The sequence below is a fragment of the Psychrosphaera aestuarii genome, from assembly GCF_017948405.1.
Classification (GTDB): Bacteria; Pseudomonadota; Gammaproteobacteria; order Enterobacterales; family Alteromonadaceae; genus Psychrosphaera; species Psychrosphaera aestuarii.
On the sequence record NZ_CP072844.1, the window covers coordinates 2,306,861 to 2,364,531 of the forward strand.

Sequence of the window (57,671 nt, forward strand, 5' to 3'; positions counted from 1 at the left end):
GAGTTTCTTACGCCATGTACTTCAATACGCTCTATCGCCTCTGCTGATTCACATTGCTTATCTTTATTGACTTCACACTGCACATCAGTTGGTGCCGCATATAGTGCTGTCGAACCTAACATTAATGACGCGGCTAGTGTTTGTGCGCCTAAATTAACTTGTTCACCAAGATACTTGTTTTTACTGTTGTTTGTTTTTTTCATTTCCGTTCCAAAACATCGTTGCTGACTTAACGAAGTGGAGAATAGGATAAAACCACCCAGATGTAAATGATAATAATTCGCATTTAGATTTAAAGTGTGCTTTTTAAACAATTCCAATGATAAAAATTGCAACTAAACTAGTAATTGATTAATCAAGCACTTATATTAGTAACAGCTAATTAAATCTATCATTTACAATTAAAGGATCGATATGAAAACATCACCAGAGTTAGTTGCAGAAGTAAGAAAGACTATTAACGAAATTTCCACTGCAGAACTAAAAGATAAGCTTCAACACGGAGAGACAATCGTTATTGACGTGCGTGAGCCAGGTGAATACGCAAGTGGTCATATAGCAACGTCGGTTAATTTTCCACGAGGCGTACTTGAAATGAAAATTCATACTCACCCTGCCGTAGGTTATGAATGCGATACCCTGCAAGCGATGAAAGAATTAAATAAGCATGAGCTATTCCTAGTTTGCCAATCGGGCGGGCGCTCGGCATTTGCTACAGAAGCATTGCAGCGACTAGGGTTTAGTAAAGTAACATCTGTTGCTGGCGGTATGAAAGATTGGCAAGACCAGGGTTTTGAAATCGTAAAACCGAGCTAATCCCCGCCAAAGGTATAAGATAAGGATCAGTTTTTAACTATTAAATTGCCTTTTATCTAAATTCACTAGTATGGTTATCTAACAATTAATGTATCAAGGATAACCATGACTAGAGGCGTAAATAAAGTAATTTTGGTGGGCACATTAGGTAATGACCCTGACGTAAAACAACTACCAAACGGCAATAGTGTAGCGAACTTAAGTTTAGCGACAAATGAAAGCTGGAAAGACAAAACAACTGGTGAAATTAAAGAAAAAGTAGAATGGCATCGTGTCTCTGTTTTTGGAAAGCTAGCTGACGTTGTTAAACAATATTTAACTAAAGGCTCCCATGTCTATTTTGAGGGAAAACTTCAGACTCGGAAATGGACAGATCAAAATAGTGTTGAGCGATATTCCACTGAAGTTGTTGTTGACATGACAGGTCAAATGCAAATGCTCAGTCCTAAGGCGGCCACCTCACAATCACCCGAACATAAAAACTCTGTGGAGACCACATTGTCTGGACCTAAATCTAGACCACCAACTCCCGTTATGGAAATGAACGACAGCGTTCCTTTTTAGGAAACCTAATATTTCTAATTGAAGTCGGTTTGAGCCCCGCTAGTTTAAGCATACTACTTAACTCGCTGTTAGCTGGGCATTAGGTGAACATCCTTGTTCCTCGTCGTTCCTAGGCCGCTAATTTACTGATATTTACATGAAGTTCAATAACTGGACATAAACACACGTATGGAGTTTTTACATGTTTAATATATGGATAGACCTAGCTCTTCCGCAATATTGGCGACGACTTTCATACCGACGACTGAGTTACCAAACTCATTTAACGGTGGGCTCCAAGCGCAAATGACACCATAATTGGGCACGATAGCAACAATACCGCCACCAACGCCGCTTTTTGCTGGCAAGCCCACTGAAAATGCAAACTCACCGGATTGGTCATACATACCACTGGTAGATAAAATTGCGTTAACCCTATGTGTATCTTTTCGAGAACAAATGGTTTGATTATTTATTGGATCTTTACCTTTGTTAGCTAAAAACAAAAGGCTTCTTGCCAATTGCTCGCAACTCATCGCTACGGAACATTGTGTAAAGTAGTGACTCAATACTTCTGGAATTGGAGCTTCAATATTACCAAAACTCTTCATCAAATAAGCTAAAGCAGCATTACGACTGCCATGTTCAAGTTCAGACTCGTAAACAGCGTGATCAATGTGGATAGAGTCATCGTTTGCTAACGTTCTCATAAAGTTTACAAAGCTCAACTTACTAGCAGAATAGTGACTCACTAACACGTCGGATACTAACAAGGCACCAGCATTAATTACCGGGTTTCGCGGGATGCCCTTTTCCCACTCTAGCTGGATTATAGAGTTAAATGGTTGTCCAGACGGCTCCATATGAACGCGCTGCCAAAGCTCGTCGCCTAGCCGGTTCATAGCTAAAACCAAACCAAACACCTTCGAGATACTTTGTATAGAAAACGGTAAGTCGCCATTACCTGCTGAGACAAGCTTACCGTCGATTGTTGCAACCGCAACACCTGCTAAATCACCTGGTACTTCGGCTAATGCAGGTATGTAGTTTGCAACTTTACCGGATTTAAAACATCCTTGATTAGATATTAATATGTGCTCTAGTTTGGCTTTTAAATCCGATATGTCTTTGATCATAAGTACTTTGCTTTTACCTTTTCTAGTCGAGTTTCTGTTGTTGATTTTTTAAAGGTGTATTGTGAAATTTTACGTTCTGCTAACTTAAACTCTTTATTTGCATACAGTGCTTCGACGTAATTAACAAACACATCATCTGTACTTTGAGTATTTTTATCAGTTACAGCGGCAGCTAAATGCTTTAGCGCTTCTTCGTAGTTGCCTAATTTGAGTTCAATAGCGCCTATCGTATCTAACACGCGACCATCATTTGGACGCATTTCTAATGCTTTTTGTGCATGGCTTAACGCCAATTTGTAATCTTTAGACTGAGAATAAAGATAGGCTAAATTATTATGTGCGACAAAGTTTTTAGGATTTAACTCAAGCGCTTTTTGATAATACAATTTAGCTTCAGGCTCATCTCGCGATGTTTGCATTTGTGCGTAGCGCAAAATGTTTAACTCGTCAGTTGGAAGACTTTGAATGTGTTGTTTTGTCGCGGCTATCGCTGCATCAATGCCTTGGTGACGAGCGATTGCATTGATCATCCAGTTTGCATTCATCGGCGACGGGTTTGCTTTATATGCTAAAGACAAATTACTAACCGCGTTGCCTAAATCCCCTTCTGAAAGCTGAATAAGTCCTGTGGTTCCTTTAACAAAAGGTAATGCTTGTATTTGCTGTGGCAATTCGGCAATTTTAATTTTTGCTAAGGGATATTTTCCGGCTCTTGCTAACACGTATGCATGTAATGCAATTATTTCGAAGTCTTTACCGCCAACTTCATTCGAGTAATGATCGGCTAATTCAATTGCCTTATTTAACTCACCTGTACTGTCGTACAGTTTCATCATTCCAATGATGGCTTTAGGATTATTAGGTTGTGCATCAAACCATTGTTGATAAAGGTTTTTAGCGCCCTCTATATTTTTGGTTTGAATATAAGCATTCGCTAACAGTTCCCAATAAGGTGCCGGTGAGCTATTAATTGTTTTTGCTTTTTGAAATGATGCAAGTGCTTGATCAAACTCACCTTCTGCTGTGTATAATCGCCCTAATGTTATATGTAAAATGGCGTTGCTGTCATTTTCCGAAATTAGCTGCTTAACATGAGCTGTCATCGATTCTGGCTGTTTCAATACTTTCGTAAGTACGTAGTGCTTTGATACTGCTGGTAAAAAGCTCGGTGTATCTTTCAGGAGTTGGTTCAATTTAGCCAACATCTCGAGTCTTTCTTGTTCAGTCTTAGTTGGCAATAATTCTATTAATTGAAACTGTATTACCGTGTTAGTCGGTTCAATTTTTAAGCCTTGCTGCAAAGCGTTTTGGGCTTCGACGGTATTGCCTTGAATAGCATGTACTTTTGCCGCTAACATCCAACCTTTTACCGCTAATTCACTATCCTTTTGCCACGCTTGTGCGACCTCTAGCGCTTTATCGTACTGCTTAGTCGACATGTACGCTTGCACTAACGTAAGCTCAAGCTGTTCAGTCGCCAACGGAGTTTGAGTCGCTTCCATTTTTGCTAAGGCTTGCTCTAAATCAACGATACCAGAAACATCGTTTAACGATAGTTTCAGTGTGGCTTGTCCGGCAAGCGCATAAGGCGAGTTTAATGTGTCAGGTTGTTTATTGAGTATCTCTTTCGCTTTTTTAATCTCGCCATCTTTTAATAATGCCTGCCCTAGGCCTGACATTAAGCCTGAGTCTCTTTCCGATATGTCATCAAACATTTGAACCGTTTCATTTGCATCAAGTGCGCGGCCAAGGCGAATTTGTGAATCCGCTAACATTCTTAACGCAGGATGATTAGCTGGCAGCAAACTGGCCACCAGCGATAAATGCGATTCACTTTTTTCAAAGTTTTTGTTCAAGTAACTGCTGACACCTGCAATTAAGCGTGTAGCTGTATCTTCTGGGTTTATTGCTAATGATTTTTCTGCATATTCAAAGGCACCGGCATAATCTTGCTTTTGCAGTAATGCTGTTGATTTAATTTGCAGTAATACGGGTTGTTTTGGGTAGCTTTTTAAAAGTTCGGTAACCAGTGGTTCGGCTTTTTGTGGCTGACCAAGGTCGCTATAAAGTTGCGCTAATACGTATTTTACTTCAGCTTCATTTGGGTAGGCTTCAATATATTGAGCATAAGTCTCAGCGGCGGCCTCACCTTGCTGCAATCGTAATTGGATATTTGCTTTTATTTTTAGCGCATCTTGTTGGTTTTTATACGTCGTTAGTATTTGGTCAAGTTGGCTTACCGCGCCGTCTAGTTGTTGTTTTAAAATAAGATCATAAACAAAGGCTAATTTAGCAAACGGACCGCCACCTGAGATCCCCTTTAATTCGTCAATTAATGCTTGGGCTTTTGTATCGTTTCCTGCCGTTACGTAGGCTTGAATTTGAAAGAACTTCAATTGTGCTAAATCAATCGGCTTGAGGCCTTTGGCTTTACTAGTTAATTTAAACAGTGATTTATTGGCACCATTTTTTTGATATGTTTTTGATAATAATGGAATAACCATTTCAGGCGAATAACCAAACTCTAGCGCCCGCTCTAACTCTTTTTCGGCAAATTCATACTGTCTTAACTTTAAGTATGTTTCACCTAATAAAAATCGAGCTTCAGCTTGTTCCGGCTCTTGCTTAATCGCGTTTTTCAGTTCAATAATAGCCGTCTTGTAATCGTTCGTTTTAAGTGCTGTATTTGCCGATGCGACATATTCAGAACTCGACTTTTCACCACAGCCAACAATCGCAGTTGCCAATACCGCCGATACCGCTAGTTTTATAAATTTGTTATTCACTTTAATCATCCAATTTGCAAAAACATTCCTGCATACAGGTTAATCGCTCCGACTAGAATGCTCAATAGAAAGTTATTTATTATTGTCACTATATCCGTTAGCTTAGGTATAGTTTTTTTTGTTTGATAACAAGAGGGTAATAAAATGGAACGTTTTAAGCTAATTGTCATATTTATGATGACATTAATCTTTGCCTCTGTATTTATTTTTAAACCAGCGAGTGCCGATGAAAAATCGACATCATCTAAAATATTTACGATGCAAAAACGAGCGGCAATTATTGATTCACTTTTGCTAGATAAGTTAGAAAACACCTTACCCTCATTAATGAGACGCTCAGGTATTGACATGTGGGTGCTTATCTCAAGAGAGTACAACGAAGATCCCGTATTAAAAACAATGTTACCTGCGACTTGGATTAGTGCTCGTCGAAGAACCATTTTAGTACTGTTTGATAATGGTGAGAGCGTAGAGCGATATGCCGTTGCTCGATATGGTGTTAGTAACCTGTTTGAAAAAGCATGGGACAAAGAAAAAACGCCTAACCAATGGCAAGGACTGTTTGAATTAATAAAAGCCAAGAACCCGAAAAAAATTGGTATTAACCAAAGTACTCACTTTGCCTTGGCAGATGGTATTACCGTTACCGATAAAACTGAATTTATCCAAGCCTTACCAACTGATCTTGCGAACAAGGTTACCAGTGCAGAAAAGCTGGCTGTTGCTTGGCTAGAAACCAGAACCGCAAAAGAAATGGCTTACTACCCAGAGCTGATTAAAATTGGTCACCAAATTATTGCCAAGGCTTTTTCTAATAAAGTGGTAACGCCCGGAAAAACAACAACCGATGATGTTGTATGGTGGTTAAGAAATGAAAGTCGTCGTTTGGGTCTCACCAACTGGTTTCACCCAACTGTTTCTATTCAACGCAGCGACAACGAAAGCTTTGACCAATTAAAGGCCTTTAGCGACCGCCCTGCCGGTCAGTTGATTATGCCGGGTGATTTATTACATGTCGATTTTGGCATCACCTATTTACGCTTAAACTCAGACCAACAGCAACATGCTTATGTTTTAAGGCCAGGAGAAAAAGACGCTCCTCAATATTTAAAGCAAGCCTTAGCCAATGCTAACCGTGTTCAAGATATTTTCACTAATGAATTTAAACTTGGCCGTACAGGTAATGAAATTTTAAAAACGGCCCGTGAAAAAGTAATTAATGAGGGTTTAAAACCTGCCATTTATACCCATCCAATTGGCTATCATGGCCATGCAGCAGGTCCAACTATTGGCATGTGGGATTCACAAGGCGGGGTTCCAGTTAGAGGGGATTATCCTCTGTATGCGAATACGGCTTATTCTATAGAACTAAATGCCGCCACTTTTATTTCTGAGTGGAATAAGGAAATTCGTATCATGTTGGAAGAAGAAGCGGTATTTGACGGCCAAAAAGTTATTTACTTAAATGGCCGACAAACCAAGTTTCACTTAATAAAATAAGCGGTAATAGGATTACAGGTATAGCTGGCGAAGTTTTTTCTTATCTAGCTTGCCTGTTGCTGTATGTGGCAACTCATCTACAAAGGTTACTTTTTCTGGTATACACCATTTCGCTGTTTTACCTTCAAAACTTGCTAATAACTCTTGTTCAGAGATATTGGCACCACTGGCTTTAATCGCAAATACAGCGGGACGTTCGGTCCACTTAGGGTCCGGAATACCTATCACAGCGGCTTCTTGAATTTTTGGGTGATCCGTTGCGATATTCTCAAGTTCTATCGAACTAATCCATTCGCCTCCCGACTTTATTACATCTTTAGATCTGTCGGTTACCGTCATATAACTATGTTTATCAAAGGTAACGACATCGCCAGTGGAAAACCAGCCGTCATTGTCATGAGCCTCTGAGTCCTTTTGATTAAAGTAACTGCTACACACCCATGCCCCTTTTACTTTCAAGTTTCCTGAGGTTTCTCCATCCCACGGAAGCTCGTTATTTTCATCGTCAACTATTTTCATTTCTACGCCGTAAACCGGTAAGCCTTGTGTGGCTCGTATCCCATCGAGTTGGCCTTCATCCCAATCCGCGAACTCAGGTTTAAGCACATTAATGGTACCTAATGGACTTAGTTCCGTCATTCCCCAAGCATGTTGCATTTCAACGCCATACTCAGCAAATCCTTTCATTAATCCAAGTGGACAAGCTGCACCACCAACGATAAAACGCTTGGCTGACTCGATGCGTTTTCCAGACTGCTTCAAGTAGTTCAGTAATGCCAACCATACGGTTGGTACGCCGGCCGACATAGTGACATTTTCGGTATTAATAAGGTCGGTTAACGTTGCGCCGTCTGCCATTTTATTACCTGGGAATACCAGCTTGGCCCCCGACATAGGACAAGCATATGGCAAGCCCCATGCATTTACGTGAAACATTGGCACAATCGGCATTATGACTTCGTTATTCCCAATGGACATGCTATTAGGCATAGCAATACTAAAGCTATGCAACACGGTTGAACGGTGGCTGTATAACACACCTTTAGGATTACCGGTTGTACCAGATGTGTAGCAAAGCGAACTTGCGGCATTTTCATCTAGCTCAGGGTAGTCAAAACTCGCTGGCTCGTTGGCTATTAATGCTTCATATGACAATAATGGCAGGTCAGATTCCGGTAAATCCAATTGTTCACATAAGACCACAATTGCCACCAGCTCTGACAGTTTATCTTTTACCTGCTCAAGTACAGGAAGGAGCGTTTTATCGACAAACACGACTTTATCGTTGGCATGTTCGAGAATGTATTCTAATTGATCAGCATATAATCTAGGGTTAATTGTATGACAAACGTAACCCGAGCATGAAACAGCGTAATAAAGCTCAAAGTGACGATGATCATTCCAGGCTATGGTTGCAATTCGATCACTACGCTGCAGGCCAAACTTTTTAAGAGCATTGGCTAATTTATCTACCCGTTTAAATGCGTCTTTATAAGTATATTTGAATCGGTCGTGATCGTGGGTAACAGATACAATCTCAACGTTTCCATATACCTTTCTAGCGTAAGACATGATTGAGTTGATTGTAAGATCCGCATTCATCATAGCGCCAGCTAACATAATAAGCTCCTTAGATTTATTTTATTCCGTTAACAATAACTTACGCTGATTTAATGTCACTGTCATCCCTTAACAATCATGTTTAACCCGTAAAATAATGATGTTATCGAAACGACTAGCCACCAAATGCAAAGTTAATATTCATTGAAAGTCGAAACACCTCAGCGTTATTAAGTCGTAAGTCATCACTCTGAATTGCAGTGCTAAACCAGTCATTTTTGTATGCGAAGTACATTGCGCTATTTTGTAGGTCGAACCCGGCTTTAATTACGCCGTTATTTAGCTTTCGACCTACCCCAACTAAGGTCACCAAGTTGAGTGAGCGCTTTTCATGTTGCACAAAATACAAGGTCTGCTCATTGTTATACTCAAGATTAACTAAAATGGTTTTAGGTAACTTCCAACTCAATGATTTAGTGGTCTCTACACCTGAATAAGCTGGATTAAACCGTAAAATATTATTCTCATCTCTAAACGTGGTTTCACTATTCAACGCACCGGCGCTGTAGCCTACATCATCAAATTTAACGTGATTGTATGCATCTTTTACTAACGCTTGTATGGTGAGTTGACTTATCGGCCGCCACATTAAATCAATATCCCAAGAGTAACCATGACCTTGATTCCAAGCTTTGTCTTCAGGTCGCTTTAGCAAGTTTTTATGGCTATACCATTCCTCTAATTGCGCTTGCCCGGTTATTCGCTCGTCGAATTGTATTTGCCCAGTTAGCTCGCTAACTCTCACCTCTGACGGTCGCCATAGCCCAAACACATTAGTGATTGATAAGTTGTTAGAGACCGACCATTGATAACCAAGTTTGATGCCTTTGGCCTGTAATTTTTTATATTGGATATCTAAATGATAATCTGTTTGCTCATCAGGAAATTGCGTTTTTGAATATTGATAAAGCGATGCGGAAGTTGGATTAGTCACTAAAAAATGATCATTTCGACTTTCTAGGGCGATGAGCCAATTATTGTGTTTTAAGCTAACGCCAATTCTCGACTGAGATACACCGAAATCAGCGTCGTCATTAACTCTCTCTCGCCAATGATCATCCAAAATAGATTTGATTGGCTGGATATTTGTCGCATTAAAACTGTCAGCGTAAAACTCTACTTGATAGGCTTTTACGTGCTGGTCGTCTAGGTGTCGTTCGTCGCTAATAGCTTCAGCAACCACTTGCATAGATATTAAACTGAAAAATACAGCCAGAAGCGTCTTTGTTATTCTCATTATTCTTATTCTTTTATTAACATTTTTATTTGTTTCAATAACATAAAGTTGTAAAAATTTATTTAAACATTAAAAAGCGCCATTTAGCTATGCTAAACGGCGCTTTCATTTGGAACACTAGGGTTGAAACACTTTAAATTATAATGTTTCTATTGTTCCTGCTTCATCTTTATATTTAATGAATACCGCTGAACCACGTTGAATCACTTCTGCTGCCAATTCGGCTTGAGCACCAACACGAATTTCACCGATTACCACGTCAGTGTCATCATCAGCATCTACTTCTTCGCCGTTCATGCGCAGAACTACCGCTTCTGAGTTTGTTGCAACAATCGAATTACTATCTAGTGACTCAACCATTACTTTAAACGAACGTTGTGATTCAGACTCCGGTGTTTTGTATGCTACATCTAACGAAAACTTGCCATCGTCAAATCCAGTGCGTGCACCGGAAAGCATCAAGGCTATTTCGTAATCTTGTAACACAACTCCAACCGATAAAGATGCGGCAATATCAAGATAGTTATCTTCGCTTTCTAACCCTTGGTCGTTTTCTGGTTCAATCACGTAAACATCAAAGCTATTGGTTGCGCCTGGCAAAAACACATCGCTTGTTGACATTTCTTCTAACAATTCAAACTTGCCTATTTGGCCAATACCATCAACATTGCTCCACTGGAATGGATTTAAGTAATTGTAATACTCTGAGCGATTATATTCGTGGAGTTTCACTAAAACAGAACTCGCTGAGTTTGATTCGTTAACAAAGTCAAACAAGCTCACTCCATATTGCTGTTTAAAGTTCAAGTCTTCGTAACTTGGGGAAATCGTATAACCAGAATTGACTACTTCACCTAGTTCGTCTCTTAACTGCCCTGACTCATCAACATAGCTTCCATACATTATGGAACCGTGCCATTCATCTAGCGATATTTCGCCATCTTGATTGGTATCATCTGCATCTAAAAGTAAAATTGAAGCTTCACGATAAACATAACCATCACTATATTCATGAAATAACTCACGGAATAGCGTGTAAGCGTTACTATTTTCGTCTGAGCCAACAGAAAAAGCATTTAGGCTGTGTGTTTGTGAAAAGTGTTTTGAGATTAATTCAGAATTATATTGCAACAAATAACCGTCTTGATTTTCTACAGACGATACATGCCATTGCGGTCCACCATCAACCGATATAGAAAACTCAGTGTCAGCATCATTAATAGACAATGTCATGGCATCTTTTAAAATTGGCTGTACTAAAATTCCGCCGACCAACTGATTTTCAGCGCCAGCTTTAACAGCTCGTAAATCGGCCTCTACCGACATAACGATTCCCAAATTAGTATCCCAAAGATCATAGACCTTATTATCTGTTTTTAACTCAAAGCTGGTTTGAAACCAATCAAGGGCACTAACTACAGGATCTTGTATATATAAGTTCAAATTCACATAATCATCAAACAATCCGATAAACTGACCATTTACTGAATCATAACTTTCATAGGCCTTTTCTGGTAATACCGTTATATTCCCGTCGCTATCAATAAATGCCTCAACACTAAATTCACCTTCATATAACTCTTGTTCGTACAAGCCTTTTGAAACGGTTTCATGCATATCTGCAATACCATCATTATCGGTATCTAACTCTCTGGCAACTTTGTAATCTACGTAAATATATGGGTTATCAGAATCAACTTTTATTAAGACAGTTTTTCTATATTCATTTAGATTTGTACCTTGCGCTGTTTCGTGTTGTATGTGTTGCACTTCAGTAATACGGTCGCTTACATAACCCATTCGACTATAAGAACGAGTAATATTGTCATGTCTCAAATCGTTTTCAGATAGGTTTTTATACACCGTAGTGCTAGTACCTGAATCTTCAAAATAAGCTGGGTTTAAGGTATATGACAAAGTGTTGGCATCTTGCGAAACATCAAGAGATATTACATAACCATCAATCAAAGAACCTGTTCCATTTGTAAAGCCACTTGGAACAAATGCGGCAACTTCGTCTACATCAAAAGTAAGGGCTGCACTAAAGCTTTCCCCTTCTGCAGAAGAAAAGACGCCAGAAAAAGTAACTGAATCTGGAATTGGGCTTTGCTCGTTTTCCGGTGAAAACAGCTGATTATCGGCTAGTAAAATTGACTGATATTGCTCTTGGTCAAAATAGTGATCTTTTAACGTCGGAACCGACACCATTACTAAATCAGCGACCAGTTTGCCTTCAAACATTACTGGGTTAGCAACTGCATCTGTTGCTTTTTGAGATATCGCAAGCTCCAACTTAAAGCCACCACCTGTTATCTCAGCATCAGATTGTCCGTTTTCTAACTGCGCTTTTGTAACTACTTTATCTAGAGCAATGTAAACACCACTGGTTTCTTTTATTTCAAACTTCGCATTATTGCTTTCCATCGTTCCTGACAAAGTAAGCTCGATTTTATCACCAACCTCGTCTAAACCGAGTTCAACCGCTAGCTTTAAACGTTCACCCTGATTACCGGCAGCATCAACAGAAAATATAAAATCTTCTGGTTGTAAAATGACGATACCTGTCACTCCGGTTTGTGGATCTAAGTATTCAGCAAGATCAAAAGAGGTTTTATCGCCATTATCTTCCATCGATATCATGGTAATTGCTTCAGAGACTTGAGCCAATAAGGTGAAGTTATCGCCTTCTAGCTGCACCATAGCTTCTGCATCATCGATTAGCGTCATAAGCGCTTCACCTTGACTGCGAATACCTTGATTACTGGAATGATTTTTATCAAACAAGTTGGCAAAAACCCGTACATCATTCACCATTGCTTTGGCTTTAGCAACGGCATCGCCCTCAGTTTGCTGTTCAGACTCTGCTTGTGTTCTGCCTTCCTCACCGGCTAATATCACCTGGTTAGCGGATTCGTTTTCTAGATTGTTTTCTAATTGAGTAAGGCCAGTAACTGCATCGGCACCATTCTCTATTGAAGAGTCAGCTGCAATATTTTCTGCAACTAAGCTAGCCGTTTTAGAAGCCCCTTCAAATATATCCACTAGATTAAATTCAAATTCATCATCACCATCGGGAGATATTAAAAGATCACCATCATTTTCAACCAAGTCAGTTGTTGCCGAAGCTAGCTTACTGGTAATTGTTCCCTCGCCATTAAATAGCGACTCTGCAATACCGGCATTTATTAAGCCGTAACGTAATTCTTCTGCATTTTCTTCACTAGCCACATCACTTGCACTATTAACCGAAGTAGGCTCTAGCTCAACGATACTGCCTTGAATACCGAAGGTGTTTGCAACTTTTGATACATTTTGTTGAACGCTTTCTGCCGTAATTTCAGTGCTACTTTCAACTAAGGCCGTTGCTATATGTGTTAAAGGAGACACGTTTACTTTTGCTGGAGTGCCTGATTCAACAGAGCTGATTGAGGTTAGCATGAAGTCTGACGCATTTGCGGTTAAGTTAACTTCTTGACCGAATGCGACGCCACCACAACCGCTTGGCGCATCACATAGCATTGTAGTGGGAGAATTTGCGTCTGATGATACCGACACTTCGACTTTGATTGGTCCGTTGTAGTCCAATACTGTAAAGGTGTAATTACCTTGTGCATCAGTAACAATATTGGAATCTTTTAATTCCGCAGCAGTTAATTCTACAGCTGCATTGTCTACGTATTTAAACACCTTAACTACGGCGTTTGTCATTACGCCTTTGACTGATTTACCCGATATCGCCGTTTCAACAGGTGGTGTAACAACTACCCCACCTGTACCACCGCCATCGGATTCTTTTGAGTCACTACCACCACCGCAAGCGGTGAGCGCAGATATTGAAAGTGCGAGAAATAGTTTATTAAACTTCATGCAACGTTCCTTGTTATTTAAGGTGAATACTGCAATGTGATTTACCGAAAAGTAGAGTTTACACTGCAGTGTTAGATCAATTTTTGAACAACAAGTATCCGTCAAGCTAGTTATTTTTGCAATGCAACGGCTAAAATTCACCCCGCCTTAAAAAAAAAAAGAACTTATAACTAATTTATCGTAATTTTTAGCAGCGAATTCTACTTTTTGTTGACTAATTCGGTAATCTCAGCCCATATAGCTTCTGCTTCGGCCGATAGCATTGCGTAGCTTTTTATATCTCCACGTCTTTGTGCATGCATGGCTTCCTCTAATTTCATATCGTAGAGTTTACGCTTCTTTTTTACTGGGTCGAACCAACCCGAGAATAATCCCATTTTAATGACCTTTTAATATTTAATTACAAATATGAATATGAATATGAATATGACTCGTTAATTCTGATATACGTTCGCTTTGCCAGTTAAGATTGATTTAGGTTTTATATTTACTTCTGATTGCTTTGATTATATCCCGCCACGTTACTATCCCTAATGGCGCCCAATTGTCATCAACAATGGGAATACAAGATATTTTATTCTCATCAAATATTTCGACGACGCGTTTTACACGGTCTGTGGGTTTTAGACAAATTGGCTGGCGAGTCATTATTTGGTGAATTCGCTTATTTAGTGTAGCTATGTCTTGTTGCTTCTCTGATCCAGTTCCAATATTCGGGCTTAATGCCTTTAGAACGTCTCTATCAGATACTACACCTAACAGTTTGTGATCCTCGACAACGAGTAAATGATGAAAATGCGTTTGAGCAAAGATTTCATTTGCTACCGCGATAGAGTCATCCAGCTCCACTGTGACAACCGGTGTTGTCATTATATCTTGTACTATCATCTTAGGTATCTCGCTAGTTAGTTGAAGTTCAATTAAATTTTCCGTTGTTATCCTATTTTTTAGAACATCATCTTCAAATAACCTTAATATCAAACTTGCAACTTCGCGACTATAGTTAATGAATCAAAAGTTGCAACAACAAGTCGCAGCAGAAAATACAGGCACGGAGAATAAAATGGATAATAATAAATCATCAGGTCAATGCCCTTTCATGCACGGTGCAAATACAAAGGTAGGTGGCCAAGGTACAAAAAATGTCGATTGGTGGCCAAACCAACTTAATCTAAAAATCCTTCATCAAAATAGTGAAAAATCAGATCCTCTGGACAAAGAATTCAATTATGTCGCAGCATTTAACAGCTTGGATTTACAAAAAGTAAAATCAGATATCGAAGTACTTTTGACTGACTCCAAAGAATGGTGGCCAGCAGATTACGGACACTATGGACCATTTATGATTCGTATGGCTTGGCATGCTGCCGGGACTTACAGAGAAGGTGATGGTCGTGGTGGCTCGTCAACCGGTAACCAGAGGTTTGCACCACTTAACAGTTGGCCTGACAACGCCAACTTGGACAAGGCTCGTCGCTTATTGTGGCCAATCAAACAAAAATACGGGCAAAATATTTCATGGGCCGATTTATTCATCTTAACAGGTAACGTAGCGTTGGAGTCTATGGGATTAAAAACCTTTGGCTTTGGCGGTGGTCGTGAAGACATTTGGGAACCAGAGGAGGATATTTATTGGGGCGCAGAAAAAGGTTGGTTAGACAATGAGCGTTATGACGGCGAAGACTTGTTAAAACGTGAACTAGAAATGCCATTAGCAGCCGTTCAAATGGGTTTAATTTATGTGAACCCTGAAGGCCCTGACAGCAACCCAGATCCAGTCGCATCAGGCAAAGACATAAGAGAAACCTTTGCTCGCATGGCAATGAACGATTATGAAACCGTTGCATTAACGGCTGGCGGTCACACTTTTGGTAAATGTCACGGTGCAGCTCCAGAAAGTAATTTAGAAGCGGAGCCTGAAGGCGCGTCAATTGAGCAAATGGGTTTTGGTTGGAAAAATAACTATGGCAGTGGCAAAGGCCGCGATGCAATTACCAGTGGTATTGAAGGTTCTTGGACACCAACACCAACTAAGTGGGATATGACCTATTTTGACGTTTTATTTGGTTACGAATGGGAACTAACCAAAAGCCCGGCCGGCAAACATCAATGGACGCCAAAAGGTCTAGACGATGCCCACCATGCACCTGACGCTGAGAACCCTGACCAAAAAGTTGGGATCATGATGACAACAGCGGATATGGCAATGAAAATGGACCCAGAGTATCGAAAAATTTCAGAGCACTTTCATAAAAATCCTGAAGAATTTGCCGATGCCTTCGCGCGTGCTTGGTTTAAATTGACACACAGGGATATGGGGCCAAAGTCTCGCTATTTGGGTAATGAAGTGCCAAGCGAAGATCTTATTTGGCAAGACCCTTTGCCAAAAGCAAATTCAAAAGTCATTGAAGATAAAGATATCGAAGCTCTGAAACACGAGTTATTAAACTCTTCGCTTAGCTCACAAGAATTAATTTACACGGCTTGGTCATCAGCATCCACATATCGGGGGTCTGATAAACGCGGTGGCGCAAACGGCGCAAGAATTCGCTTTGCTCCTCAGAAAGATTGGCCAGTAAACAAACCCGAGCAATTAGAAAAAGTGCTCTCAGTTCTTGGGTCGGTGCAACAAGCCTTTAATCAACAGCAAGCAACTTTGGGAACGAATAAATCGGTTTCTTTAGCCGATTTGATTGTACTCGGTGGCACTGCAGCAATTGAGCAGATCGTAAATCAAGCTGGTGTAAAAGTTGATGTACCTTTTGCGCCGGGTCGAGTAGATGCCAGTGAAGAACATACTGATGGGCCATCCTTTGAAGTCTTAGAGCCGGTGGCCGATGGATTTAGAAACTATTTGAAATCGGACTTTTCTGTGTCAGCTGAAGAAATGTTGCTTGATAAAGCGCAACTTTTAACACTAACGGCACCGCAAATGACGGTTCTAGTGGGTGGTTTGAGAGCATTAGGTATCAATGCAGACAACAATGGTCACGGTGTATTAACAAATAACGTTGGCCAACTAAGCAATGACTTTTTCAAAAACATTTTGGACATGAATATTGAATGGCAACCGAAAGATGCGCACGCTAGTAACTCAAAAGCAGAATTTGTTGGCTTAGACCGCAGCACAGGAAAGCCAAAATGGTCTGCTACTCGTGTTGATCTTATTTTTGGTTCAAACTCACAATTACGAGCAATATCTGAGGTATATGGAACTGACGACTCACATGCTAAGTTTGTTCGTGATTTTGTTTCTGCCTGGACTAAGGTTATGAATGCAGATCGGTTCGACTTGAACATCTAGATTTTGCATTAGCTTTATCCAGATATAAGCCGACCATTATAATGGCTCTGTTTCCGATTGCTCTGACACATAATGAGTGAAAGAAATAGAGCCTTTTTATTGCTAAAGTGACTATTTTAAACGTCCCCTGGCGCCCCTAGCTTCATTTTTCTCGATTTTAGCTAGTAAGGTTTTCTCCAAGTCAATCCCCTGCCAATGCGCTAAATCCATTACTCGAAGCACAATGTCCGCAAGCTCTTCGGCAAACTCAGCGGTGGGCTTTTCGTTTCGACATTCATTCACTGCCTCACCCACTTCCGATGCGATTAAAGCTAGTGCTTCCAACACCGATTTATCTTTATGCCAGCCCATGCTCTCGACCCAGTCATAATTTCGTTTTGCCATATCATTTATTTTCAATAGGTACTCCAATCATTTGGTTTAGTTAGTAATTATGTATTGAATAACACATCATTTGATAAACCCAATATATAACCATGCCCATCGTGACAATACTAAAACACATTTGCTCTAGTTCCTAACCTACAAAATTAGTCAAATAATAGTCAATGTTATGTAGGTTGATAAGTGGATTTCCTGTATAATGCGCCGCCTTAAATGCCGTACGCAATAAATTTTCAAGTAAATAGGAATACCTTTTTGATCACTACCTCCAACATCACAATGCAATTTGGCGCAGAGCCGTTGTTTGAAAACATCTCAGCTAAATTTGGCAATGGTAACCGCTACGGTTTAATTGGTGCGAATGGTTGTGGAAAATCGACGTTCATGAAAATACTGACTGGGGAATTAACACCGAGTTCCGGCAATGTGTCTATTAGTCCCGGAAATAAAGTCGGTACGTTAAGTCAAAACCAGTTTGCGTTTGAAGAATACAGCGTTATCGATACAGTGATCATGGGTGACGTTGCTTTATGGAAAGTAAAACAAGAGCGTGATGCTATTTATGCGAAGCCCGAGATGAGCGATGCCGATGGCATGCGCGTTGGCGACTTAGAAAGCCAATTTGCTGAAATGGATGGTTATAGCGCCGAAAGTCGTGCTGGCGAAATATTACTAGAAGCTGGCATAGAAGAGTCATTTCACTACGGCTTGATGGAACAAGTTGCTCCGGGTTGGAAACTACGTGTTTTGCTTGCGCAGGCTTTGTTTGCTAACCCTGATATTTTATTGCTTGATGAACCAACCAACAACTTGGATATCCATACCATCAGCTGGTTGGAAACTGAGCTAAATAAACGAAAGTGCACTATGATTATCATTTCTCATGATAGGCACTTTTTAAATGCCGTTTGTACTCACATGGCCGATATAGACTATGGTGAATTACGTATTTATCCTGGTAACTACGAGTACTTTTTAGCGCAGTCAGCATTGTTACGTGAGCAGCTTTTAGCCGGTAACGCAAAAAAAGCGGCAGAAATAGATGAATTACAAGACTTTGTAAATCGTTTTGGCGCAAACGCATCAAAAGCCAAACAGGCTAGTTCTCGTGCGAAAAAAATGGAAAAGATTAAGTTAGACGATGTTAAAGCTTCTAGCCGTATTTCGCCTAATTTGAAGTTTCAATCGGGTAAAAAATTGCACCGCCAAGCACTAGAGTTAGAAAACTTAGGCCATGGCTTTGATGGTGAAGTATTATTCAAAAACGGTAATTTATTGCTTGATGCGGGAACTAAGCTAGCAATTATTGGTGAAAATGGTGTTGGTAAAACTACCTTTTTACGCTGTTTAATGGGTGAGTTAGCGCATCTCGAAGGTGTGGTGAAATGGTCAGAAAATGCCTCTGTTGGTTATTGCCCGCAGGATAGTGGCCACTTTTTCCAAAACGATTTATCGTTAATGGACTGGATGTCTCAATGGCGTAGGCCTTGTCACAATGACTTAATGGTTCGTGCCATGTTGGGTCGCCTTTTATTTACTGAAGATGACGCCAACAAAAAAGCCAAAAACTGTTCTGGTGGTGAGAAGAATAGATTGTTGTTTGGCATGTTAATGATGCAAGACATTAATGTCTTAATTATGGACGAGCCAACCAACCACATGGATATTGAAGCCATAGATGCCTTAAACAATGCGCTTAAAGAATTTGAAGGCACGTTGATTTTTGTTAGTCACGACAGAGAGTTCGTTTCTTCCTTGGCCAATCGCATCATTGATATAAAAGACCAAGAAATAATAAACTTTGATGGCACATTGGATGAATATCTTGTGAGCCAAGTTGGCGAAAAGAAAGTGGCTTAATAAACCTAAACCTTTAATTTTATAACCCGACCTGCGGTTAACATTAATTTGGATTTATCCTAAAATATAGCAGCGCTTTTATTAAGTTGATAGAAGCGTTTTTAGATAGAGAATGATATGAGTACTGAAGAAATATACCGAAATAACCCTCTGCATGGCACTAGTTTAGAACAAGTAGTTACCGAACTTGTTGAGCATTATGGCTTTGAGATTTTGCACGCTTATTTAAATATTGGCTGTTTTAAAAATAAACCAAGTATCGCGTCGAGTGTTAAGTTTTTAAAAAATACAACATGGGCTCGTGAAAAAGTTGAAGCTTTTTATATGTATAAATTGAAAAATCTACCAAAACCAGATGATCAAGAATATGACAAACCACCGCGTGATCGAATTGTCCCGCTCACTGATAAGCCAAGGGCACCACGTGAATTAAGCCTTGATGACGCTGCGCGTGTAAAATACAACAAGCAAAAAGCAAATGCAGCAAGGGCGATTAGACAAAAGCGCTCAACCGACTATAACCCTTGGGGTGTGTAATCCTACAAGCTCCTTCAGGTTGCTTTTTTTAAACTTGAAATGTAATTAAATGGGGCTTTACAAAATGAATACTTGCTATCGATAGAATAGCTGTTATTCTCTTTGTTATCGGGTTTACAGAAAACCCTGTTTATTTGTTCGTACCACGTTGTTTTAGTATTAAAATCTTCGCGTTATCCTCAAGTTAAATATATGTTTTCTTCCTGTGTAATGCCTATTTGAGGCGCATTTTTTAAAATTTTTAGGATATCTATTATGTCTACTACTACTGGTACAGTTAAATGGTTTAATGAAGCAAAAGGCTTTGGTTTTATCGAACAAGAGTCTGGTCCTGACGTGTTTGCTCACTTCAGCGCTATTGCTAGCGATGGCTTCAAAACTTTGGCTGAAGGCCAACGTGTTGAAATCACTGTTTCTCAAGGCCCTAAAGGCCCGCAAGCTGACAAGATCGTTTGCATCTAATCAGCCTTGTAATTAGTACGTTTTAACGTATTACAATCCCATTCATAGGTTACTGTGAGTGGGATTTTTTATATCTGCCTCATAAGAATTCGACCTGCATCTATAGCAACCTACCTACACCTTAAGTAACCTGCCTTCACCTTAAGTAACCTGCGTGTACCCTATTCAAATCAGCTAGGTGTCCTCGGAATTACCGCTTCCCGCTAATCAAAATCTAAGTATTGATTTTAAGTTGGTTTAATTACTGATAACCTATTAAAAAATTTCATTTAAGGTAGTAGGGAAAGCAGTGAATAGAACGAACAAACAACATGGTTTTACATTAATAGAACTTATTATCGTCATTGTTATTTTGGGGATTCTGGCTGTTACCGCCGCACCAAAGTTTTTGAACCTGACAGGTGACACCCATAAGGCAACATTAAATAGTATGGTTGGCACGCTGAAATCGGCATCTGATTTAGTGTATTCAAAGTCAATCATTCAAGGTGTAAACAAGTTAGAAACTGGCTCAGTTGACATTGATGGCGATGGAACGGGCGATATAAATACTGAGTATGGCTATCCAAGTGATGACCGTGCTACAGGTATTACACTGGCGATGAGCGATGATTTTGCAACTGAGTGGGCTTGGTCAACGCGAAATGGCCCACAACGTGTAGTACTAACTTCTGCTAAATTATCTCAAAGTGGTGCAGGCCAAAAAATTAACAATGTACCAATTACTACTGGTGATTGTTTCATTACTTATATTGCACCAACAGCCGTTGATACTAAGCCGACAATCACTGCGACCTTAACGGGTTGCAATTAAGCCGTCGAACCTCTACTAGGGTTCTCATCCCTATCCCCTTGCAATAAAAAACCAGCCACTTGGGCTGGTTTCCGATCTTGTAATAAGATGAATGCTGGCGGAGAGTGAGGGATTATAAAAGTCTCCTGCCTTTTACCCTTCGGGCCAGCTAAAGCTGTTCTAAATTGTTCCTGACATTCTTTGTGGAAGAGAGGTGTCGAACCTCTACTCGGGTTCTCATCCCAATCTCGAGGCATTAAAAAACCAGCCACTTAGGCTGGTTTCTTTTAATGATGGCGGAGAGAGAGGGATTCGAACCCTCGTTAGGTTTTACCCTAAACACACTTTCCAGGCGTGCGCCTTCAGCCACTCAGCCACCTCTCCGCAGGTTGATTGTTCGCAGACAATCTTGCTTTCTAAAAAGCTCGGCTAGTCTATTCATTTTAATGAAGTAAGGCAAGCCGATAACGCTTCAAAACTATTAACTGACTATTAATCACCCATATTTAAGCAGGTGTATTGCATAAACTTGTTTGCTTTACACCTTACAAACATGGCTTCGGCGTTATTTTTTCGGTTTTTCTGAAATCCACAGGTTAATATGGCCTTCTACTACAATAGTGCCGTTGGTATCGTAGGCTTTAACTTCTACCGGCATATCGCCTGGTTTCCAGTCTTCTGCACTTACTTTGGCTACACAACGAATGTCTGTGCCCGCTTTGGCGGTGTAGTTAAGTGTCATTCCCTTTGGTATCCAACGTAAATGCTTTGGTATTGAGGCTTCTGCCATGACGCCCATGGCCATTTCAAGACCATTAGCAATCGCAATAACATGAACTGTTTTAATGTGATTGTGAACGCGGCGACCTTTTTTGATCAATACTGTACATTCATGTTCTTGTAGATTATCAACATAAGGTTTTACGGTACCAAAATAAGGCGCGGTACGGCATATGATTTTTGAGAAAATACTATTGCCAAATGGCCACTTTTTAAGGCTTTCATAAATTGCTAACGTTCTGTTTGGTTTTGCCATTGTTTTGCTCTCCAGCCACTAGAGTTAAGCTCTAGCAACTCATCTTACCAGTTGATATTTTTAAGTATCTTAGCAAGATATATTCTGAACTGCATTAAAAACCTAAGTCTAGCCGCGTAATCCCATTTTACACGCATAAAAAAACCGACACTTGGCCGGTTTTCTTTTACATTCAAAGTGAGCCTATATAACTAAGCGTTGCCTTTGAGTGCCACTTTATTTTTTGCGGCAAAGTTTAACATTTTAGTTAACGGCTTCATCGCTTCTTCAGCTAGCGTTTCATCAACAAAGACTTCATGTCCTGATGCGTCTGTTAACGCCTCTTCAATCGCCTTTAAGCCATTCATTGCCATCCAAGGACAATGAGCACAGCTTTTACACGTTGCGCCATTACCTGCCGTTGGAGCTTCAATGAAGGTCTTGTCTGGGTTTGATTGCTGCATCTTGTAGAAGATGCCTCTGTCAGTGGCCACAATAAATGTGTCATTTGACATTTCATTGGCGGCATTAATGAGCTGCGACGTTGAACCCACGGCATCGGCTAACTCTACCACTGAGGCTGGTGACTCTGGATGAACCAACACTGCTGCTTCTGGGTAAACGTTTTTTAAGTCTTTTAATGCTTTAGCGCTAAACTCGTCATGAACAATACACTCACCGTTCCATAACAACATGTCTACACCGGTTTGTTTAGAAATGTAACTACCTAGATGTCGGTCTGGCCCCCAAATAATTGGTTTGCCTTCCGCTTCTACGTGCTCAATTACTTCTAACGCAATACTTGAAGTTACAATCCAGTCAGCGCGCGCTTTAACAGCCGCTGAGGTATTTGCGTAAACCACTACTGTATGATCTGGGTGTGCATCACAAAAGGCGCTGAACTGCTCTGCTGGACAGCCTAAGTCAAGTGAACACGTTGCTTCTAGCGTAGGCATGAGTACAGTTTTTTCAGGCGTTAAAATTTTAGCGGTTTCGCCCATGAATTTAACACCGGCAACAATCAGCGTCTCTGCTGGATGTTGATTACCAAATCGCGCCATTTCTAACGAGTCTGCTACACAGCCACCAGTTTCTTCCGCTAATGCTTGGATTTCAGGGTCTGTGTAATAGTGAGCAACAAGTACTGCATTTTTTTCTTTTAATAACGCTTTAATACGCTCACGGTATTCCGACTTTTCTACTTCACTTAAAGAAGCTGGCTTTGGCGGAAACGGATAGTCAGTTGTTGCCGACGGGATAACGCTTGCTAATGCTGATTCTGTAGGGTTCATAGGCCTAAAATAACTACTAAAAATAATGGTCGATATTATACTTGCTGTAACGTAAATGTCACGAGATTAAGGCTTTGATAGCAATTCTGAAATATTTGTTTTTTTAACTAGGTTTGGGGGCGTAAATTTAACTTGAGAGTATTTGATATACCTTAGTCCGGCATATCCTAGAAGTGGTGGGTCATGATGGATTCGAACCATCGACCAATTGATTAAAAGTCAACTGCTCTACCAACTGAGCTAATGACCCACTCTAGGGATGTACTTCTTACTTTTCTGTCTGATGGTGGGTCATGATGGATTCGAACCATCGACCAATTGATTAAAAGTCAACTGCTCTACCAACTGAGCTAATGACCCATCAAACAGGACAAAAAAAGTGGTGGGTCATGATGGATTCGAACCATCGACCAATTGATTAAAAGTCAACTGCTCTACCAACTGAGCTAATGACCCACAATTTTTGTACAGCATCAGAGTGACGAGTCATTCCGTTGCTGCGGGCGCATATAATACTTATTTAATTATTCAGTGCAAGCATATTTTTAAAATAATTTAATTTTAAGCGCTTTCGTCTAATAATTGGACAAAAGCGTCAAAAAACATACTTTTCTAGCCCTGACTTAACAGTCTAGACCTTGCTAAATTTGCAGAGTTAGATTCTGGGTACTCATCCACTACCTGTTGGAATAATTTTTTTGCACCGGCTGAATCGCCTAATTTCTGCAAAACGGTTCCTTGTTTTAATAAAGCATCACTGCGTTTATTAGAATCCGGGTAAAGACGAATTACCTTATCAAAATGCGATTGTGCTTCTGGATACATCGCTTTATTAAATAATAGCTGACCTAACCAATAATGCGCATTTGGAATGTAGATAGATTTCGGAAACTGATCGATAAATGTTTGAAACGCTGGTATCGCATCGTCGTAACGACGCTCTTTCAAGATCAAATTTACCGCTTGATCATACGCTTCATTTTCGCTTAATGAGCCGCCGTATTGTTCATCCTTAGTATCTTCAACAATAGGCTCTACAACTTCTGGAGCGACTTGTTGAACATTGCTTAAACGACGTTCGATTTCGAGATAGAGCTCGCGTTGTCGATCAACAATTTGTTCTAGCTTATAAGTGTGCGTTTCAGTTACGCCACGTAATTCACTAACTTCATCTTGAAGATCATTAATTTGCTGTTGCAAATTAACTTGAGCTGCACCACGCGCCTGTATTAGGCGTTTAAGTTGAGTAACTTGCTCAGATAACTGACTATTATTGCTCAGGTCAGTAACGGGTGCATCTGCAATAGATGCACCGCTAGCAAGAAGAACGGCCAAAAGAGATAATCTCATAGACTGTCGCTTCTATTTTTATTAGTAAACTAAAACTGCACGACGGTTTTTAGCAAAACCTTCTTGAGTACGAGTTAAATCAAGAGGCTTTTCTTCACCGTAAGACACAGTAGAAATTTGGCTTTGCATAACACCTAAATTTTGTAGGTATGTTGCAACTGCTTTTGCACGACGCTCACCAAGAGCAATGTTGTACTCAGGCGTGCCACGCTCGTCACAGTGACCTTCAACCATAACCGTTTGATTAGGGTTTTTGATTAAGTAGTCAGCGTGAGCTTGTAGTAATTCTAAGTATTTAGCGTCAACTTTTGAGTCGTCAAAGTCAAAGTAAACTGTTTGCTCTTGACGTAATGCTTCAAATTTAGCTTGTTGCATTTCTTCAACAGTTTGAACTTTTTCTACAGTTGCAACTTCAACTGCAGATGCATTTTGGCCCATACCTTCAGATTGAACTGTTTCAGAAGCTGAATTGGTCGCCGCTTTGCTTTCATCGTTAACAACTGAGCTTGAACCACAAGCTGTTAAAACAAGAGCTGGGATAGCGATCAAAAGACCTTTAGTAATTTTGCTAAATTGCATTCTTTGTTTCCTTTTTATTCACAAATCGTTGTTAGAACTAACGTTTCATTCCAAACGTTTATTATTTTAAAAATGGTGACCATGCAGGGCTTTTTACTTGTCCGCTTGATGCCGGTAATCTAGCCTTAAAACGACCATCAATAGAAACCAAGGCTAGCACTTGACCACTGCCATGCATAGTACTGTAAATTATCATCGACCCGTTTGGTGCAATACTTGGACTTTCATCTAAACGAGTTTTAGTCAGAATTTGAAAATTCCCTGACTCCAATTCCTTTTTGGCAATATGATAATTACCTTGCGTTCGATTAACCATTACAAGATGATTGTTATCAGGTGTTATTGACCCACCTAAATTCATCTCACCGTCAAATGTTAACCGTTTTATACGCTTAGTGTCCAAATTTACGCTATAAAGTTGAGCATTACCACCCCGTTCTGAGCTGAATACAATATATTTACCGTCAGGTGACCAACTCGGCTCCGTATCAATTGCTCTATGTCTGGTTAAACGCGTTAATGTTTTGTTATTTAACTCTAAAACGTATAACTCAGGGTTACCATCTTTTGACAACGTTAAAGCTAGTTTATTGCCATCTGGAGACCATTGAGGAGCGCCATTTATTCCCTCATAAGATGTAATCAGTTGGCGCGTACCTGTGTAGATATCTTGAACGTAAATTTGAGAACGATTATTTTCGAATGTTACGTAAGCGAGTTTACTCGCATCTGGTGACCACGAAGGCGACATAAGAGGCTCTTTTGAACGAAGCAACACTTGTTCATTTGCACCATCATAATCTGCAACAATGAGCTTATAAACATATTCATCACCGTGATTTACCGTAACATAGGCAATTTTAGTTAAAAATGCACCACGCTCGCCAGTCAATTTTTCGTATGCTAAATCACTGATGCGATGCGCATAACGACGAAATTGCTTTGAGGCAATAGTTACTTGACGATTATCTAAAATATGGTCTTTCGTTTCGACTAGCTTGCCATTCACAAGTGCCTGTACCGTTCCGCCAGTAATTTGGCCACGTAAAACATCAATAAGTTCAAAACTGACCAGAAACCTATCTGGCGAATGGTCTTGAATCGTGCCAACCAAAACAGCTTCAACATCCAATGATGCCCAAGAGCCGTAATCAACTTCTTCGTCTTTTGTTGGCATTTGAGGCATTTCATCTAACGCAATAGGTTTAAACTTACCACTACGCATTAAGTCAGCTGCTATGATTTCAGAGATCTTTAACGGTAACTCAGCTGTACCCTCATATTTAAAAGGAACTATGGCAATCGGCCGGGCACTGTCAATACCTTCGGTAATTACAATTTCTAATGAAGCTTTAGCGGCTTGGCTAATCAATAAACTGACAAACATCAGCGCTATAGTAAATTTTTGAATCATTAACGTTCAGGCTCCACGGTTAGATTAATATCTTTTAATTGCTGGTAAACATCTTCTTCTTTTGACACAGGTAAAGTTTCAGCCTTTAGCACTGCTCTCTCAGCAGCTTTACAGGTGTTATTTTGACCCTCCAAAATAGTTACTTTCGTAACCAACCCGCTAAATGCCAACCTGATATTTAAGCGGCAAGACGTCCCTTTCATGCTCGGATCGGTAAGGAAGTTTTGTTGTATCTTTGATGATATCAACGCTTTATATTTTTGTACTTCCGACATCACTACTTTTTGACGGGCTTGCTGGCGCACGCTTTGCTCTCGAGCCAACTGTTCTTGCATCATACGCTCTTGAAGCGCTTTCTCTCTAGCTTCTTGTTCACGCTTTAGTTTTTCTGCCTTAGCTTTTTCTTCGGCCTCTTTTGCTTTACGTGCTTTTTCAGCAGCTTCTGCAGCTTCTTTTTCACGTTGCTTCCTTTCAGCTTCTGCTTTAGCGGCCGCTTTTTGCTCTGCTTCTTTTTGTCGCTTAGCTTTTGCTGCTGCATCTTTAGCTTTTTTAGCTTCCGCTTCACGCTTTATACGTTCTTGCTTGGCTTGTTCCGCTTTTTTCTGCTCAGCGTCTGCTTTTTTCTTTTCCGCTATCGCTTTTTTCTTTTCTAATTCAGCTTTACGTTTAGCTTCTTTGGCTTCTTTTTCGCTTTGTTTTTGCTCACGGTTTAATTTGTTTAAGTCCTGTTTAGCTTTGTTCGCACGCTCTTCTAGCTCTCTGACGCGCTTCTCTTCTGCGGCTTTTTTATCAGCTTGTTGTTGCTTTACTTTATTTACTTGCTGTTCTAGCGCAGCAGCGTCAATTACCACAGCATCAATTGCCGAAATTTCAGGTGCTTTTTCTGGCTTAACTGCAGGAGGAGAAAAATTAAAACTTAACACTAATATAATCGCAAAAATGATATGCAATCCAATAGACATAGCGATAAATGGGGAATAGGCTTTGTTGATCATTTTTGAGCAGGCTCCGTCATTAAACCAACAGAAGGCGCGCCCGCTCTTTGTAACAACACCATCAATTCGATAACATTGTTGTAAGGAATATTTCTATCCGCTTTAACAACAACTGGCGTTAACGGATCCACTTTTAGTTGTGCGGCTACAATAACGGCAACATCAGTAGCTGACATTGGCTCGTCATTTTCACTATCACCCGTTGAAACAAAGTACTGACCTTGCGCGTCTATAGAAGCAATAATGGGTGACTTACTATCGTCTTCTAATGGCTCAGCATTAGCTTGGGGTAAGTCTACCTTTACACCCTGAGTCACTAATGGCGCGGTAACCATAAAAATAATAAGTAGCACCAACATAACATCAATGTAAGGCACTACGTTAATTTCTGCGACAGGCTTTCGGCGACGACGGATTGGCGTATTCATAGTCGTCTAGGCCGTTGTGTTGACGTTTGCAGTTACTTGACGATGAAGAATATTTGAGAATTCCTCAGTAAAGTTTACGTAGCTTACTTCTAGTTTTTCTACTCTGTGAGCAAAACTGTTGTAAGCTAAAACTGATGGTATCGCAGCAAATAGACCCATTGCTGTCGCGATCAGCGCTTCTGCAATACCCGGCGCTACCATATTTAATGTTGCCTGCTGAACTTCACCTAATGCTAAAAACGCATTCATGATACCCCACACCGTTCCAAACAAACCAATGTAAGGACTGATTGAACCAACAGATGCTAAAAAGCTTAAATGGCGCTCTAAATCTTCAACTTCTCTAGATAAACGAACACGCATAGCTCTGTGTGTGCCTTCTAAATAAACTTGAGCTGTACCAATACTATTTTTCTTAAGTCGTGCGAACTCTTTGAATCCGTCTTTAAACAGAGACTCTAATCCGTTTACCGATTGTCTTGCAGTAATTTCACTATACAAACGGCTCAAGTCAACGCCAGACCAAAAACGATCTTCAAATGTTTTCGTTTGTTTTTCAGCTTCAACCAAAACTTTCCTTCTTTGAAAGATAATGGTCCAGGAACTAATCGACAATCCTAGCAGTGTTATCATTACTAACTTAACTATAAAGCTAGCTTCCCAAAACAATCCCCAAAAACTAATTTCAGCTTGCACTTTTTAACACCTCTAAAATTTCCGGTGGAATTGCCACTGGCTTTCCTTTTACCGGATTAATACAGGCAACAATGACATTGGCGTGAAACACAATGTTTTGCTGCTCATTTAATATAAATTGGCTAAATTCAATTGACGCCCGCTTTATTTTTAAAATCTTTGTTTGCACCATTAGCGATTGATGCAACGTTGCGGGCAATTTAAAGTCAATTGCCATATTACTAACTACGAAACCTATATTCTGCTTAAGATAGCCGTCTTGTTCAATACCTAAAGACAGCAAAAGCTCAGTTCTTGCCCTTTCACAGAACTTTAAGTAGTTTGCATGGTAAACAATACCACCTGCGTCAGTATCTTCGTAGTACACTTTTACTTTAAATTCTTGCACAAACGCTCACTTCTATAACTTTTTACAACTATTTTTTAAGGTTGTAACATTCTTAATATGCAAATTTAATGAATATTAACCCAAGACCCGATGACTCATTAATAAAATTCAAGTTGTTTAAAATACCACCAGATAACATAAAGCCTTGTTTTATATAGCATACAACTTGATAATAAAATATAATTACATACTTTCTGTAATTCAACTAGCTATTCAGCATTAATAAAACTAATCAAAAATAGCAAAATTTCTTGTTTGAAGTATTTACTCTAACTTCTATAATGCGCGCATCTTCTGAACACAACCTGTTCAGAGCGAAGAATTAGTTTTCTTCTCCTATTCATGTTCCCTGGAATTTATTCCTTATTTCGCCCATTCATTTTGAATGGGCATTTTTTTGCCTAAAATTCACGCTAACACAATTAAAAGTGAGTGACGCGAAAAAAAACGAGCAAATGCTCGTTTAATTATTCACTCGGTAAGTCAAACCCTAAATGCGTATAAGCTCTAGGTGAAGCTATTCGTCCTCTTGGGGTTCGCTGTAAAAAGCCTTGCTGAATCAAATAAGGTTCAATCACATCTTCAATTGTGTCTCGTTCCTCACCAATTGCAGCCGCAATATTATCTAATCCTACTGGCCCACCATCGAATTTTTCAATCATGGTTGCCAGCAGCTTTTTATCCATATAATCAAATCCTTCACTATCTACATTGATCATATCTAGGGCTTGTTTAGCAACGTCATCATTTACCTTACCATCGCTTTTTACGTCTGCAAAATCTCGTACTCTGCGAAGCAGCCGATTAGCGATTCGAGGTGTGCCTCGGGAACGGCGAGCAACTTCGATTGCAGCGTTTGGTGTCATTTCCATATTAAGGCATTCAGCACTACGCTCAATTATTCGAGCTAAATCAGCGACTTTATAAAACTCTAAACGCTGAACAATACCAAAGCGATCACGAAGCGGTGATGTTAAAGCACCGGCACGTGTTGTCGCACCAATGAGAGTAAATGGCGGTAAATCAAGTTTAATAGAACGTGCAGCTGGCCCTTCTCCTATCATTATATCTAACTGATAGTCTTCCATTGCTGGATACAAAATTTCTTCGACAACAGAACTCAAACGATGAATTTCATCAATAAATAAAACATCATTTTCTTCTAGGTTTGTAAGTAACGCAGCTAAATCACCGGCTTTTTCTAATACCGGCCCTGAAGTTGTTTTAATGCTAACATCCATTTCATTAGCAACAATATTTGCTAATGTTGTTTTACCCAGTCCAGGCGGTCCAAAAATTAACAAATGATCTAATGCTTCATTTCTGTTTTTTGCCGCTTGGATGAAGATTTCCATCTGATCTTTTACGGTTGGTTGCCCTTGGTAGTCTTCCAACATTTTTGGTCGAATGGCGCGGTCGATAACCTCATCTTCACCAAAAGATACTGCACCTACTAGACGATCTGCTTCTATCATTTTATTGATTCCATGTTACACCTATAACTATGCTTAACTACAGCATACTCTTAAGAGCGTTTCGGATAACAACTTCACTATCATCGCCTTCTGAATATACAGACTTCACAGCTTTTTGTGCTTGTTGTGGCGTATAACCTAAAGATACTAGAGCTGAAATTGCATCGTCCATTCCATTTGCTTGGATCAATGGTCGGGTCGTCATGCCGCCAATCGCTCGTTCGCTACTTGGTGTCATGTTGAGCTCTTTAATTCGATCGCGCATCTCGATCAATAATCGTTCTGCGGTTTTTTTACCTACCCCAGGCAACTTAACAAGTGTTGTTATATCATCATGTTCTACACATTGCACAAACTGCTCTGCGGTAAGTCCTGAAAGGATTGTTAATGCCAATTTAGGCCCAACACCATTTGCTTTAATTAATAAACGAAACAAAGCTCGCTCTTGCTTGGAAATAAACCCATACAGTAGTTGTGCGTCTTCACGAACTACAAAGTGAGTATAAACCGTCGCTGTTTGCCCAACGTCGGGCAATTCGTAAAAGCTAGTAAGAGGCAGTTGCACTTCGTAGCCAACACCATTAATGTCAATTAATAAATCTGGTGCTTGTTTATCTGCAACCGTGCCTAAAAGTCTTCCTATCATATAATTTGCTTCTTTAAGCCATCAATAACTGTAAATATACACAGCATTTTTAACGACGTAAACGACCACGTACAGTTTTTTTAGCAACGCCAGCCATATTGATTAAACTTTGATTGGTATTACCATGACAAATAGCAACAGCTAGGCCATCGGCCGCATCAGCCTGTGGTTTTCCAGATAGCTTTAGTATTTGCTGGACCATATGTTGAACTTGCGCTTTGTCAGCAGCACCTGTACCTACAACCGCTTGTTTAATTTGACGTGCAGAGTATTCAAAAACCGGCAAGTTACCTTGAGTTGCAGCTACAATAGCGGCGCCTCGCGCTTGGCCTAATTTTAATGCTGAGTCAGGATTGTGTGCTAAAAACACCTGCTCTATAGCAAAGGTTTCTGGCTGATATTGTTGGATTATTTCGCTGAGACCATTAAAAATGGTATTTAATTTTATTGATAAATCAGCATCAGGAGTTCGAATACATCCACTACCTAAATAAGTGAATTTCGCCCCCTGTTGCCGAATAATGCCGTAGCCCGTAATTCGTGAACCTGGATCGATACCGAGAATAACGGGCATGGCGTATACCTTTACTTAGCTTCGTCAGTAGCTTTGGTTTTATCTACCTTAGGTAATACCGAAATGCCTAAGTCAACAAGCGCTTCTGGATTTGCTAAACCTGGTGCCGACGTTAATGGACAAGCTGCAGTTGACGTTTTCGGGAACGCCATAACATCACGAATAGAATCCGCACCGACCATTAACATCACCATACGATCCAGTCCAAAAGCTAAACCTGCGTGTGGAGGAGCGCCATATTGTAATGCATCGAGTAAGAAACCAAACTTTTCTTCAGCTTCTTCGTCACTAATACCTAACAGTTTGAATACTTCAGCTTGCATGTCTTGATTGTGTATACGAACTGAACCACCACCTAACTCGCAACCATTAAGTACCATGTCGTAAGCATCTGAAATCGCATTAACTGGATTTGCTGCTAATTCCGCTGGTGTCATATTGCTTGGCGCAGTAAATGGATGATGAAGAGGTGTTAATGCTCCACCTTCCAATTCTTCAAACATAGGGAAATCAACAACCCATAACGGTGCCCACTTGTCTTCAACTAAGCCGAAGTCTTCGCCTAGCTTAAGTCTTAATGCACCTAACGCGTCAGTTACTGTGTTGTAAGTATCAGAACCAAATAATAAAATATCGCCATCTTTTGCTTCTGTACGTTCAAGAATTTGTGCGGCAACATCGGCATTTAAGAATTTAACGATTGGTGACTGCAAGCCTTCAAGCCCAGCAGCGATATCGTTAACCTTGATCCAAGCCATGCCTTTAGCGCCATACTTGCCAACAAACTCTGTATAGCCGTCTATTTGTTTACGAGTCATTGCAGCACCGCCTGGTACTTTAATAACAGCAACACGACCTTTTTCATCGTTCGCAGGTCCGCTAAATACTTTAAAGTCTACGTCTTTTAGGATATCCGCTACGTCAACTAACTCTAATGGGTTACGAAGGTCTGGCTTATCAGAACCAAAACGACGCATCGCTTCTGCATAAGTCATAGACGGGAACTCGCCAAGATCAACAGATAACAATTCATTAAATACTGAACGAACCATTTTTTCAGTTAAAGACATTACATCTTTACCAGACATAAACGTCGTTTCAATATCGATTTGAGTAAATTCTGGCTGACGGTCAGCACGCAAGTCTTCGTCACGGAAACATTTTACAATTTGATAATAACGGTCAAAACCAGCAACCATTAACAACTGCTTAAACAGCTGAGGTGACTGTGGTAAAGCAAAAAATTCACCTTTGTGCGTACGACTTGGTACTAAATAGTCACGGGCGCCTTCAGGGGTTGCTTTAGTTAGAATTGGCGTTTCTATGTCTAAAAATGCATTGTCATCTAAGAAACGACGAACGGCACTAGTTACCTTTGAGCGGAACTGAAGTCGCTGATTCATTACAGGACGACGTAAGTCAAGATAACGGTAGCGAAGACGAGCTTCTTCTGAGTTTTCTTGATTAAAATCTAATGGTAATGGCGCAGACGCGTTTAAAATAGTTAAATCTTTAACATAAAGTTCAACTTCACCGGTTGCCATGTCTTTATTTACTTGGCTGTCAGGACGTGCACGAACAACACCTGTAATCGATATACAAAATTCATTACGTAATTTGTTTGCAGCATCAAAAATAGCAGTTTCATCTGGATCAATCACGGCTTGCACAACACCTTCACGGTCACGCATATCAATGAAAATTAAGCCACCTAAGTCGCGACGTTTGTTAACCCAACCACATAAAGTGACTTCTTGATCTACTAAACTCTTGTTGAGTTGACCACAATAATGAGAACGCATATTTAACCTATTATTTAAAAGTTGAATTTTGTGACAAGACCAATAGAAATATTGATCTAAAAAGTGGCAGACATTATAAGGATTTGAAAGGCAATGTCACCGATTGAAATCGCCTTTGTGCAAATTAAGTTACGCAAATTGATAACTGTTTTTACCGTTTGCTTTAACAGCGTACATGGCGTCATCGGCGGCTTTAATTAGACTCGTTGCATCATGGCCATTCTGTGGATATCGTGAAATACCAATTGATACACCAATATTGACCGTTGCTCTGGATAAAACAAACGGTATGCTTAATTCTGAAATGATTTTTTCAGCTACTATTGTCGCTTGATTCACATCATCCATGTTAGTGGCCAGCATTACAAACTCATCGCCACCAAACCTTGCCACTGTGTCAGAATTTCTTCCAAGAGTCTTTAGCCTTTCACTTATCTGAGTAAGTAACTCATCACCAACGTCATGACCGAAGCTGTCATTTACTTGTTTAAAGCCATCTAAATCAAGAAACAAGATGGCAATATTTTTATTATTACGAGAATGATGTGACATCGACTGCTTGAGCCGATCTATTAATAACGAACGGTTTGGTAACCCTGTCATTGGATCGTGTGAGGCTAAGTGTCTAAGTTTTTCTTCCGCTTTTTGTCGTAACAATATTTCATTTTTTAAACGTCGGTTCCAAATTAATATCACCATGATAATAATTAATGCTATACCTATTGCAATGGTGATATTGCGCCAATAAATTTCTGTTTTTATCCCTGCAAAAACATCAACTTTGTTCCATTTTTTTAGGATATCCTCTACGTCAGTTTCTGACATAGATTGCACAACCTTATCTAAAATTCGCCCTTGAATGTTGAGTGGCTTTCTTATGCCAATGTGCGCATTGTCACTGGCTAAGTCTTCAAAAACATGAAGTTTAAATTGATACAATGAGTTGTCTTGAATGTACTGAGCCGAAACGGTCATTAAGTCAAGAATGCCGTCAATTACTCCCGCTTTTAATAATTCATTTGCTTCATCAAAATCTTTTACTACATGAATAATAATTTGCGGATGCTTGTCATGAATCTCTTTGATTATTTGATAACCTTGAATAATCGCCAGTCGCTTACCATAAAACTTTTTAATGCTAGGTACGTTGTCTACCGATTTGTGAGTGATCACTGACCATGATGTTCGCCAGTATGCTGTAGTGAAATGAGCAAATGCTCTGCGCTCTTCTGACGCTGTAATGTTTGCGACAATGTCTACTTTGCCTTTAATAAAATCGTCGTATAGTTCATCCCAAGTTGGGTAAACCTTAAACACATATTCTTGCCCTGTTAGTTTTGTTGCTAACGTGAACATGTCGCGACTGATGCCAGAAATTTCACCGTCCTCATTAACAAACTCATAAGGCTTCCAATCTTCGACAATGGCAACGGACATTTTCGGGTTGTCTTTTAACCACTTTTTTTCATCTGTACTTAGAGAAAACTGACTACGACGAGCGCCAAAATATCGCGACTTTACGTCACCTATCCAACGATTTTCTATTTCTACAAACTCTTGCTGAGAAATCAGATCAAAACCATCATTAACCTTTTTTATTAACGATTTATCAGCTACACCAACAAGCGAATATATTTTTGCTTGGTATTGCACATCGGTTATTTGATGAAAACGGTCTAATATATTGTTTTCTTCCAAGCGTAATTTTGTCATTAACGATGAATTAATAAATCCACTGATACGCCCTTCTATCGCTGCATTTATTGCATCGTCGAGGCTATCAAAGAAAATAACGTTTATATTTGGATAATCGGCTTTAAATTGCTCTTGATACGGTGAGCCAACATACAGACCGATGTTTTTACCGCTTAATTGCTCAATAGATTTGTCAAAATCGTACGCATCATAAACAAACAATGTAGACGTTGTTGAGTATAAATGTTTAGCGCGCGGCAAGCCGGTATTGGTAGTCATACTCTCGGGATAGCCAACATGAATATTAGTGACCCCCTCTTTTAACGCATTCATTGACAGCTTTGCGGTGTTAGGAACAAACTTTATTTTGGTCTTGGTTTTATTCGACCATAATTTCCACATATCAACAAATAAACCGATGGGTTTGCCGTCTGCGTTAACGCCCATGAAAGGCTCTGCTCCTACGGACAAACTCAGTAACAAAGTGTCGTCTGGTGATTTAGAAGCTAACCACTTATCATCCAGAGCTTTTCGTTCTTGCTCCGTGATCAGGCTAAATCCTGCATTAAGTTTATTGAGTAAATCGATATTACCCTTACTTACAGCTAGTTGTGTTTTAATCTCACCGATTTTAAAGCTTTTATATGACGGGAAAAGGTCGTTAACTCTCAAGTGATCTTTATAACGGAAAACAAAAAAATCATAAGAAACAAACGTTTTAATTTCGCCTCGATAAATTCCTTCAAGCAGCTCTTGCCAAGTTTCATAATATCTAAATGACAGCTTAGGATTTTTTTCGAGTAATAATTGAGGTGCGTTAGAGTCAGCTATTGCTCCCATTAAAAACGGCTCTAGTTCATCTATGCTTGATATCATCTGCAAATCTTTATGAACATAAACATTTACCGGTGCAGAATAGATTTCATGCCCAAAATCAAAAATATCAACTCGAGTTGACCGCAAGGCGAGGCCAGCGTGAACATCTGCCAATCCATTACTGACATTTGATTCCGCATTATCCCAGTCAGAAACAACAAACTCTATATCTTGATTCGCCTTTTTAGCCCACAGTTTCCATAAGTCCACCACTAAACCAGTAGGCTGACCTTTATCTTCATAGAAATAAGGAACTAGGTTATTGGGTACGGCAACTTTAAGCGGCGATTTATTGGTTGTCTGGTTGTCGTTAGCATCAGCATAATTAGCAACAAAAATTGCAATTATTAACGTAAAGCTTAACATCCTGGCTAAAAACGACTTCATTGGTGATAGGAATCTTATTGAGTTATTATTATAATTGTCCGTAATGGCCGTATTTGTAACAAAGTTTTACAGCAAAACCAAGTTTAATTTTTCAACAATTTGTTCGAATTCACGGCAGAGTATTACAAAGTTAACCCACTAAATTATTAGGTTATATATGCGCGACAACATATACGCGAGCCCTCAGGCTGAAGTAAAAGATTTCACATTTGACCGTTCCGTAGTGGAAGTGTTTCCCGATATGATCCAACGCAGTGTGCCAGGGTATTCGACTATTGTTAGTTCCATCGGTCAATTAGCCAAACAATACCAACAACCTAATTCTACTATTTATGACCTAGGCTGTTCGTTAGGTGCCGCGACAATTTCTATGCGCAAGTTCGTCGACGCTAACGCTTGCAATATTATTGGTGTCGATAACAGTGAAGCCATGGTTGAGCGCTGCAAGTTACATGTAAACTCATTCAAGTCTGAGGTACCGGTAGAAATCATTTGTGCTGATATAAAAGACATAGAAATTGCAAATGCATCTGTTGTTGTGATGAATTTTACCTTACAATTCATCCCTCAGGAACAAAGACTAGATTTATTAAAAAAAATCTACTCTGGATTAAAGCCTGGTGGCATCTTTATTTTGTCTGAAAAGTTTATTTTTGATGATGTGAAAATTAATGACTCGCTCAATGAATTACACCTCGATTTTAAACGTGCTAATGGATACAGCGAATTAGAGATCAGTCAAAAACGAAGTGCGATTGAAAATGTAATGAAAGTTGATTCATTTCAAACGCATTTAGATAGATTATCAAACGTGGGTTTTGGCCATGTTTCAAGTTGGTATCAATGTTTTAACTTCGGTTCTTTTATTGGTATCAAAAAATAACGTGTGAATTAAAAGTGAATCACTACACGCATGACTGATATTTTTAACGGCTTCTATGCTCAAATAGCTCAAAATCAATTATCGCATTGGTTAGAGTCTTTACCTAAACAATTGAACGATTGGCATAGCTCTAATTTGCACGGCGAATATAAGCTATGGATGAAAAATATCGATCTACTTCCTAGTTTAACACCGGCCAAAATCAACCTGTCTGATCGGGTAGAAGTTTTGGGTACGGAAGCGTTACCAGAAGGTTTAAAGAAAAAAACCATTCATCACTTAATGCAACTTAAGCCTTGGCGAAAAGGCCCATATCACATTCACGATATTCACGTGGACACGGAATGGCGCTCTGATTTTAAATGGCAACGGTTAGCGCCTTATATTTCTGATTTAACCGACCGATTTGTGTTAGATGTTGGTTGCGGTAGTGGATATCACCTATGGCGCATGAAAGGTGCTGGCGCAAAGTTTGTAGTGGGTATCGACCCAACGCAGTTATTTTTTGCGCAATTTATGGCTGTGCAGCACTTTATTCAAGACCCAAGCGTAAACCTTCTACCACTTGGCATAGATGACTTACCGCCACTCAAATCATTTGATACGGTATTTTCAATGGGTGTGCTTTATCATCGCAAATCGCCTATCGACTTTTTACAGCAACTCAAAGCGCAATTAGTAAAAGGTGGAGAACTTATTTTAGAAACACTAATTATTGAAGGCGATGAGAACACAGTTCTTGTTCCTGATGATCGATATGCCAAAATGAGAAACGTTTGGTTTATACCAAGCGCGAAAGCCCTTGAGGGTTGGCTTAAAAAAGTCGGCTTCAGCAATATTAGGCTCGTTAATATTGATCAAACCACGTTAGACGAGCAACGTAAAACAGACTGGATTGACACTGAGTCTTTAGAAGACTTCCTTGATCCAAACGACCCCAACAAAACGATAGAGGGTTACCCTGCTCCTCTTCGCGCTATTTTTGTCGCGAACGCTTAAGGAATTACGATGCCTCTTTACCGTCCAAAATCAACTATCGAGCAATGGAGAATTTTACAAGCGGTAGTTGACTTTGGAGGTTATGCTCAGGCGGGTGATGCATTAAACAAAAGCCAATCTAGCCTCAACCACGCAGTATCTAAATTACAACACACACTAGGTGTTCAACTTCTGGAAGTTAAAGGCCGAAAAGCTTACTTAACAAAAGAAGGTGAAGTAATGCTACGTCGTTCAAGATTACTGACTCAAAATGTTGAAGAATTGGAGCAGCTTGCTGACAATATGACATCAGGTTGGGAGCCAGAAATAACCATCGCATGTGAAACTATTCATCCCATAGAAAAACTGTATTCCGCATTAGAAGAGTTTTATCCGCAAGCGCGTGGCACTCGAGTTCGTATTGCCGATGAGGTATTAACGGGCACAAAAGAGCGTATTTTAGAGCATAGCGCTGACTTAGTGATTATTGGCGGTGATGTTCCTAAAGGTTATTCAGCTGAAACGTTGGAAACTGTTTCTTTTATCGCATACTGCGGCAAATCACATTCGTTGGCTGAGCGAACGGAAGTTGATATAGAAGAGTTAACTCAAGAGCTACAAATTGTTATCAGTGATAGCTCTAAAAAGCCGGAAGAAAGTGGCGGTTGGCTTAAAGCTGAACAACGCTGGACTGTCAGTAACTTTTTTCAAGCTATTGAAATATTGAAGCGCGGAACTGGATTTTGTTGGATACCAACACATTTAGCAAAGCACGAAGTTGAACAAGGTAATATTACACCAATTCAATTAACTTCAACTCGTGAAAAAAGCGTGCTTACACATTTAGTAACACCTACACCGAATCAATTAGGTCCCGGTGCAACATTGTTAAAGAACCTATTTTTAAAGCAGTACCAAGAATGACGGCATACAAATGAATAAATTTACGATAGTATTTTTCACCGTAGCCATTACCACCCCACTTTTGAGGACATGAAATTGAGCAATAATCAATCATTAAGTTACAAAGACGCTGGTGTAGATATAGACGCAGGCAATGCTCTAGTAGAACGTATTAAAGGTGCCGTAAAACGGACACGACGCCCAGAAGTTATGGGCGGCTTAGGCGGTTTTGGCGCGCTGTGCCAGTTACCAACTGGTTACAAAGAGCCACTTTTAGTCGCAGGTACCGATGGCGTTGGTACAAAATTACGACTCGCTATCGACTTAAAAAAGCATGACACCGTTGGTATTGATTTAGTGGCAATGTGTGTAAATGATCTTATTGTTCAAGGTGCAGAACCTCTGTTTTTCCTAGACTATTACGCAACAGGTAAATTAAATGTCGATGTTGCTGCCGATGTAGTCAGTGGTATTGCCGACGGCTGTGAACTATCTGGATGCTCACTAATTGGCGGTGAAACTGCTGAAATGCCAGGAATGTATGAAGGCGATGATTATGATATGGCCGGTTTCTGTGTTGGTGTAGTTGAAAAATCAAAAGTTATTGATGGCACTAAAGTAAAACCTGGCGATCAACTAATTGCACTTGGTTCATCAGGCCCACATTCAAATGGTTACTCCTTGGTTCGTAAAGTAATTGAAGTGGCAAACGCTGATTTATCAGCTGATTTCCACGGCAAACCACTTGCCGACCATTTAATGGCTCCTACTCAAATTTATGTAAAGCCTGTACTTGAGTTGCTTAAACAGGTTGATGTACACGCTCTTTCACATATTACTGGTGGTGGTTTTTGGGAAAATATTCCGCGCGTATTACCTGAATTAACAAAAGCGGTTGTAAATGAGTCATCGTGGCAGTGGCCCGCTGTATTCAATTGGTTACAAGAAAATGGCAACATAGATCGCCACGAGATGTATCGTACTTTTAACTGTGGCGTAGGAATGATTATTGCTGTAGACGGGAACGATTTAGAGCAAAGCTTGTCAATATTAAAAGACGCAGGTGAAAATGCCTGGCACATTGGTGAAATTCAAAGCGCTACTGACGCTGAAGAACAAGTAGAAATAATCGAGGCGTAATTAGTGACAGCTAACAAAGCAAGAATAGTCGTGCTGATTTCAGGTAACGGCTCTAATTTACAGGCTATTGTTGATGCATCTGAAGCTGGGAGAATTCCTGGCTCAGTTGTTGGAGTTATCTCCAACAAAGCCGATGTATATGGTTTGGAACGAGCTAAATTGCACAACATTGATAGCCAAGTGGTTGATCACAAGCAATTTGAAACAAGAGAAGAATACGATGAGGTATTGGCAGCTGCAATTGAAAGCTATCAGCCTGACGTTGTTATTCTAGCTGGTTTTATGCGTATCCTTACCGCTAAGTTTGTTAATACGTTTACTGGCCGATTGGTTAACATTCACCCATCGTTATTACCAAAATATCAAGGCTTAAATACACATCAACGAGCACTAGACGCCGGCGACGAAGAGCACGGCTGTAGTGTCCATTTTGTAAATGAACAGCTAGATGGTGGTCCAGTCATCTTACAAGCAAAAGTACCTGTATTTAGCGATGATGACGCAGATAGTTTAGCACAACGTGTGCATGTGCAAGAGCACCTCATTTATCCCCTTGTTGTTAAATGGCTATGTGAAAAAAGGTTACGTTTACAATCAGATGGCGTATATTTAGACAACTCTCTTTTACCAGAACAAGGTTATGCGAATGATGAATAATGGTCGTACTGCAGTCCTCTCTTCTTTAGTTTTAGGGTGTGTAACACTCATGTCTAGTTTTTTTACTAGTGCAACTGAGGTGTCTAACGATACAGTTAAACACTCTGAAACAATTAAGCCTTTTGTTGCCGCTTATGACATGTATCGACAAGGTGACCGCTTAGGTCAAGGCGAAAGAAGATTAGAAAGACAGGCAAACAACCAATATTCGTTATCACTAGAAAGTGAGCTTAAATGGCTCATTTTCTCGGATAGACGAAAAGAAACTAGCCTATTTTCTGTTCAAGATGAGCAAGTAGTGCCAGGTTCGTATCAATTTAATCGTTCTGGTACTGGCTCTGACGATGAAATCAATATTCTATTCAACAAAGACAATTCATTAGTCATTAATCCCAAAGCAAGGAAAGATGCAGCGCCTGAAACCTGGCAATTGGGATGGCAAGACGAAATGTCGTTGCACGCTCAAATCCAGTTAGATTTGATAAACGGTAAAAAGCTATTTGACTACACTGTGGTAACAAATAATGGCAAATTACGTGATTATAATTTTGAAGTTATTGGTGAAGAACTTATAAGTACAGGCTTTGGTCGTTTTAAAGCGGTTAAAATCGCTAGAATTTACGATGACAAAAAGTTTTACGCACAACACGCTTGGTTTATTCCTGAGTTAAACTTTACCCTTGCTCGCTTATGGCGAATGAAAAAAGGTGTTGAGCAATACGACTTAGTCATTAAAAGCTATACCGTCAGTGAATAACGTTTAAAATGGATAGTCGTCAACAATTACGAACTCTTATTCGCCAACGTCGTAATTCGTTGAGCGATGAGCAACAGCGCACAGCCTCTCTCGCATTAAGAGATAGACTGTTATCAATTGTAAGTGCTCAACAAACTATCGCGTTATATTTAACTAATGATGGTGAAATTGATACCTCACCTATTATTGATAGCTTAAAAGAGCAAAATACTCGTCTACTATTTCCGGTATTGCATCCCTTTAAAAAAGGTTATTTGAATTTTCAGAGCGTCAATCGCGAAACTCAATGGACGCTAAATAAATACAACATCAACGAACCTCAACTAAACTCTATAACAACCACTCCTATTTCTAATATAGACGTTATATTAATGCCACTGGTTGCATTTGACCCACAAGGAAATAGGCTCGGAATGGGTGGCGGCTATTACGACAGAACGTTAGCTCAAATCCAATATTTACCTACAAAACCTAAATTAATTGGCCTAGCTCATGATTGCCAAGAGGTAGATAGCCTGCCTTACGAAGAATGGGATGTTCCAATTGACGCAATTGTTACCCCAACCCGAATTATTAATGTTTCACCACAAAGACTGAGAACACCATGACTCAAGATGAAATGAAAAAAGCCGCTGCACTTGCCGCTCTCGATTACGTCAAATCAGATTCCATTGTTGGAGTTGGTACAGGCTCAACCGTTAATTACTTTATTGATGGACTTGCTGAAATGAAGCAAAACATCATAGGTGCAGTTTCAAGCTCTGAAGCCTCGACTGCACGATTAAAACAACACGGTATAGAAGTTTTTGACTTAAATAACGTCGCGGATCTTGACATATATGTTGATGGCGCAGATGAGATAAATTCAGATAACGCTATGATAAAAGGCGGTGGCGCCGCGTTAACTCGAGAAAAAATTGTCGCTGCTGTCGCTAAACAGTTTATTTGCATTGTTGATGAGACAAAATTGGTCAGGCATTTAGGCGAGTTTCCATTACCAGTTGAAGTCATCCCTATGGCGAGAAGTTATGTCGCTCGTGAAATAGTGAAACTTGGCGGTAGCCCTGTTTACCGTGAAGGTGTCGTAACCGACAATGGCAATGTTATTTTAGATGTTTTTGACATGAAAATTGCACAACCAAGAAAACTTGAAGAACAGCTTAATAATATTGTTGGTGTTGTAACTAATGGATTATTTGCGCATAGAGCCGCTGACCATGTTGTGATTGGAAGTAAGAATGGGGTTGAGAAACGTTAACAAATAGAGTATTAATTCTAATTAACATTTACCTCGAATAAATTGAACCTCTAAAAATTGGATTCCTAGTATGGAAAATATTTCGCTTGCCAAGCATAAAATCAAAATTTTGTTGTTAGAAGGTCTGCACCCTAGCTCTGAAGAAACACTTAAATCCCAGGGTTATGAGAACATTGAAACACTAAAAACCTCGTTACCTGAAAACGAATTGATCGAAAAAATAAAAGATGTTCATTTTGTTGGTATTCGGTCTCGTACCAATCTTAATGCCAATGTTTTAAAACACGCCAATAAGTTAATTGCTATTGGCTGCTTTTGTATTGGTACCAACCAAGTTGATTTAAATGCAGCAAAAGAGAAAGGCATTGCGGTTTTTAATGCGCCATTTTCTAACACTCGATCTGTTGCAGAATTAGTACTGGGCGAGATACTACTTCTTATTCGAGGCATCCCTGAAAAAAGCGCGAAAGCGCACCGTGGTATTTGGCAAAAATCAGCTATAGGTTCATTTGAAGCGCGAGGTAAAACTCTCGGCATAATTGGCTACGGTCACATAGGTACTCAGCTTGGTATTATGGCTGAAAACATTGGTATGCGGGTTCAGTTTTTTGATATTGAAAACAAATTAACCTTGGGGAATGCTAGCCAAGTTTCCACTCTAAATAAACTGCTTCAAAGCTCAGATGTGATTTCTCTTCACGTTCCAGAAACAGCTTCTACACAAAACATGATAGGCGCTGCTCAGCTTGCAAAAATGAAACCTGGTGCGATATTAATTAACGCTTCACGCGGCACTGTTGTTGACTTAGATGCCCTTACAAGTGCACTAAAAGACAAGCATATCGGTGGCGCAGCCATTGATGTGTTCCCAATAGAACCAAAGTCAAATGATGAAGAGTTTTTATCGCCTCTTCGTGGATTAGATAATGTTATTTTGACGCCTCATGTAGGTGGCTCTACTCAAGAGGCACAAGAAAATATTGGTATTGAAGTAGCTGGTAAACTCGTTAAGTACTCTGATAATGGTTCTACTTTAAGTGCAGTTAACGTCCCTGAAGTATCGTTACCTGAGCATACAGGGCGCAGTAGGATATTGCATATCCACAAAAACCAGCCTGGTGTACTAACAAAAATAAACGAAGCCTTTGCTAAGCACAATATCAATATTGCTGCACAGTACCTGCAAACTGATGAGAAAATCGGTTACGTCGTTATTGATGTTGAGACTGATGATAGTAATACCGCGTTTGATGAATTGAAGTTAATTGAAGGCACTGTAAAAACACGCTTATTACACTAACCCTCGTATATTTAGTTGATAAACATAGGTTCGTGATTACATTTTTTAACGAGCAATAACTTACAGAGTGTCCAATTTTCCTTTTTAAGCCAGTGATTTAATCACTGGCTTTTTTATTTAACATATTTTCTTTACAGACAATTGTTTTACTGTATATTTAAACAGTAACAATAAATTGATTTTCCATAAGCTAGATTTACAGGAGATAGCAATGGCTGTTGAAACTAGATATGTCGTGATCCGAACCGACAAAAGCAATAAGGAACAAGACGTCATGACTTTTACCGACAAACGTGCAGCTGACGAATATGACAAAATGTTAGACATGGCTGATGACATGTTTGAATTATTGCAGCAAAGCGGTGTTAAGGTCGACGATCAACAAGCCGAGGAGTTGAGTATTTTCCTAGCTAAACAACGCGAAGACGTACTCATTGCGTTGCAAGCGAAAAAGAAGCCGGTTACTAAAAAACCGAAAGCGAAATCAGATACTCAGGCTGACTTAGTCGATACTGCTGACGAGTCGGAAAAAAACGAACAAGCAAATAATGCAAAAAAGACTGAGAGTGAGTTGCAGTCCGATGCTCACTCTGATGAATCTGAGGACAATTTAATTGATTTTGTTATCGAAAAAGACGATGCCGCTTGAAGTCATTTAATTTATCCACATAAAGGTGACATAGCATATAATGGCAATGTCACTTTTACAGGAGAAATACTTTGAACAAAAGCTTGGTTACCAATGCGCTTGCAGCGACAGGCTGTATCGTTGGATTTGGACTTAAATTAGATTGGTTATTTTATTTATCTTTATTTGCACTATCTGGAGCGCTAACTAACTGGATAGCTGTACACATGTTGTTTGAAAAGGTACCAGGCTTGTATGGTACTGGCATTGTTCAGCTCAAGTTTGAAGAGTTTAAGGCTGCTATCCATAACTTAATTATGGAACAGTTTTTTACGCAAGAAAATCTGGACAAGTTTTTGTCAGAAAAAACCGGTGATGCGCACCATTTTGATTTAGCACCGCTAATCAAAGAAACCGACATGTCCCCTGCATTTGACTCATTAGTCACGACAATACAGCAAAGCTCATTTGGTGGCATGTTAAGCATGTTCGGTGGTACTGACGCATTAACGCCTTTAAAAGGCCCTTTTGAGGATAACCTTAAACAATCGATAACGGACATTACCGCGTCTGATGAATTTGCTGAAAAGTTAAAATCTCAATTAGGCAGTTCGTCAAACTTTGGCGATATCCGATCAAAAGTAGACTCAATTGTACAGCAGCGCCTAAATGAGTTAACGCCCAATATGGTCAAAGAGCTCGTTCAGCAAATGATAAAAAGCCACTTAGGCTGGTTAGTTGTTTGGGGTGGTGTTTTTGGTGGACTAATCGGTTTATTAGCTTATTTTGTTGGGTTGTAGAATTAGATATCTTAATTAAAACATCTCGATTTGCTTATCCGGCATGCGTTCCTACAATAAATTAGCCAGTCTTTGTGAATACGAATTTAGACTGGCTAATACTTTGTTTGTGTTCAATGCAGCTGAAATTAAATTAACTTCTCCATTCGCTTAACCATTTTTATATCTAAATCGCTGATGCCATCTACGTCATGCGTCACAAGATCAATCACAACCTTGTTCCATACATTTGACCACTCAGGATGATGGATAAGTTTTTCTGCATGAATAGCAACTTGAGTCATAAACCCAAATGCCTGAATAAAGTTTTTAAATATAAACTCTTTGTGAAGTTTTCCATCAACAATTTGCCAATGTTTGTCATCGTCTAGTAGTGAGTTTATTTCTAATAATTCCTGAGCTATTTGCTCGTCCGTCAATTTATTTGCAGCCATAACACTCCCCTTTTCACTTATATTTTTATTATATTAGTCTTTCATATGAGCTTGCATGCGAGTTAATAAGTCTCCCGTTATCTCAACTGCTTTGCCCGTTTTTTGATCCATTACAACGAACGTAATGTCAGCATCCACGACCACTTTATCAGTACCTTCTTTGGTAATAACTTGATGGAATACCGCACTTTTATTGCCTATGTTTGATAGTGAAGTACTTAATTCGAGTGTGTCGCCCATATAAGCACTGGCTCTATAATTTATATTTATATTTACGATTGCCCATGCATAGCCAAGTGATGTGAAATATTCAATATCGCCACTGTCTTCTAGATATTGCCAACGAGCCTCTTCTAAGAACTCCAAGTAACGAGCATTATTTACGTGCTGATAAATATCTAAATGGAAACCACGAACTTTAATTAGACTTGTTTTATTCATCTTTAACTTCCTTATAACAACATTGTCATTTTATATTTGCGATTATTTACGACGACGACGTTTTTTCTTTTTACCGTCATCCTCTGCCGCTTTTGCTGCTCGTTCAGCTTCTTTTTCAGCAATAATTATCTTTGCTTCTTCTGCTTGCTCTACTGTCTCTAAAGTAATACGGCCTAATGTGCCCGAACGATATTCGTTTAATATTATTTCAGACACCTTGTATAAATCGGCAATACCGCCTTTACGAATACAAGCTCGTTGCTGAGCAATTGCATCCATTACATCAATAGGTTGTTCTGGTAACGCTTTTAATTGATAACGATCCACCAGCAATTGAGGGTAGTGGTCCATCAAATATTCAGTAGCGTAATAGGCTATATCTTCTTTTTCGGTAACGGTGTCTTTAATACCGCCGGTAATTGCTAAGCGATAACCACAGTCTTCGGGTTCTAATTTTGGCCATAAAAACCCTGGTGTATCGTGCAATACAATATTGTTGTCTAAACGAATACGTTGTTGAGCTTTAGTGACACCAGCTTCATTACCTGTTTTAGCAATAATTCGATCAGCTAGAATATTTATTGTTGTCGACTTACCAACATTTGGGATACCGCAGATTAGAGCGCGAAGTAGTTTGTCTTGGCTTACTCGATGCGGCACCATTTCTGATATTACTGTAAGTAAGTCTTTTACAGATTTAGGATCATGCTGTGTCACCGCTATCGCATCAATACCTCGTTGCGCTTTAAAGTGTTGTAACCAAATATCGGTTTGCACAGGATCTGCCAAGTCAGACTTATTAAGTACTTTTAACACTGGCGTGTCGCCACGTAGAGCAGGTACGAGTGGGTTTTCGCTTGAAAACGGAATACGAGCATCAAGTATTTCAATAATGACATCAACCTGAGGCATTATCTCGGCAATTTCTTTCCTTGCCTTATGCATATGTCCAGGGAACCAGTTTATTGCCACAAGCAACTCCGTTAAAATTTATGTCTGAATAATGGGCGCATATTCTACCCGTTTGCGAAGTTAGTATAAACGACTTATTTATTTACAAGATGTTATTTGAAGTCTGTCGTTGAAAAACCAACCTAGTGGACCCACACTTAGCTAAATAAAACTTACCTACATAGCTTTTAAATTTAATTAAAGTTAAGGACATATTATGAAAACAGCAGTGATCACCGGTGCCAATCGAGGTATAGGATTAGCAATGGCTCAACAATTATCTGAGCAGGGTTGGGAAATCATCGGCATTTGTCGATCGGATTCTGAAGAACTCGAAGCCATCGCCAACATGGTAATAAGTGGAATTGACGTGACTCAACCTGAACATATTCAGCAGGTAACAAAAATACTTGGTGACACTAAAGTTGATTTATTAATCAACAATGCTGGATTACTGCAAGACGAGAAACTGGGCGAAATCGACTTTGATTCAATCCGTGAGCAGTTTGAAATTAATACTATTGCGCCACTTATGGTGACTGAAGCATTGTTACCAAACATGAGCGAAGGTAGTAAAGTTGCATTAATTACAAGCCGAATGGGCTCTATTAGTGACAATGGTTCAGGTGGTCGCTATGGCTATCGCGCCTCAAAAGCCGCGTTAAATGCATTTGGTAAGTCTTTGGCAATTGATTTAAAAGAGCAAGGTATTGCCGTTGGGCTACTTCATCCAGGGTACGTTCAAACACGCATGGTAAACTTTGGTGGCCATATTACTCCAGAAGAAGCCGCTGAAGGTTTATTGGCGCGTATCGATGAGTTAAACCTCGAAAATACCGGTGGATTCTGGCACAGCAACGGTGAATCTCTACCTTGGTAATGAGTATCATGCATTTAATGTTAAGTGCAACCCATTAGGTTTCTACTTAATATTTTAAGGTCTTCACCTTAAAAATTCGATACAATGCGCGCAAATGGGCGATGTACATCATTGCTCACCACTTTTATTTAAATTATTAGGATTTATCATGGTTGTATTAACGACAAATTTTGGCGAAATCAAAATCGAACTTTTTTCTGAAGAAGCGCCCGTTACTTCTGAAAACTTTTTAAACTACGTAAAGTCTGGGTTTTATGACGGCACAATTTTTCACCGTGTTATTCCTGGTTTTATGGTTCAAGGTGGCGGCATGGCTCCTGGCATGGAAGAAAAAGACGGAAATGCTCCGATTCAGAACGAAGCAAACAACGGTCTTAAAAATGAGCGCGGAACGCTTGCAATGGCTCGTACTATGGATCCTCACTCAGCCTCTTCTCAATTCTTCATTAATAGCGTCGATAATAGCTTTTTGAACTTTACGAGCGAAAGCTCACAAGGTTGGGGTTATTGTGTATTTGCTAAAGTTGTTGAAGGTATGGACGTGGTAGATAAAATCTCTGAAGTATCTACTGGCCGTTTTGGTATGCACCAAGATGTTCCAAGAGAAGATATTATTATTGAAAAAGCTGAAATCATCGGTTAATCATCAATAATGCCTAGCACTCTTGTTATCGCGGATCTCCACTTGTGTCCAAGCAGACCTGAAATTACGGACTGCTTTTTTCGCTTTTTAACGGAAAATTTAGACCAGCATGACGCCTTATATATTTTAGGTGATCTGTTTGAAGCTTGGATTGGTGACGATGACAAGAGTGAGTTTAATTTGTCGGTTGCAAACGCAATCAAAGCCTTTAGTTCAAATACTCCCGTCTATTTTATTCATGGTAATAGAGATTTTTTAATTGGCCATGAGTTTGCAAAGCGTAGCGGGATGAAGCTATTACCGGAAAATTACAAAACGACATTATATGATCGTCCTGTATTATTCATGCATGGTGATCAACTTTGTCTTGATGACATTGATTATCAAGCCTTCAGAAAGCGCAGTCGCTCGTGGTGGTGGAAAAAATTAATGTTGATTTTGCCTCTTAAAAAACGCAAAAAGATTGCCGCTAATATTCGCAAAAAGAGTAAAGAAAGCCAGCTGAACAAATCTATCAATATCATGGATGTCGCAGAGCGAGAAGTAAACCGTGTTGTAGATTACTACCAGTGTGATTGGCTTATTCATGGCCACACTCACCGCCCTAATATTCACCAATTGGCAAATAGCAAAAAGCGCATGGTCGTAGGCGATTGGTACGAACAAGGCTCTGTTCTGATCATCACCAAAGAAAAAGGCCAGTTATCAACGCTTCCTTTTCGTAAACACGCTAATTAACTGACCTCCTGTTAGAGTTGCAATTTAGTCTACCTTACATCTCTACGTTTTAAATTTCTCAAGCATAGACTCTAATTTAGCGACAAACTTACCTAAGCTATTTGTGGCTGCAATTGAATCCCTCACATTTTGATCGGTAACTTCAGACGTTTTGCTAATAGATGATAAGCTTTGCTCGATTTCCTTCGCAATGACTTGTTGCCTTTGTGTTGCCTGTTCAGTTGCAACGTTTTGCTCACTAATTTGCTCTACCGACATACTGATATGATCAAGCGCTGTTTCTAACTTGGCAGACTCTTCAATCGTTTTTAAAGCCTGCTCATCTGAGCGAGTCATAGCTTGAACCGCATTTTGAACGCCACTTTGTAAACTATGAATCGTGCTTTGTATTTCTTCAGTAGAGTCTTGTGTACGTTTTGCCAAGCCTCGCACTTCATCAGCTACTACGGCAAAACCACGACCTTGTTCACCCGCTCGAGCAGCCTCAATTGCGGCATTTAAAGCCAATAGGTTAGTTTGCTCTGCGATGCCTTTGATAACGGCAAGAACATCATTAATACTCTCACTCTGTTGTGATAACTTATTAATAACATCTACTGAGTGTTTAATTTCACGACCTAATTCATCAGTTGCATGTCGAGCATCTGCTAATGTTAATCGCCCCTGTTGGGTTTGTTCTGTCGCACTATTTAATGAATGCACAACTGTCGCACTATTTTCTGACACAACAGATACGGCTTCTATTAGCGACTCAATTGCCGAAGTAATTGTTTGTGTATCGCCAAGTTGAGACGCCACGGCTTGGCCGGTCTGATGTGCAAGTTCTTCTACCGATTGAGCTTGGTTTGTCACGCCATGCGACGCTTCTTGAACTGCTTCAACCAATTGGTGAACGTTTTTTGCCATTTGATTAAACGCTTTAATGGCTTCTGCCAGTTCGTCTTTTGTTCTTACTTTGGCAGAAACTCGAGTATCGCCCTCGGCTAAGCTCGTCGCCACTCGAGTTAAACTTTTTGTAGTGATAGAAATAGACAAACTCATTCCAACGAATAAATACACAACGAGTAATAATGACACAACGACTAATGTAACTAGGATGTAAAAGTCTTGTCGATTATTATCGATACGGGAATTCAAACGTAACTCAAACTCTTGGAATAACCCTTCTTTACTTTTATAGTATTTTGTCAGTTCAGCGGCAAAATGTGTTTCAAATTGATTTTTTGTTTGAGTAATTTCATCAGCAATTAAGAATTGTTCTTCTAAGTACATCAACGCATCATTCATAATTGCATCTAGTGTTGCAACATCATTGGTTACGGCTTCTTTTAATGCATCATCTTGATCGCTTACTAGATTTTCTAGTTCTGCAATTTTTGGCAATTCCGCGGCAAGTTCATCTGACGCTAAACTTAAACTATCGAAGGTTGCCGAAGACACCTGCGGTTCACCAATAGCATACAAGGCCAAGCCATAACCCGACAGCAGTTGCTTGAGCGCGGCTTGCCGTTTTTCAATAATTAAACGATTTAGTAAAACAGTGTCGATATCAGGATCGTTAGTAAGGCCTTTTATATTGGCCACCAACGGATAAAGATTATTATATTGATCAAGAATAGACATTAAATAGGTCATTTTATCAGTCGGTGAACGCCAGACCGCTGAACCTATAGTGCTGGTTTTTTCAAGAATTGTTTTTTTTATTTCGTTAACCTGAGCTTGCACTTGTTCTAAGTCTTGTTCTTCAAACACATCGACAACATTTAATGCATTTAATTGATCAACATAAGCTTTTATTCGTTTAGTTTGATCTTGCGGAATCGTTTGACCAGAGCGCCAGTGCATATCGCTAGCAATCAATGCCACTAACTTTTGCTGTTGTGCATCAATTTGTTTTATATATGACAAAGCCTGTAACTCGTTTTCACTGTGAACTATCTCAGTTTTTACTAAGTTAACGTATTTATTTGCCAGAATAATAAACGGCACGAAAAATAAAATAACGATAAGGGTAAATTTGTGCCCAAACCGTAACTGGTTCATAAAAGATGTAGCGGGTCTAAACAAAATTTTAAACATAAGGCTCGTATTCTTTCTTTTTGTTATTATGAATATAGAAGTTATATTGCAGAACGTCTAAATAATTAAGTCATTCTGATTAACCAACTTTTATCGGAATTATTACCTATTTCTTTAACATTTAACCACATTAAAGTGTTTTTTTGTTAATTTTAACTGAACTATAAGAGCTAGAGGCTCACTTTTGGATACTAAACACACAATTGAACCAATAGGTTTCATACAAACGCCTTTTAAAGAAAAATTTGGTATACCTCGACAACCTAATTTGTGCGCGGCAAAAGGGACCATTGTACTTGACGAGACTTTGTTCTCAGCTGATTCGGTGAATGGATTGCTATCTCATTCCCATATTTGGTTGCTGTTTTTGTTTGACCAGAATATAGAAAAAGGTTGGAAAGAGAATGTTCGCCCGCCTCGCTTAGGTGGTAATAAGAAAATTGGAGTATTTGCCACTCGCTCAACTTTTAGACCAAATGCAATCGGAATGTCAGTCGTTAAATTATTGAGCGTCGAACAAGTAGATAAACAGTTGCATATTGGTGTTCAAGGTGTCGACTTAGTTAATAATACGCCTATTGTTGATATTAAACCTTACATACCCTATTCAGATGCCATCATTGATGCCACATCGAGTTTGGCCAATGACGAACCATTACAAACGTTAAATGTGGATTTTTCTGTTGATGCTGAAGCCTCGTTAAAAAACCTCAAAATAACAGACGAAACAAGAAAACTAATGGTCGATGTGTTGTCGCAAGATCCCAGGCCGTCATATAAAAAAAATAAACTTGATTCAAAAATATATGGCATCACATTAGACAATATAAATATTACGTGGCAAGTAACTAACGAAGTTTGTGAGGTGATTGATGTTAAAGCAATTTAACGTATTAATATTTATTGCATTTGGTTTTATATCGAGCTCGGTACCGGCTAGCTCCCAGACTACTTTCTCTATCAATGCTCAAGCCACCCCAGCTGACGACCTGGTATTATCTAATGATATAAATATGACTAGGAATGCTGATGAGCCTAGTGAGCTCACAAAAAAAGACAGTCTGTTTGTCCTTCCCCCTTTACCCATACCTACAACGGCCAATGCATCTGTCGCCGTGAGCAATAACAGCAAAACTTTCATATATAGCTTTATGGGACTTGAGCAAACCGACAGTGGTTTAGACGTTAGTAGTAAAGCGTGGAAGCTAGATCTATCGGAGACTCCCCAGCAATGGAAGGCCATTTCAGCGGTACCAACAATTCAAAAACAAAAAGGCCGGTTTGCCACAACGGCTACCGCTTTAGATAATTTTATTTATCTACTTGGTGGCTATAGTACCAATAGCGTAACTCGACCTAAACTCAGCCCAAACTTACAAAATGTCACTGACTTTTATAGTTACGACCCAGTAAATGATACCTATCAGCAGCTGGCCGACATGCCGGTTCCTGTAGATGATACCGTTATTCTTCCATATCAAAATCGCTACTTATATGTAGTGTCCGGTTGGCATAAAGACGGAGCGGTAAATTTGGTGCAAGTCTTCGACACTCACAAAAACAGCTGGTTCCAAGCTAGCCCGTTATTAGGGAATGGGCGTTTTGGTCATGCAGCGGGCATTATAGATAATCAAATAGTCGTTTGTGATGGTATGGAGCAAACGCCACAGCTAGCTTCAACGCCAGTTCTTAACATTCAAGCGTCATGTTTATTAGGTGAAATAAATGCGATGGACCCAAGTAAAATAACCTGGTTTCAGTGGGTGCATCCAACAGACTCGGGCCGCTTTCGTATGGCCGCGTTTAGTGACATTGATAATGGTTCTATCAGTTTTATTGGTGGTTCCACAAAACCCTACGATATTAACGGCAAGATCAGTAGTTCTCAATTAGCAGAGCCGAACGCTGATATATGGACTTACCATGCTGATAAACGCAGTTGGAGTATTGCCGAGTCAAGCAACCCAGTCTTTGATATTAAAAACGTTGTAAAATTAAATAACCAACTCCTAACGATAGGTGGTCGCGAGTCTACTGGTATTTCCAATAAAGTACTGAATCATAGTGAGCGTTAACCATGGCAATGCACTAATTTCATGGTTTTAGTTAGTTTTTAAATTGAGGTTGAAACTTAACTTTATTTTGAACGGCTACTGCCAGTTCCAGCTAATATTCGATAATAACTTGCACGAGTCACATTTAAAATCAAACAAACCAAATAAGGGTTTATTCACTCGCCAATGACTATCACAACTTGGGCAGCGTCTTGTTGTTTCTTGCTCAAAGCTGTCACCACCAACACGGTACAAATATTGAAAACATGGTCTACCCGTTATCGACTCAATTTGGTCGAGTAGTTCGCGACCTTTTAAAGACAACTGGCTGTTAGGCAAAGAAAGCTGCTCCAACATAACGGCTTCAATTTCTGACAGTTCATTCATTTGTAACTGGTCGCATGCTGCCTGACTTTCTTGCCATTTTATTAACGGCTTGCGGACCACCTCGGGTAATTTATACAAGGGAATTGGCATAAAATGTTCGCTACAGCGAATTGGCGAACAAGACTGAACAAAAGTAGAGTATAGGATATAGCCCTTTGGCGATTGGCACACGTCGGTAAAGTCCGACTGACTTTCTAGGCCAGTTACTTCAATGTAAGGCCCCGCGATGCCTAAGTCTTTTAACTCAGCAACAATTTCTTCTATTATCGGAGTAAAGTATTTAGAGTCCATGGCGTCTTGTTCTGGACAAACCAAATGACAAACAAACGCTTGGTTCGTTAAGGTGAGAGCAAACTCTCGTCCTAGGATTTGGCCGTTATACCTAAGTTCATCCAATAACTCAGAGATGACAGTTTGAGCTTGTTCAAGCGATATTTCTCGCTGACAAACAAATTTAACTTGGCAGACAACCATTAATTCGCCTTTTATTTTATATTAGTTATTTAATCCGATGCATTTGATTGCTAGAATCCTTGCCCATTCTAGCCCATTTTTGTGGCAACTAATTAAGTAAATTTAATACGAGAGCAAAATCCAATGCGTACTAGTGATTATATTATCGCAACATTAAAAGAAACGCCGTCCGATGCTGAAGTCATTAGCCATCAGCTAATGTTACGTGCCGGCATGATCCGAAAGTTAGCATCTGGATTGTACACTTGGTTACCGACAGGCTTAAAAGTCGTGCGTAAAGTTGAACAAGTTGTTCGTGAGGAGCTTGAGAAAGCCGGCGCAATTGAAATGTTAATGCCTGTTGTACAACCTGCTGATTTATGGGAAGAGTCTGGTCGTTGGCAGGAGTACGGCCCTGAGTTGCTTCGTATTAAGGATCGTCACAATCGTGACTTTGCGTTAGGCCCAACGCATGAAGAAGTGGTTACAGAGTTTGTAAGAAAAGAAATAAATAGCTACAAACAGCTGCCGTTAAATCTTTACCAAATTCAAACTAAGTTCCGTGATGAAGTGAGACCTCGCTTTGGTGTCATGCGATCTCGCGAATTCATCATGAAAGATGCATATTCATTTCACCTTACGACAGAATGCTTGCAACAAACGTATGACCGCATGCACAAAGCCTACTGTAATATATTTGAGCGCTTGGGTTTAGATTATCGTCCAGTATTGGCTGACACGGGCTCTATTGGTGGCGATGCATCACACGAATTCCATGTGCTAGCGGAATCTGGTGAAGATGCAATTGCCTTCTCAACAGTAAGTCAATACGCTGCCAACGTTGAAAAAGCAGAAGCGGTTGCACTTAAAGCGGAGGCTGATGCACCTACCCTAGAAAAAACACTCGTTGATACTCCAAATACAAAAACAATTGCCGATTTGGTTGGCAACTTTGATGTAAACATTGAAAACACTTTAAAAACGTTAGTGGTAAAAGCATCTGATGCCGTTGACAGTGAATTTGTCGCATTAGTGCTTCGTGGAGATCATGAACTTAATGAAATCAAAGCTGAAAACTTAGCGCAGGTTTTTGAACCGTTAACCATGGCTAGCGAAGAAGAAATTGTGAAAGTAATGGGTGCAGCGCCAGGCTCATTAGGCCCGGTTAACAGCCCTATTCCTGTTATTGTTGACAGAACTGCAGCAGTAACATCTGACTTTGCTGTGGGTGCCAATGAAGATGGTAAACATTACTTTGGCGTTAACTGGTCTCGCGATCTTGAGTTAGGCGAAGTAGCTGACATTCGTAACGTTGTTGAAGGTGACCCTAGTCCTTGTGGTGAAGGTACATTAACCATTAAACGTGGTATTGAAGTAGGACACATCTTCCAACTAGGCACTAAATACTCTAAAGCGATGAACGCAGGTGTATTAACCGAGTCTGGTAAACATCAAGTTCTAGAAATGGGTTGTTACGGTATTGGTATTACGCGTATTGTGGCTTCAGCAATTGAACAAAACCATGATAAATTTGGTATCAAGTGGCCTGCGGCACTAGCCCCATTCAGTGTTGCAATTGTACCTATGAATATGCACAAATCTCATCGTATTCCAGCTATCGCTGAAGCCGTCTATGAAAAGCTAAAAGCAGCAGGTGTTGAAGTTTTATTTGATGATCGTAAAGAGCGCCCTGGCGTTATGTTTAACGATATGGAGCTGATCGGTATTCCACATCAAATTGTTATCGGTGAACGCAACTTAGATAACAATCAAATTGAATATAAAAATCGTCACACTGGTGAAAAAGCCCTTCTGTCGGTTGATGAAGCCGTTGATTTTGTGCTGAAGCAAATAAAAGCGTAATAGAAGTACGCAGGATTAATATGAAATTATCATTAAACAACATTAGCCAAGTTGATTGGCAAAAGATGGATGACTTAGTGCCAGCTATTGTTCAAGATGCAACAAGTGGCACCTTGTTAATGCAAGGCTACATGAACAAAGTCGCCTTAGAAACAACCTTTGAGAAAGGCTTAGTAACTTTCTTTAGTCGCAGTAAACAACGCTTATGGACCAAAGGTGAAACGTCAAACAATACCTTAGAGCTTGTCAGCGCGCACGTAGACTGTGATAACGACAGTATTCTTGTCTTGGCTAACCCAAATGGACCAACGTGCCATAAAGGCACAGAGAGCTGCTGGCAAGATAGCGAGGCAACACCTACTGTTGGTTTTATTGCCGATCTGGAGCGTGTTATTGCAAGTCGTAAAGGTGCAGATGCCGACTCATCCTATACAGCGTCACTTTACGCAAGTGGCATTAAACGTATCGCACAAAAAGTAGGTGAAGAAGGTGTAGAGACAGCGCTTGCTGCGACTGTTAAAGATCTTGAAGAGTTAAAAAATGAAAGTGCTGACTTGCTTTATCATTTGTTGGTATTGCTGCAAGCAAGTGATTTGTCGTTAAACGATGTTATAGACGTACTGAAAAAGCGTCATCAAAAGTAGCGTATTAACAAAAAGGTTAACACTTTTCTTAGCCGAATAAAAAAAAGAGCGTGTTGGTTAAACCTAACACGCTCTTTTTTTATTCTACTGCATAGTTAAGCTTTGTGGACATAAGCTCGAACTTGGTTACGACCATTACTTTTTGCCACATATAGCGCGCTATCTGCAGCCTCAATCCATTTCTGGTGTGAATTAAAGTCACTGTGGAATTCCGCGATACCTAAACTAACCGTGAATTTAATTTCAACTTCGTTAAATATAACCGTGGAGGCTTCAACTGAACGTCTCACACGTTCAGCAAATACGGCGGCATGTCGTGCATCAGTCTCTGGTAAAATAACGG

General features: G+C 39.8%; 54 protein-coding genes, 4 tRNA genes and 1 pseudogene (2 of these 59 running past the window's edge). 26 read left to right on the forward strand and 33 right to left on the reverse strand.

Translation table 11 applies throughout. The features are described 5' to 3' along the window. Positions 1 to 203 carry the 5' end (the start) of a TonB-dependent receptor gene (locus tag J9318_RS10475; protein ID WP_210559876.1) on the reverse strand. The gene continues 2,128 nt to the left of window position 1, outside the view, so the window shows 203 of its 2,331 coding nt (coding positions 1-203); it begins with the start codon at positions 201 to 203; the stop codon falls past the left edge of the window. A 211-nt stretch (positions 204 to 414) separates the two neighbouring features. Here J9318_RS10475 and J9318_RS10480 point away from each other — a divergent pair, with 211 nt between their 5' ends. After that, complete coding sequence (locus J9318_RS10480) at positions 415 to 816, forward strand: rhodanese-like domain-containing protein (protein WP_210559877.1); 402 nt, start codon at positions 415 to 417, stop codon at positions 814 to 816. Between the two features lie 105 nt (positions 817 to 921). Continuing rightward, a pseudogene (gene ssb / locus J9318_RS10485) lies at positions 922 to 1,284 on the forward strand (single-stranded DNA-binding protein); the annotation flags it as partial. Positions 1,285 to 1,565: 281 nt separating this feature from the next. Here ssb and J9318_RS10490 read toward each other — a convergent pair. Then, positions 1,566 to 2,495: a glutaminase gene (locus J9318_RS10490; protein ID WP_210559879.1), complete on the reverse strand. Its 930-nt coding sequence runs from the start codon at positions 2,493 to 2,495 to the stop codon at positions 1,566 to 1,568. Then, positions 2,492 to 5,281, reverse strand: coding sequence for an XrtA/PEP-CTERM system TPR-repeat protein PrsT (gene prsT, locus J9318_RS10495; RefSeq protein WP_210559880.1), 2,790 nt, complete (start codon positions 5,279 to 5,281; stop codon positions 2,492 to 2,494). Before prsT ends, J9318_RS10490 begins: the two co-directional genes overlap by 4 nt. A gap of 177 nt (positions 5,282 to 5,458) precedes the next feature. Between prsT and J9318_RS10500 the strand changes: the two genes are divergently transcribed. Next, positions 5,459 to 6,781 (forward strand): M24 family metallopeptidase, encoded by a 1,323-nt coding sequence (locus J9318_RS10500; RefSeq protein ID WP_244732073.1) that lies wholly within the window; start codon positions 5,459 to 5,461, stop codon positions 6,779 to 6,781. 12 nt (positions 6,782 to 6,793) lie between these two features. Here the strand turns inward: J9318_RS10500 and J9318_RS10505 are convergent, their stop codons facing one another. The 5 genes from J9318_RS10505 to J9318_RS10525 form a co-directional block, all read right to left on the reverse strand. Further along, positions 6,794 to 8,401 carry a long-chain fatty acid--CoA ligase gene (locus J9318_RS10505; RefSeq protein WP_210559882.1) on the reverse strand — a complete coding sequence of 536 codons (1,608 nt, stop codon included), beginning with the start codon at positions 8,399 to 8,401 and terminating at the stop codon, positions 6,794 to 6,796. A 115-nt stretch (positions 8,402 to 8,516) separates the two neighbouring features. Then, on the reverse strand, positions 8,517 to 9,638 hold the full coding sequence (locus J9318_RS10510; RefSeq protein WP_210559883.1) for a hypothetical protein: 1,122 nt from the start codon (positions 9,636 to 9,638) through the stop codon (positions 8,517 to 8,519). A 138-nt stretch (positions 9,639 to 9,776) separates the two neighbouring features. Further along, the gene (locus tag J9318_RS10515) at positions 9,777 to 13,505 is read right to left on the reverse strand and encodes a hypothetical protein (RefSeq protein WP_210559884.1); all 3,729 of its coding nucleotides are present in this window, start codon (positions 13,503 to 13,505) and stop codon (positions 9,777 to 9,779) included. Positions 13,506 to 13,705: 200 nt separating this feature from the next. Beyond that, positions 13,706 to 13,882, reverse strand: a complete 177-nt coding sequence (locus tag J9318_RS10520) for a DUF6435 family protein (RefSeq protein WP_210559885.1) — start codon at positions 13,880 to 13,882, stop codon at positions 13,706 to 13,708. A gap of 97 nt (positions 13,883 to 13,979) precedes the next feature. Continuing rightward, positions 13,980 to 14,393, reverse strand: a complete 414-nt coding sequence (locus tag J9318_RS10525; protein ID WP_210559886.1) for a CBS domain-containing protein — start codon at positions 14,391 to 14,393, stop codon at positions 13,980 to 13,982. A 175-nt stretch (positions 14,394 to 14,568) separates the two neighbouring features. Between J9318_RS10525 and katG the strand changes: the two genes are divergently transcribed. Continuing rightward, the gene (katG, locus tag J9318_RS10530; RefSeq protein ID WP_210562431.1) at positions 14,569 to 16,809 is read left to right on the forward strand and encodes a catalase/peroxidase HPI; all 2,241 of its coding nucleotides are present in this window, start codon (positions 14,569 to 14,571) and stop codon (positions 16,807 to 16,809) included. Between the two features lie 111 nt (positions 16,810 to 16,920). Here katG and J9318_RS10535 read toward each other — a convergent pair whose 3' ends face one another. Continuing rightward, positions 16,921 to 17,208: a MazG nucleotide pyrophosphohydrolase domain-containing protein gene (locus J9318_RS10535; protein WP_210559887.1), complete on the reverse strand. Its 288-nt coding sequence runs from the start codon at positions 17,206 to 17,208 to the stop codon at positions 16,921 to 16,923. 240 nt (positions 17,209 to 17,448) lie between these two features. Here J9318_RS10535 and J9318_RS10540 point away from each other — a divergent pair, with 240 nt between their 5' ends. From J9318_RS10540 to J9318_RS14115, 4 genes are all read left to right on the forward strand, one after another. Beyond that, entirely contained in the window at positions 17,449 to 19,053 is a 1,605-nt protein-coding gene (locus J9318_RS10540) for an ABC-F family ATPase (protein ID WP_210559888.1), read from the forward strand. A gap of 117 nt (positions 19,054 to 19,170) precedes the next feature. After that, positions 19,171 to 19,590, forward strand: coding sequence for a VF530 family protein (locus tag J9318_RS10545; protein ID WP_210559889.1), 420 nt, complete (start codon positions 19,171 to 19,173; stop codon positions 19,588 to 19,590). Positions 19,591 to 19,845: 255 nt separating this feature from the next. After that, the gene (locus J9318_RS10550) at positions 19,846 to 20,052 is read left to right on the forward strand and encodes a cold-shock protein (protein ID WP_210559890.1); all 207 of its coding nucleotides are present in this window, start codon (positions 19,846 to 19,848) and stop codon (positions 20,050 to 20,052) included. 289 nt (positions 20,053 to 20,341) lie between these two features. Then, positions 20,342 to 20,866, forward strand: a complete 525-nt coding sequence (locus J9318_RS14115; protein ID WP_210559891.1) for a prepilin-type N-terminal cleavage/methylation domain-containing protein — start codon at positions 20,342 to 20,344, stop codon at positions 20,864 to 20,866. A gap of 273 nt (positions 20,867 to 21,139) precedes the next feature. Here J9318_RS14115 and J9318_RS10560 read toward each other — a convergent pair. From J9318_RS10560 to J9318_RS10645, 18 genes are all read right to left on the reverse strand, one after another. Then, positions 21,140 to 21,229: transfer RNA gene (locus J9318_RS10560), tRNA-Ser, on the reverse strand. 181 nt (positions 21,230 to 21,410) lie between these two features. Then, positions 21,411 to 21,881, reverse strand: coding sequence for a hotdog fold domain-containing protein (locus J9318_RS10565; RefSeq protein WP_210559892.1), 471 nt, complete (start codon positions 21,879 to 21,881; stop codon positions 21,411 to 21,413). A 191-nt stretch (positions 21,882 to 22,072) separates the two neighbouring features. Then, positions 22,073 to 23,152, reverse strand: a complete 1,080-nt coding sequence (gene nadA / locus J9318_RS10570) for a quinolinate synthase NadA (protein ID WP_210559893.1) — start codon at positions 23,150 to 23,152, stop codon at positions 22,073 to 22,075. 174 nt (positions 23,153 to 23,326) lie between these two features. Further along, a tRNA-Lys gene (locus J9318_RS10575) sits at positions 23,327 to 23,402 on the reverse strand. 34 nt (positions 23,403 to 23,436) lie between these two features. Continuing rightward, positions 23,437 to 23,512, reverse strand: a tRNA-Lys gene (locus J9318_RS10580). Positions 23,513 to 23,532: 20 nt separating this feature from the next. Further along, positions 23,533 to 23,608 (reverse strand) — tRNA-Lys (locus J9318_RS10585). Positions 23,609 to 23,764: 156 nt separating this feature from the next. Beyond that, on the reverse strand, positions 23,765 to 24,502 hold the full coding sequence (gene ybgF / locus J9318_RS10590; protein ID WP_210559894.1) for a tol-pal system protein YbgF: 738 nt from the start codon (positions 24,500 to 24,502) through the stop codon (positions 23,765 to 23,767). A gap of 21 nt (positions 24,503 to 24,523) precedes the next feature. Next, positions 24,524 to 25,081 carry a peptidoglycan-associated lipoprotein Pal gene (pal, locus tag J9318_RS10595; RefSeq protein ID WP_210559895.1) on the reverse strand — a complete coding sequence of 186 codons (558 nt, stop codon included), beginning with the start codon at positions 25,079 to 25,081 and terminating at the stop codon, positions 24,524 to 24,526. Between the two features lie 61 nt (positions 25,082 to 25,142). Next, complete coding sequence (gene tolB, locus J9318_RS10600) at positions 25,143 to 26,495, reverse strand: Tol-Pal system beta propeller repeat protein TolB (protein ID WP_210559896.1); 1,353 nt, start codon at positions 26,493 to 26,495, stop codon at positions 25,143 to 25,145. Further along, on the reverse strand, positions 26,495 to 27,490 hold the full coding sequence (gene tolA / locus J9318_RS10605; protein WP_210559897.1) for a cell envelope integrity protein TolA: 996 nt from the start codon (positions 27,488 to 27,490) through the stop codon (positions 26,495 to 26,497). Before tolA ends, tolB begins: the two co-directional genes overlap by 1 nt. Beyond that, on the reverse strand, positions 27,487 to 27,918 hold the full coding sequence (tolR, locus tag J9318_RS10610) for a protein TolR (RefSeq protein ID WP_210559898.1): 432 nt from the start codon (positions 27,916 to 27,918) through the stop codon (positions 27,487 to 27,489). The genes tolA and tolR overlap by 4 nt, the downstream gene beginning before the upstream one ends. A 6-nt stretch (positions 27,919 to 27,924) precedes the next feature. Then, the gene (tolQ, locus tag J9318_RS10615) at positions 27,925 to 28,614 is read right to left on the reverse strand and encodes a protein TolQ (RefSeq protein WP_210559899.1); all 690 of its coding nucleotides are present in this window, start codon (positions 28,612 to 28,614) and stop codon (positions 27,925 to 27,927) included. Further along, a complete protein-coding gene (gene ybgC, locus J9318_RS10620) occupies positions 28,604 to 29,002 on the reverse strand; it encodes a tol-pal system-associated acyl-CoA thioesterase (RefSeq protein ID WP_210559900.1) in 399 nt (132 codons plus the stop codon). The genes tolQ and ybgC overlap by 11 nt, the downstream gene beginning before the upstream one ends. 467 nt (positions 29,003 to 29,469) lie before the next feature. Continuing rightward, positions 29,470 to 30,477, reverse strand: a complete 1,008-nt coding sequence (gene ruvB / locus J9318_RS10625; RefSeq protein WP_210559901.1) for a Holliday junction branch migration DNA helicase RuvB — start codon at positions 30,475 to 30,477, stop codon at positions 29,470 to 29,472. Positions 30,478 to 30,514: 37 nt separating this feature from the next. Beyond that, positions 30,515 to 31,123: a Holliday junction branch migration protein RuvA gene (ruvA, locus tag J9318_RS10630; protein ID WP_210559902.1), complete on the reverse strand. Its 609-nt coding sequence runs from the start codon at positions 31,121 to 31,123 to the stop codon at positions 30,515 to 30,517. 49 nt (positions 31,124 to 31,172) lie between these two features. Further along, on the reverse strand, positions 31,173 to 31,697 hold the full coding sequence (gene ruvC, locus J9318_RS10635) for a crossover junction endodeoxyribonuclease RuvC (RefSeq protein WP_210559903.1): 525 nt from the start codon (positions 31,695 to 31,697) through the stop codon (positions 31,173 to 31,175). Positions 31,698 to 31,708: 11 nt separating this feature from the next. Beyond that, positions 31,709 to 33,499: an aspartate--tRNA ligase gene (aspS, locus tag J9318_RS10640; RefSeq protein WP_210559904.1), complete on the reverse strand. Its 1,791-nt coding sequence runs from the start codon at positions 33,497 to 33,499 to the stop codon at positions 31,709 to 31,711. Positions 33,500 to 33,628: 129 nt separating this feature from the next. Next, complete coding sequence (locus J9318_RS10645) at positions 33,629 to 36,457, reverse strand: diguanylate cyclase domain-containing protein (protein ID WP_210559905.1); 2,829 nt, start codon at positions 36,455 to 36,457, stop codon at positions 33,629 to 33,631. Positions 36,458 to 36,614: 157 nt separating this feature from the next. On the opposite strand from J9318_RS10645, the gene cmoA reads away from it, so the two are divergent. The 11 genes from cmoA to J9318_RS10700 all read left to right on the forward strand — a co-directional run bounded on the left by cmoA (position 36,615) and on the right by J9318_RS10700 (position 45,761). Further along, positions 36,615 to 37,340, forward strand: coding sequence for a carboxy-S-adenosyl-L-methionine synthase CmoA (gene cmoA / locus J9318_RS10650; protein WP_210559906.1), 726 nt, complete (start codon positions 36,615 to 36,617; stop codon positions 37,338 to 37,340). A gap of 30 nt (positions 37,341 to 37,370) precedes the next feature. Continuing rightward, positions 37,371 to 38,339: a tRNA 5-methoxyuridine(34)/uridine 5-oxyacetic acid(34) synthase CmoB gene (cmoB, locus tag J9318_RS10655; RefSeq protein WP_210559907.1), complete on the forward strand. Its 969-nt coding sequence runs from the start codon at positions 37,371 to 37,373 to the stop codon at positions 38,337 to 38,339. A gap of 9 nt (positions 38,340 to 38,348) precedes the next feature. Beyond that, on the forward strand, positions 38,349 to 39,242 hold the full coding sequence (locus J9318_RS10660) for a LysR family transcriptional regulator (protein ID WP_210559908.1): 894 nt from the start codon (positions 38,349 to 38,351) through the stop codon (positions 39,240 to 39,242). Between the two features lie 75 nt (positions 39,243 to 39,317). Then, positions 39,318 to 40,361, forward strand: a complete 1,044-nt coding sequence (gene purM / locus J9318_RS10665) for a phosphoribosylformylglycinamidine cyclo-ligase (RefSeq protein ID WP_244731632.1) — start codon at positions 39,318 to 39,320, stop codon at positions 40,359 to 40,361. A gap of 3 nt (positions 40,362 to 40,364) precedes the next feature. Continuing rightward, a complete protein-coding gene (gene purN, locus J9318_RS10670; protein WP_210559910.1) occupies positions 40,365 to 41,018 on the forward strand; it encodes a phosphoribosylglycinamide formyltransferase in 654 nt (217 codons plus the stop codon). Next, positions 41,008 to 41,775: a DUF3108 domain-containing protein gene (locus J9318_RS10675; RefSeq protein WP_210559911.1), complete on the forward strand. Its 768-nt coding sequence runs from the start codon at positions 41,008 to 41,010 to the stop codon at positions 41,773 to 41,775. Before purN ends, J9318_RS10675 begins: the two co-directional genes overlap by 11 nt. A gap of 8 nt (positions 41,776 to 41,783) precedes the next feature. Continuing rightward, a complete protein-coding gene (locus tag J9318_RS10680) occupies positions 41,784 to 42,383 on the forward strand; it encodes a 5-formyltetrahydrofolate cyclo-ligase (protein WP_210559912.1) in 600 nt (199 codons plus the stop codon). Beyond that, the gene (gene rpiA, locus J9318_RS10685; protein WP_210559913.1) at positions 42,380 to 43,033 is read left to right on the forward strand and encodes a ribose-5-phosphate isomerase RpiA; all 654 of its coding nucleotides are present in this window, start codon (positions 42,380 to 42,382) and stop codon (positions 43,031 to 43,033) included. Before J9318_RS10680 ends, rpiA begins: the two co-directional genes overlap by 4 nt. A 70-nt stretch (positions 43,034 to 43,103) precedes the next feature. Next, positions 43,104 to 44,333 carry a phosphoglycerate dehydrogenase gene (gene serA, locus J9318_RS10690; RefSeq protein ID WP_210559914.1) on the forward strand — a complete coding sequence of 410 codons (1,230 nt, stop codon included), beginning with the start codon at positions 43,104 to 43,106 and terminating at the stop codon, positions 44,331 to 44,333. Positions 44,334 to 44,544: 211 nt separating this feature from the next. Continuing rightward, entirely contained in the window at positions 44,545 to 44,982 is a 438-nt protein-coding gene (locus J9318_RS10695; protein WP_210559915.1) for a YebG family protein, read from the forward strand. 71 nt (positions 44,983 to 45,053) lie between these two features. Then, entirely contained in the window at positions 45,054 to 45,761 is a 708-nt protein-coding gene (locus J9318_RS10700) for a DUF445 domain-containing protein (RefSeq protein WP_210559916.1), read from the forward strand. 128 nt (positions 45,762 to 45,889) lie between these two features. Here the strand turns inward: J9318_RS10700 and J9318_RS10705 are convergent, their stop codons facing one another. From J9318_RS10705 to ylqF, 3 genes are read right to left on the reverse strand one after another with little or no spacing between them, the layout of a single operon-like run. Continuing rightward, entirely contained in the window at positions 45,890 to 46,195 is a 306-nt protein-coding gene (locus tag J9318_RS10705) for a 4a-hydroxytetrahydrobiopterin dehydratase (protein WP_210559917.1), read from the reverse strand. 33 nt (positions 46,196 to 46,228) lie between these two features. Then, entirely contained in the window at positions 46,229 to 46,636 is a 408-nt protein-coding gene (locus tag J9318_RS10710) for an acyl-CoA thioesterase (protein WP_210559918.1), read from the reverse strand. 42 nt (positions 46,637 to 46,678) lie between these two features. Then, positions 46,679 to 47,608 carry a ribosome biogenesis GTPase YlqF gene (gene ylqF, locus J9318_RS10715; protein WP_210559919.1) on the reverse strand — a complete coding sequence of 310 codons (930 nt, stop codon included), beginning with the start codon at positions 47,606 to 47,608 and terminating at the stop codon, positions 46,679 to 46,681. A gap of 196 nt (positions 47,609 to 47,804) precedes the next feature. Here ylqF and J9318_RS10720 point away from each other — a divergent pair, with 196 nt between their 5' ends. The 3 genes from J9318_RS10720 (at position 47,805) to J9318_RS10730 (ending at position 49,848) form a co-directional block, all read left to right on the forward strand. Continuing rightward, positions 47,805 to 48,467, forward strand: a complete 663-nt coding sequence (locus J9318_RS10720) for an SDR family oxidoreductase (protein ID WP_210559920.1) — start codon at positions 47,805 to 47,807, stop codon at positions 48,465 to 48,467. A gap of 148 nt (positions 48,468 to 48,615) precedes the next feature. Beyond that, positions 48,616 to 49,110: a peptidylprolyl isomerase gene (locus J9318_RS10725; protein ID WP_210559921.1), complete on the forward strand. Its 495-nt coding sequence runs from the start codon at positions 48,616 to 48,618 to the stop codon at positions 49,108 to 49,110. Between the two features lie 9 nt (positions 49,111 to 49,119). Then, a complete protein-coding gene (locus tag J9318_RS10730) occupies positions 49,120 to 49,848 on the forward strand; it encodes a UDP-2,3-diacylglucosamine diphosphatase (RefSeq protein WP_210559922.1) in 729 nt (242 codons plus the stop codon). Positions 49,849 to 49,890: 42 nt separating this feature from the next. Here J9318_RS10730 and J9318_RS10735 read toward each other — a convergent pair whose 3' ends face one another. Beyond that, positions 49,891 to 51,927, reverse strand: a complete 2,037-nt coding sequence (locus tag J9318_RS10735; RefSeq protein WP_210559923.1) for a methyl-accepting chemotaxis protein — start codon at positions 51,925 to 51,927, stop codon at positions 49,891 to 49,893. Between the two features lie 184 nt (positions 51,928 to 52,111). On the opposite strand from J9318_RS10735, the gene tsaA reads away from it, so the two are divergent. Both tsaA and J9318_RS10745 read left to right on the forward strand, forming a co-directional pair. Continuing rightward, the gene (tsaA, locus tag J9318_RS10740) at positions 52,112 to 52,816 is read left to right on the forward strand and encodes a tRNA (N6-threonylcarbamoyladenosine(37)-N6)-methyltransferase TrmO (protein WP_244731634.1); all 705 of its coding nucleotides are present in this window, start codon (positions 52,112 to 52,114) and stop codon (positions 52,814 to 52,816) included. Next, positions 52,800 to 54,002, forward strand: a complete 1,203-nt coding sequence (locus tag J9318_RS10745) for a Kelch repeat-containing protein (RefSeq protein WP_210559924.1) — start codon at positions 52,800 to 52,802, stop codon at positions 54,000 to 54,002. The genes tsaA and J9318_RS10745 overlap by 17 nt, the downstream gene beginning before the upstream one ends. A 75-nt stretch (positions 54,003 to 54,077) precedes the next feature. Here the strand turns inward: J9318_RS10745 and J9318_RS10750 are convergent, their stop codons facing one another. Continuing rightward, complete coding sequence (locus tag J9318_RS10750) at positions 54,078 to 54,842, reverse strand: DUF2310 family Zn-ribbon-containing protein (protein ID WP_210559925.1); 765 nt, start codon at positions 54,840 to 54,842, stop codon at positions 54,078 to 54,080. 123 nt (positions 54,843 to 54,965) lie between these two features. On the opposite strand from J9318_RS10750, the gene J9318_RS10755 reads away from it, so the two are divergent. Together J9318_RS10755 and hisIE are read left to right on the forward strand one after the other, a co-directional pair. Then, a complete protein-coding gene (locus tag J9318_RS10755; protein ID WP_210559926.1) occupies positions 54,966 to 56,684 on the forward strand; it encodes a proline--tRNA ligase in 1,719 nt (572 codons plus the stop codon). 20 nt (positions 56,685 to 56,704) lie between these two features. Beyond that, entirely contained in the window at positions 56,705 to 57,328 is a 624-nt protein-coding gene (gene hisIE, locus J9318_RS10760; protein ID WP_210559927.1) for a bifunctional phosphoribosyl-AMP cyclohydrolase/phosphoribosyl-ATP diphosphatase HisIE, read from the forward strand. A 95-nt stretch (positions 57,329 to 57,423) separates the two neighbouring features. On the opposite strand, the gene J9318_RS10765 is transcribed toward hisIE, so the two are convergent. Further along, positions 57,424 to 57,671, reverse strand: partial view of a sensor domain-containing diguanylate cyclase gene (locus tag J9318_RS10765; RefSeq protein ID WP_210559928.1) — the 3' portion only. It continues 730 nt past the right edge of the window; 248 of the gene's 978 nt are visible here — the last part of the coding sequence; the start codon falls outside the window, past its right edge; its stop codon occupies positions 57,424 to 57,426.

What these genes read in the sequence shown, in the direction of transcription:
- J9318_RS10480 (WP_210559877.1), top strand. Translation starts at nt 415, where the DNA reads ATGAAAACATCACCAGAGTTAGTTGCAGAAGTAAGAAAGACTATTAAC.
- J9318_RS10490 (WP_210559879.1), bottom strand. Translation starts at nt 2,495, where the DNA reads ATGATCAAAGACATATCGGATTTAAAAGCCAAACTAGAGCACATATTA.
- J9318_RS10500 (WP_244732073.1), top strand. Translation starts at nt 5,459, where the DNA reads ATGACATTAATCTTTGCCTCTGTATTTATTTTTAAACCAGCGAGTGCC.
- J9318_RS10505 (WP_210559882.1), bottom strand. Translation starts at nt 8,401, where the DNA reads ATGTTAGCTGGCGCTATGATGAATGCGGATCTTACAATCAACTCAATC.
- J9318_RS10510 (WP_210559883.1), bottom strand. Translation starts at nt 9,638, where the DNA reads ATGAGAATAACAAAGACGCTTCTGGCTGTATTTTTCAGTTTAATATCT.
- J9318_RS10515 (WP_210559884.1), bottom strand. Translation starts at nt 13,505, where the DNA reads ATGAAGTTTAATAAACTATTTCTCGCACTTTCAATATCTGCGCTCACC.
- J9318_RS10520 (WP_210559885.1), bottom strand. Translation starts at nt 13,882, where the DNA reads ATGGGATTATTCTCGGGTTGGTTCGACCCAGTAAAAAAGAAGCGTAAA.
- J9318_RS10525 (WP_210559886.1), bottom strand. Translation starts at nt 14,393, where the DNA reads ATGATAGTACAAGATATAATGACAACACCGGTTGTCACAGTGGAGCTG.
- katG (WP_210562431.1), top strand. Translation starts at nt 14,569, where the DNA reads ATGGATAATAATAAATCATCAGGTCAATGCCCTTTCATGCACGGTGCA.
- J9318_RS10545 (WP_210559889.1), top strand. Translation starts at nt 19,171, where the DNA reads ATGAGTACTGAAGAAATATACCGAAATAACCCTCTGCATGGCACTAGT.
- J9318_RS10550 (WP_210559890.1), top strand. Translation starts at nt 19,846, where the DNA reads ATGTCTACTACTACTGGTACAGTTAAATGGTTTAATGAAGCAAAAGGC.
- J9318_RS10565 (WP_210559892.1), bottom strand. Translation starts at nt 21,881, where the DNA reads ATGGCAAAACCAAACAGAACGTTAGCAATTTATGAAAGCCTTAAAAAG.
- nadA (WP_210559893.1), bottom strand. Translation starts at nt 23,152, where the DNA reads ATGAACCCTACAGAATCAGCATTAGCAAGCGTTATCCCGTCGGCAACA.
- ybgF (WP_210559894.1), bottom strand. Translation starts at nt 24,502, where the DNA reads ATGAGATTATCTCTTTTGGCCGTTCTTCTTGCTAGCGGTGCATCTATT.
- pal (WP_210559895.1), bottom strand. Translation starts at nt 25,081, where the DNA reads ATGCAATTTAGCAAAATTACTAAAGGTCTTTTGATCGCTATCCCAGCT.
- tolB (WP_210559896.1), bottom strand. Translation starts at nt 26,495, where the DNA reads ATGATTCAAAAATTTACTATAGCGCTGATGTTTGTCAGTTTATTGATT.
- tolA (WP_210559897.1), bottom strand. Translation starts at nt 27,490, where the DNA reads ATGATCAACAAAGCCTATTCCCCATTTATCGCTATGTCTATTGGATTG.
- tolR (WP_210559898.1), bottom strand. Translation starts at nt 27,918, where the DNA reads ATGAATACGCCAATCCGTCGTCGCCGAAAGCCTGTCGCAGAAATTAAC.
- ruvB (WP_210559901.1), bottom strand. Translation starts at nt 30,477, where the DNA reads ATGATAGAAGCAGATCGTCTAGTAGGTGCAGTATCTTTTGGTGAAGAT.
- ruvA (WP_210559902.1), bottom strand. Translation starts at nt 31,123, where the DNA reads ATGATAGGAAGACTTTTAGGCACGGTTGCAGATAAACAAGCACCAGAT.
- ruvC (WP_210559903.1), bottom strand. Translation starts at nt 31,697, where the DNA reads ATGCCCGTTATTCTCGGTATCGATCCAGGTTCACGAATTACGGGCTAC.
- aspS (WP_210559904.1), bottom strand. Translation starts at nt 33,499, where the DNA reads ATGCGTTCTCATTATTGTGGTCAACTCAACAAGAGTTTAGTAGATCAA.
- J9318_RS10645 (WP_210559905.1), bottom strand. Translation starts at nt 36,457, where the DNA reads ATGAAGTCGTTTTTAGCCAGGATGTTAAGCTTTACGTTAATAATTGCA.
- cmoA (WP_210559906.1), top strand. Translation starts at nt 36,615, where the DNA reads ATGCGCGACAACATATACGCGAGCCCTCAGGCTGAAGTAAAAGATTTC.
- cmoB (WP_210559907.1), top strand. Translation starts at nt 37,371, where the DNA reads ATGACTGATATTTTTAACGGCTTCTATGCTCAAATAGCTCAAAATCAA.
- J9318_RS10660 (WP_210559908.1), top strand. Translation starts at nt 38,349, where the DNA reads ATGCCTCTTTACCGTCCAAAATCAACTATCGAGCAATGGAGAATTTTA.
- J9318_RS10675 (WP_210559911.1), top strand. Translation starts at nt 41,008, where the DNA reads ATGATGAATAATGGTCGTACTGCAGTCCTCTCTTCTTTAGTTTTAGGG.
- J9318_RS10680 (WP_210559912.1), top strand. Translation starts at nt 41,784, where the DNA reads ATGGATAGTCGTCAACAATTACGAACTCTTATTCGCCAACGTCGTAAT.
- rpiA (WP_210559913.1), top strand. Translation starts at nt 42,380, where the DNA reads ATGACTCAAGATGAAATGAAAAAAGCCGCTGCACTTGCCGCTCTCGAT.
- serA (WP_210559914.1), top strand. Translation starts at nt 43,104, where the DNA reads ATGGAAAATATTTCGCTTGCCAAGCATAAAATCAAAATTTTGTTGTTA.
- J9318_RS10695 (WP_210559915.1), top strand. Translation starts at nt 44,545, where the DNA reads ATGGCTGTTGAAACTAGATATGTCGTGATCCGAACCGACAAAAGCAAT.
- J9318_RS10705 (WP_210559917.1), bottom strand. Translation starts at nt 46,195, where the DNA reads ATGGCTGCAAATAAATTGACGGACGAGCAAATAGCTCAGGAATTATTA.
- J9318_RS10710 (WP_210559918.1), bottom strand. Translation starts at nt 46,636, where the DNA reads ATGAATAAAACAAGTCTAATTAAAGTTCGTGGTTTCCATTTAGATATT.
- J9318_RS10720 (WP_210559920.1), top strand. Translation starts at nt 47,805, where the DNA reads ATGAAAACAGCAGTGATCACCGGTGCCAATCGAGGTATAGGATTAGCA.
- J9318_RS10725 (WP_210559921.1), top strand. Translation starts at nt 48,616, where the DNA reads ATGGTTGTATTAACGACAAATTTTGGCGAAATCAAAATCGAACTTTTT.
- J9318_RS10730 (WP_210559922.1), top strand. Translation starts at nt 49,120, where the DNA reads ATGCCTAGCACTCTTGTTATCGCGGATCTCCACTTGTGTCCAAGCAGA.
- J9318_RS10735 (WP_210559923.1), bottom strand. Translation starts at nt 51,927, where the DNA reads ATGTTTAAAATTTTGTTTAGACCCGCTACATCTTTTATGAACCAGTTA.
- J9318_RS10745 (WP_210559924.1), top strand. Translation starts at nt 52,800, where the DNA reads ATGTTAAAGCAATTTAACGTATTAATATTTATTGCATTTGGTTTTATA.
- J9318_RS10750 (WP_210559925.1), bottom strand. Translation starts at nt 54,842, where the DNA reads ATGGTTGTCTGCCAAGTTAAATTTGTTTGTCAGCGAGAAATATCGCTT.
- J9318_RS10755 (WP_210559926.1), top strand. Translation starts at nt 54,966, where the DNA reads ATGCGTACTAGTGATTATATTATCGCAACATTAAAAGAAACGCCGTCC.
- hisIE (WP_210559927.1), top strand. Translation starts at nt 56,705, where the DNA reads ATGAAATTATCATTAAACAACATTAGCCAAGTTGATTGGCAAAAGATG.